53 protein-coding genes (2 of these 53 only partly in view) are annotated in these 56,170 nt (G+C 70.4%); 25 read left to right on the top strand and 28 right to left on the bottom strand.

Annotation, left to right across the window (positions count from 1 at the left end; all coding sequences use genetic code 11):
• The 3 genes from OG729_RS18980 to OG729_RS18970 all read right to left on the bottom strand — a co-directional run.
• On the bottom strand, positions 1-775 hold the start of the coding sequence (locus tag OG729_RS18980; RefSeq protein WP_405807238.1) for an FUSC family protein. The gene continues 1,193 nt to the left of window position 1, outside the view; 775 of the gene's 1,968 nt are visible here — the first part of the coding sequence; its start codon is at positions 773-775; its stop codon lies beyond the left edge, outside the window.
• A gap of 52 nt (positions 776-827) precedes the next feature.
• Positions 828-1,841 carry an endonuclease/exonuclease/phosphatase family protein gene (locus tag OG729_RS18975; RefSeq protein WP_360877456.1) on the bottom strand — a complete coding sequence of 338 codons (1,014 nt, stop codon included), beginning with the start codon at positions 1,839-1,841 and terminating at the stop codon, positions 828-830.
• Positions 1,842-2,004: 163 nt separating this feature from the next.
• Positions 2,005-2,715 (bottom strand): TetR/AcrR family transcriptional regulator C-terminal domain-containing protein, encoded by a 711-nt coding sequence (locus OG729_RS18970; RefSeq protein WP_405807236.1) that lies wholly within the window; start codon positions 2,713-2,715, stop codon positions 2,005-2,007.
• A gap of 218 nt (positions 2,716-2,933) precedes the next feature.
• Here OG729_RS18970 and OG729_RS18965 point away from each other — a divergent pair, with 218 nt between their 5' ends.
• Complete coding sequence (locus tag OG729_RS18965) at positions 2,934-3,743, top strand: MBL fold metallo-hydrolase (RefSeq protein ID WP_360877450.1); 810 nt, start codon at positions 2,934-2,936, stop codon at positions 3,741-3,743.
• 54 nt (positions 3,744-3,797) lie between these two features.
• Here OG729_RS18965 and OG729_RS18960 read toward each other — a convergent pair whose 3' ends face one another.
• On the bottom strand, positions 3,798-4,664 hold the full coding sequence (locus OG729_RS18960; RefSeq protein ID WP_405807234.1) for a hypothetical protein: 867 nt from the start codon (positions 4,662-4,664) through the stop codon (positions 3,798-3,800).
• Between the two features lie 230 nt (positions 4,665-4,894).
• Here OG729_RS18960 and OG729_RS18955 point away from each other — a divergent pair, with 230 nt between their 5' ends.
• Positions 4,895-5,272 carry a hypothetical protein gene (locus OG729_RS18955; protein WP_360877444.1) on the top strand — a complete coding sequence of 126 codons (378 nt, stop codon included), beginning with the start codon at positions 4,895-4,897 and terminating at the stop codon, positions 5,270-5,272.
• A 137-nt stretch (positions 5,273-5,409) separates the two neighbouring features.
• Positions 5,410-6,486 carry a MerR family transcriptional regulator gene (locus OG729_RS18950; protein WP_405807233.1) on the top strand — a complete coding sequence of 359 codons (1,077 nt, stop codon included), beginning with the start codon at positions 5,410-5,412 and terminating at the stop codon, positions 6,484-6,486.
• 78 nt (positions 6,487-6,564) lie between these two features.
• On the opposite strand, the gene OG729_RS18945 is transcribed toward OG729_RS18950, so the two are convergent.
• A complete protein-coding gene (locus OG729_RS18945; protein WP_405807232.1) occupies positions 6,565-7,161 on the bottom strand; it encodes an FMN reductase in 597 nt (198 codons plus the stop codon).
• Positions 7,162-7,166: 5 nt separating this feature from the next.
• A complete protein-coding gene (locus OG729_RS18940; protein WP_405807230.1) occupies positions 7,167-8,246 on the bottom strand; it encodes an LLM class flavin-dependent oxidoreductase in 1,080 nt (359 codons plus the stop codon).
• Positions 8,247-8,386: 140 nt separating this feature from the next.
• Here OG729_RS18940 and OG729_RS18935 point away from each other — a divergent pair, with 140 nt between their 5' ends.
• Positions 8,387-8,521, top strand: a complete 135-nt coding sequence (locus OG729_RS18935; protein WP_405807229.1) for a DUF6126 family protein — start codon at positions 8,387-8,389, stop codon at positions 8,519-8,521.
• 70 nt (positions 8,522-8,591) lie between these two features.
• Here the strand turns inward: OG729_RS18935 and OG729_RS18930 are convergent, their stop codons facing one another.
• Entirely contained in the window at positions 8,592-9,377 is a 786-nt protein-coding gene (locus tag OG729_RS18930) for a hypothetical protein (RefSeq protein ID WP_360877432.1), read from the bottom strand.
• Between the two features lie 29 nt (positions 9,378-9,406).
• Entirely contained in the window at positions 9,407-9,739 is a 333-nt protein-coding gene (locus OG729_RS18925; RefSeq protein WP_405807227.1) for a hypothetical protein, read from the bottom strand.
• 379 nt (positions 9,740-10,118) lie between these two features.
• On the opposite strand from OG729_RS18925, the gene OG729_RS18920 reads away from it, so the two are divergent.
• The 5 genes from OG729_RS18920 (at position 10,119) to OG729_RS18900 (ending at position 14,792) form a co-directional block, all read left to right on the top strand.
• Positions 10,119-12,149, top strand: a complete 2,031-nt coding sequence (locus OG729_RS18920) for an FAD-dependent oxidoreductase (protein ID WP_405807226.1) — start codon at positions 10,119-10,121, stop codon at positions 12,147-12,149.
• 32 nt (positions 12,150-12,181) lie between these two features.
• On the top strand, positions 12,182-12,715 hold the full coding sequence (locus OG729_RS18915) for a PadR family transcriptional regulator (protein WP_360877424.1): 534 nt from the start codon (positions 12,182-12,184) through the stop codon (positions 12,713-12,715).
• Between the two features lie 337 nt (positions 12,716-13,052).
• The gene (locus tag OG729_RS18910) at positions 13,053-13,235 is read left to right on the top strand and encodes a hypothetical protein (RefSeq protein ID WP_360877421.1); all 183 of its coding nucleotides are present in this window, start codon (positions 13,053-13,055) and stop codon (positions 13,233-13,235) included.
• Positions 13,236-13,282: 47 nt separating this feature from the next.
• On the top strand, positions 13,283-13,939 hold the full coding sequence (locus OG729_RS18905; RefSeq protein WP_405807224.1) for a class I SAM-dependent methyltransferase: 657 nt from the start codon (positions 13,283-13,285) through the stop codon (positions 13,937-13,939).
• 34 nt (positions 13,940-13,973) lie between these two features.
• On the top strand, positions 13,974-14,792 hold the full coding sequence (locus tag OG729_RS18900) for an MOSC domain-containing protein (protein WP_405807223.1): 819 nt from the start codon (positions 13,974-13,976) through the stop codon (positions 14,790-14,792).
• A gap of 56 nt (positions 14,793-14,848) precedes the next feature.
• On the opposite strand, the gene OG729_RS18895 is transcribed toward OG729_RS18900, so the two are convergent.
• Positions 14,849-16,159, bottom strand: coding sequence for a phosphoribosyltransferase family protein (locus OG729_RS18895; protein ID WP_360877483.1), 1,311 nt, complete (start codon positions 16,157-16,159; stop codon positions 14,849-14,851).
• Between the two features lies 1 nt (position 16,160).
• Here OG729_RS18895 and OG729_RS18890 point away from each other — a divergent pair, with 1 nt between their 5' ends.
• On the top strand, positions 16,161-17,027 hold the full coding sequence (locus OG729_RS18890; RefSeq protein WP_360877480.1) for an HAD-IIA family hydrolase: 867 nt from the start codon (positions 16,161-16,163) through the stop codon (positions 17,025-17,027).
• A 199-nt stretch (positions 17,028-17,226) separates the two neighbouring features.
• Here the strand turns inward: OG729_RS18890 and OG729_RS18885 are convergent, their stop codons facing one another.
• Positions 17,227-18,309 carry a magnesium and cobalt transport protein CorA gene (locus tag OG729_RS18885; RefSeq protein ID WP_405807222.1) on the bottom strand — a complete coding sequence of 361 codons (1,083 nt, stop codon included), beginning with the start codon at positions 18,307-18,309 and terminating at the stop codon, positions 17,227-17,229.
• Positions 18,310-18,412: 103 nt separating this feature from the next.
• Complete coding sequence (locus OG729_RS18880; protein WP_405807220.1) at positions 18,413-20,566, bottom strand: NPCBM/NEW2 domain-containing protein; 2,154 nt, start codon at positions 20,564-20,566, stop codon at positions 18,413-18,415.
• 222 nt (positions 20,567-20,788) lie between these two features.
• Here OG729_RS18880 and OG729_RS18875 point away from each other — a divergent pair, with 222 nt between their 5' ends.
• A complete protein-coding gene (locus tag OG729_RS18875; protein ID WP_405807218.1) occupies positions 20,789-21,247 on the top strand; it encodes a hypothetical protein in 459 nt (152 codons plus the stop codon).
• Positions 21,248-21,290: 43 nt separating this feature from the next.
• On the opposite strand, the gene OG729_RS18870 is transcribed toward OG729_RS18875, so the two are convergent.
• Together OG729_RS18870 and OG729_RS18865 are read right to left on the bottom strand one after the other, a co-directional pair.
• The gene (locus tag OG729_RS18870; protein WP_360877403.1) at positions 21,291-22,019 is read right to left on the bottom strand and encodes a flavodoxin family protein; all 729 of its coding nucleotides are present in this window, start codon (positions 22,017-22,019) and stop codon (positions 21,291-21,293) included.
• Positions 22,020-22,152: 133 nt separating this feature from the next.
• Positions 22,153-22,893 carry a protein phosphatase 2C domain-containing protein gene (locus OG729_RS18865; RefSeq protein ID WP_360877400.1) on the bottom strand — a complete coding sequence of 247 codons (741 nt, stop codon included), beginning with the start codon at positions 22,891-22,893 and terminating at the stop codon, positions 22,153-22,155.
• Between the two features lie 221 nt (positions 22,894-23,114).
• Between OG729_RS18865 and OG729_RS18860 the strand changes: the two genes are divergently transcribed.
• Positions 23,115-25,070, top strand: a complete 1,956-nt coding sequence (locus tag OG729_RS18860) for a nitrate- and nitrite sensing domain-containing protein (protein ID WP_405807216.1) — start codon at positions 23,115-23,117, stop codon at positions 25,068-25,070.
• Positions 25,071-25,224: 154 nt separating this feature from the next.
• Here the strand turns inward: OG729_RS18860 and OG729_RS18855 are convergent, their stop codons facing one another.
• The 4 genes from OG729_RS18855 to OG729_RS18840 all read right to left on the bottom strand — a co-directional run bounded on the left by OG729_RS18855 (position 25,225) and on the right by OG729_RS18840 (position 28,405).
• Positions 25,225-25,665 carry an SRPBCC family protein gene (locus OG729_RS18855; RefSeq protein WP_360877394.1) on the bottom strand — a complete coding sequence of 147 codons (441 nt, stop codon included), beginning with the start codon at positions 25,663-25,665 and terminating at the stop codon, positions 25,225-25,227.
• Positions 25,666-25,791: 126 nt separating this feature from the next.
• Positions 25,792-26,115 (bottom strand): GYD domain-containing protein, encoded by a 324-nt coding sequence (locus OG729_RS18850; RefSeq protein WP_405807215.1) that lies wholly within the window; start codon positions 26,113-26,115, stop codon positions 25,792-25,794.
• 116 nt (positions 26,116-26,231) lie between these two features.
• Positions 26,232-26,942, bottom strand: a complete 711-nt coding sequence (locus OG729_RS18845; protein ID WP_405807214.1) for a YoaK family protein — start codon at positions 26,940-26,942, stop codon at positions 26,232-26,234.
• A gap of 107 nt (positions 26,943-27,049) precedes the next feature.
• The gene (locus OG729_RS18840; protein WP_405807213.1) at positions 27,050-28,405 is read right to left on the bottom strand and encodes a glutamine synthetase family protein; all 1,356 of its coding nucleotides are present in this window, start codon (positions 28,403-28,405) and stop codon (positions 27,050-27,052) included.
• Between the two features lie 262 nt (positions 28,406-28,667).
• Between OG729_RS18840 and OG729_RS18835 the strand changes: the two genes are divergently transcribed.
• Positions 28,668-29,240: a MarR family transcriptional regulator gene (locus OG729_RS18835; RefSeq protein ID WP_360877382.1), complete on the top strand. Its 573-nt coding sequence runs from the start codon at positions 28,668-28,670 to the stop codon at positions 29,238-29,240.
• Positions 29,241-29,465: 225 nt separating this feature from the next.
• On the top strand, positions 29,466-30,281 hold the full coding sequence (locus OG729_RS18830; RefSeq protein WP_405807211.1) for an acetoacetate decarboxylase family protein: 816 nt from the start codon (positions 29,466-29,468) through the stop codon (positions 30,279-30,281).
• 63 nt (positions 30,282-30,344) lie between these two features.
• Here the strand turns inward: OG729_RS18830 and OG729_RS18825 are convergent, their stop codons facing one another.
• The 3 genes from OG729_RS18825 to OG729_RS18815 all read right to left on the bottom strand — a co-directional run bounded on the left by OG729_RS18825 (position 30,345) and on the right by OG729_RS18815 (position 35,117).
• Positions 30,345-32,801, bottom strand: a complete 2,457-nt coding sequence (locus tag OG729_RS18825; protein WP_405807209.1) for a SpoIIE family protein phosphatase — start codon at positions 32,799-32,801, stop codon at positions 30,345-30,347.
• A gap of 106 nt (positions 32,802-32,907) precedes the next feature.
• The gene (locus OG729_RS18820; protein WP_405807208.1) at positions 32,908-33,633 is read right to left on the bottom strand and encodes a gamma-glutamyl-gamma-aminobutyrate hydrolase family protein; all 726 of its coding nucleotides are present in this window, start codon (positions 33,631-33,633) and stop codon (positions 32,908-32,910) included.
• Positions 33,630-35,117, bottom strand: coding sequence for an aldehyde dehydrogenase (locus OG729_RS18815; protein ID WP_405807206.1), 1,488 nt, complete (start codon positions 35,115-35,117; stop codon positions 33,630-33,632). The genes OG729_RS18820 and OG729_RS18815 overlap by 4 nt, the downstream gene beginning before the upstream one ends.
• 124 nt (positions 35,118-35,241) lie before the next feature.
• Between OG729_RS18815 and OG729_RS18810 the strand changes: the two genes are divergently transcribed.
• The 4 genes from OG729_RS18810 to OG729_RS18795 are packed head-to-tail and all read left to right on the top strand — an operon-like array spanning position 35,242 to position 39,912.
• Positions 35,242-36,729: an aldehyde dehydrogenase gene (locus OG729_RS18810; protein WP_405807204.1), complete on the top strand. Its 1,488-nt coding sequence runs from the start codon at positions 35,242-35,244 to the stop codon at positions 36,727-36,729.
• Positions 36,722-37,681: a catechol 1,2-dioxygenase gene (locus OG729_RS18805; protein ID WP_405807202.1), complete on the top strand. Its 960-nt coding sequence runs from the start codon at positions 36,722-36,724 to the stop codon at positions 37,679-37,681. Before OG729_RS18810 ends, OG729_RS18805 begins: the two co-directional genes overlap by 8 nt.
• The gene (locus OG729_RS18800; protein ID WP_405807201.1) at positions 37,674-38,522 is read left to right on the top strand and encodes a fumarylacetoacetate hydrolase family protein; all 849 of its coding nucleotides are present in this window, start codon (positions 37,674-37,676) and stop codon (positions 38,520-38,522) included. The genes OG729_RS18805 and OG729_RS18800 overlap by 8 nt, the downstream gene beginning before the upstream one ends.
• A 25-nt stretch (positions 38,523-38,547) precedes the next feature.
• On the top strand, positions 38,548-39,912 hold the full coding sequence (locus tag OG729_RS18795; RefSeq protein WP_405807198.1) for a pyridoxal phosphate-dependent decarboxylase family protein: 1,365 nt from the start codon (positions 38,548-38,550) through the stop codon (positions 39,910-39,912).
• 24 nt (positions 39,913-39,936) lie between these two features.
• Here OG729_RS18795 and OG729_RS18790 read toward each other — a convergent pair whose 3' ends face one another.
• Positions 39,937-40,722 carry a DUF72 domain-containing protein gene (locus tag OG729_RS18790; protein ID WP_405807197.1) on the bottom strand — a complete coding sequence of 262 codons (786 nt, stop codon included), beginning with the start codon at positions 40,720-40,722 and terminating at the stop codon, positions 39,937-39,939.
• Between the two features lie 587 nt (positions 40,723-41,309).
• Here OG729_RS18790 and OG729_RS18785 point away from each other — a divergent pair.
• Together OG729_RS18785 and OG729_RS18780 are read left to right on the top strand one after the other, a co-directional pair.
• Complete coding sequence (locus OG729_RS18785) at positions 41,310-42,101, top strand: DUF2637 domain-containing protein (protein WP_405807196.1); 792 nt, start codon at positions 41,310-41,312, stop codon at positions 42,099-42,101.
• A 407-nt stretch (positions 42,102-42,508) separates the two neighbouring features.
• Positions 42,509-43,603, top strand: a complete 1,095-nt coding sequence (locus OG729_RS18780) for a sugar ABC transporter substrate-binding protein (RefSeq protein ID WP_405807194.1) — start codon at positions 42,509-42,511, stop codon at positions 43,601-43,603.
• Positions 43,604-43,750: 147 nt separating this feature from the next.
• On the opposite strand, the gene OG729_RS18775 is transcribed toward OG729_RS18780, so the two are convergent.
• From OG729_RS18775 to OG729_RS18765, 3 genes are read right to left on the bottom strand one after another with little or no spacing between them, the layout of a single operon-like run.
• On the bottom strand, positions 43,751-44,785 hold the full coding sequence (locus tag OG729_RS18775) for an ABC transporter ATP-binding protein (protein WP_360877343.1): 1,035 nt from the start codon (positions 44,783-44,785) through the stop codon (positions 43,751-43,753).
• Complete coding sequence (locus tag OG729_RS18770) at positions 44,782-46,371, bottom strand: ABC transporter permease (RefSeq protein WP_405807192.1); 1,590 nt, start codon at positions 46,369-46,371, stop codon at positions 44,782-44,784. The genes OG729_RS18775 and OG729_RS18770 overlap by 4 nt, the downstream gene beginning before the upstream one ends.
• A 5-nt stretch (positions 46,372-46,376) precedes the next feature.
• Complete coding sequence (locus OG729_RS18765) at positions 46,377-47,399, bottom strand: iron ABC transporter substrate-binding protein (RefSeq protein WP_405807190.1); 1,023 nt, start codon at positions 47,397-47,399, stop codon at positions 46,377-46,379.
• Between the two features lie 220 nt (positions 47,400-47,619).
• Between OG729_RS18765 and OG729_RS18760 the strand changes: the two genes are divergently transcribed.
• Complete coding sequence (locus tag OG729_RS18760) at positions 47,620-50,271, top strand: AMP-binding protein (RefSeq protein ID WP_405807189.1); 2,652 nt, start codon at positions 47,620-47,622, stop codon at positions 50,269-50,271.
• On the opposite strand, the gene OG729_RS18755 is transcribed toward OG729_RS18760, so the two are convergent.
• Positions 50,208-50,675 (bottom strand): SRPBCC domain-containing protein, encoded by a 468-nt coding sequence (locus OG729_RS18755; protein ID WP_405807187.1) that lies wholly within the window; start codon positions 50,673-50,675, stop codon positions 50,208-50,210. The genes OG729_RS18760 and OG729_RS18755 overlap by 64 nt on opposite strands.
• On the bottom strand, positions 50,672-51,004 hold the full coding sequence (locus OG729_RS18750) for a metalloregulator ArsR/SmtB family transcription factor (RefSeq protein WP_360877326.1): 333 nt from the start codon (positions 51,002-51,004) through the stop codon (positions 50,672-50,674). Before OG729_RS18750 ends, OG729_RS18755 begins: the two co-directional genes overlap by 4 nt.
• An 89-nt stretch (positions 51,005-51,093) precedes the next feature.
• Here OG729_RS18750 and OG729_RS18745 point away from each other — a divergent pair, with 89 nt between their 5' ends.
• Positions 51,094-51,516, top strand: a complete 423-nt coding sequence (locus OG729_RS18745; protein WP_405807185.1) for an SRPBCC domain-containing protein — start codon at positions 51,094-51,096, stop codon at positions 51,514-51,516.
• Between the two features lie 51 nt (positions 51,517-51,567).
• Positions 51,568-52,140 carry a TIGR03086 family metal-binding protein gene (locus tag OG729_RS18740; RefSeq protein WP_405807184.1) on the top strand — a complete coding sequence of 191 codons (573 nt, stop codon included), beginning with the start codon at positions 51,568-51,570 and terminating at the stop codon, positions 52,138-52,140.
• A gap of 74 nt (positions 52,141-52,214) precedes the next feature.
• Here OG729_RS18740 and OG729_RS18735 read toward each other — a convergent pair whose 3' ends face one another.
• Positions 52,215-52,508, bottom strand: a complete 294-nt coding sequence (locus OG729_RS18735; protein ID WP_360877317.1) for a hypothetical protein — start codon at positions 52,506-52,508, stop codon at positions 52,215-52,217.
• 221 nt (positions 52,509-52,729) lie between these two features.
• On the opposite strand from OG729_RS18735, the gene OG729_RS18730 reads away from it, so the two are divergent.
• Positions 52,730-53,860 carry a site-2 protease family protein gene (locus tag OG729_RS18730; protein WP_405811186.1) on the top strand — a complete coding sequence of 377 codons (1,131 nt, stop codon included), beginning with the start codon at positions 52,730-52,732 and terminating at the stop codon, positions 53,858-53,860.
• A gap of 148 nt (positions 53,861-54,008) precedes the next feature.
• Here OG729_RS18730 and OG729_RS18725 read toward each other — a convergent pair whose 3' ends face one another.
• Complete coding sequence (locus OG729_RS18725) at positions 54,009-54,365, bottom strand: YciI family protein (RefSeq protein WP_360877314.1); 357 nt, start codon at positions 54,363-54,365, stop codon at positions 54,009-54,011.
• 253 nt (positions 54,366-54,618) lie between these two features.
• Between OG729_RS18725 and OG729_RS18720 the strand changes: the two genes are divergently transcribed.
• A protein-coding gene (locus tag OG729_RS18720; RefSeq protein WP_405807182.1) for a SpoIIE family protein phosphatase crosses the window boundary here: on the top strand, positions 54,619-56,170 show its 5' portion. The gene runs 1,001 nt beyond the window's last position; the window shows 1,552 of its 2,553 coding nt (coding positions 1-1,552); its start codon is at positions 54,619-54,621; the stop codon falls past the right edge of the window.

Below are 56,170 nucleotides of genomic sequence, written 5' to 3'. Positions count from 1 at the left end.
GCGCCGCCGCGGCCGCCTCGACCAGCGGGATGAGCACGTTCAACTGCGCGAGCAGTCGCACGAGCGGGCTGCGCCGCCCGTGTTCGCCGGCCCGCCGGGCGAGGATCAGGTCGTAGGAGGTGTTCAGGGAGTCGGTGACGGCCTGGCGCCTGTCGTCGTACGCCGAAGTGCCCGCGGCCGCCAGCAGATCGGCGACGCTGCGGTACGCACCGGCGACCGCGGCCCGCTCCGGCTCCCGGCCGCGCAGCGGCCAGGCCAGCAAGGTCAGTACGAGCACGAACATGCCGCCGAGCGTGAGCAGCAGCGGGGCCTTCCACCACGGCGCGGGCATCGGCAGCCCGGCGCCCACTACCGCGTTGAGCAGGAGCAGCAGCCCGGACACGGACGCCACCGCGCCGATGGAGGAGATCATCCCGGAGACGAGCGCGACCAGGGTCAGCGCGGCGACCGCGAGCCAGCCGTCCCCGTACACGAGCGTGCCGAGCGTGACGCCGACGGCGCCGAAGAGCTGCGGGACCGCGATAGTGAAGATCCGCATCCGGTACGAGTCGGCGGTGTCGCTGATGACGCCCGAGAGCGCACCCATCGACACCAGCGCGCCGTACTGCGGCTGTCCGATCGCGAGCCCGACGGCGAGCGGCGCGGCCAGCGCGACGGCGGCACGTGCGACGGCGGCCCAGGGGATGGGCGCCGACTGCGGCAGCAGGCCCTTGAGCAGCCAGTCGGGTGGGGACAGCCGTCCCGCTCGCGTCTCCATGGTCAAGAGATGCCTCATGGAGGCGTACGGGAGCAAGTCCTGCGGGGTCGAAACCTTCAATCAGGACACGTCAGCGCGCGTCGTGCAGTTCGATCTCGACGAGCAGCGAGCGGTGGTCGGTGCTCGGCAGGTCCAGGAAGCGGGCCTTGCGCACCGAGAAGTCCTTGCTGACCAGCACATGGTCGATCTGCGTGCCGAGTGGGCGGCGGACGGTGGCCGGCCAGGACGGGGTGTGGGCCGCGCCCACGAGGGTGGCGCTGTCGCGCAGGCCGCCCGCGTCCAGGATCCGGCGGAACGCGGCATGGTCCTGAGTGGCGTTGAAGTCACCGGCGAGAAGGGTCGGCCGGCCCTTGACCTCGCGGGCGTAGGTACGCACCAGGCCGAGTTCCTTGCGCCAGTCGGCCACGCCGCCGGGGAAGGGCGGCAGCGGATGCACGAGCTGAAGGTTCACGGGGTGGCCGGCGACGACGGCCACCGCGCCGGGCATCGCCAGCGTGCTCTCGATCCCCGGGGCCGTGCGCAGCGGGTACTTGCTGAGGATCGCCGAGCCGGAGGCCGCGTTGCCCTCGACGACATTGCGGTACGGGTAGTCGGCGCGGGATGCCTTCGCCGCGAGCGCGTCCGAGCAGGCGCGGGCGCACTCCTGGACGAAGACGATGTCCGGTTGTTCGCGGCGGACGGCCGCGAGCAGCCCCTCGGTGGCGTAGCCGAACTCGAGGTTCGATGTGAGCACTTCGAGGCGGGCGACGACCCGGCCGGGCGGTTCGTCGGTGAGCCCGGTGTCGTACGGCCTGACGTACCAGCCGGTGACCGCGAGCACGGCGACCGCCCAGAACATGCCGGTGCGCCAGCGCGCGAGCAGGGCGAGCAGCAGCGCGGCCCCGGCCGGCACCAGCAGCCAGGGCAGGAAGGCCAGCAGCTGGGTCACGGGGGTGATGCCGTCGGTGTTCGCGGCGCGGCAGGCGGCGACCGCGCTGAGGCCGAGCAGGAGCAGCCCCGCCAGCCAGGCGGCGACGCGTCGGCCGCCCGCGGGGCGCACGTCCGGCTCGGCGGCCTGGGCCGACGTCGAGGTGGCGCTGTCCAAACCGGCCTCCGAGCCGAAGGTGTACGTAGTCCAGGGTGCGCGTGGCTGCGGCCGACGGGGGTGCGTGGCCGTGTGCGTGCCGCGTGGCCGAGGGTGTGCGTGTATGTCCGTCGACGTCAGTTTCGGCGACTTGGTTGCGGCTGTCGCGGCAATTCGCCGCAACTCACTCGGGGGCGTACCGGCGCAGCGCGCTGATCAGCAGTTCCACCCCGAAGGTGAACTCCGCCTCGTGGTCGATCTCCGCCAGCATCGGGGCCAGTCTGGCCACGGCGGGGAACCCCGACTTCTCCAGATGCTCTCTGCGCTCCTCCACCGCCGACTCCGCCTCCCCCTTGAACGCGGGCGAATGGAACTCCCGCAGCATCGAGCCGACCTGGAATGCGATGAGCAGCCGGAGGGCATGCACGGCGGCGGCCTCGTCGAAGCCGTGGTCGAGCAGGACGGACAGGGAGCAGTTGATGGTCGGGAGCGCTCCGGGGGAGGCGAGCTGGCGGGTGAGGACCAGCTCGCAGGCGCGCGGGTGACGCAGCGATGCGCGCCGGAAGCCGTGCGCGACCGAGCGGATGCCGTCCTCCCAGCCGGCGCCGGGCCGCCGGGACAGCTGCATCTCGGTGGTGATGTACTCCGTGACCCCGTCGAGGACGTCCGCCTTGCCGTCCACATGGTTGTAGAGCGACATCGCCTGCACACCGACGGCGGCAGCGAGTCGCCGCATGGAAAGGGCGTCCACGCCCTCGTCGTCGATGACTTCCAGAGCGGCCCGGATGATCCGCTCGCGGGACAGCGGTTCACGTGACAACGGACTCGCGGCCGCCGACCGGCGGGCCGATGTGCCGCGGTCCGTGGGGCGTTGACGGGTTGTTCCGTCAGACATCGCGGTGCTCCTGAGTGGGTTTCGCGGAGTCCGGTCCTACTCCTTGACGACTTACAGCGTAAGTGCTTCCCTCGGTTGCGGTACTTACGGCGTAAGTACGGAACGAATTGGCCTGGGGGGCCCGGAAGATGACGCAGGAAGCGCGCGAGGCTCTCGGCGCATCGATCGGCTCGGCCTCGCGCCGTTCCTCCCCCTCCCCGCGTAGCCGGAGTCACCGCATGTCCTGGCCCACCGTCCACCACCTCGACTGTGCCCCGATGCATCCCGTCGGCAACGCCCCGCTGGTCGCCCACTGCCTGCTGGTCGTCACGGGCAGCGGCCTTGTCCTCGTCGACACGGGCCTGGGCACCGCGGACGTGTCCGACCCGCGGCGGCTCGGGATGTTCTTCCGCAGGACCATGCGTCCGACGCTGGACCCGTCGCGTACGGCCTTTCACCAGATCCGGGCGCTTGGATACGACCCGTACGAGGTACGGGACATCGTCCTGACCCATCTCGACCTCGACCACGCGGGCGGTCTCGGCGACTTCCCCGACGCGCGGGTCCATGTGATGGCGGACGAGTACCGGGCGGCGATGCGGCGCGACACCCGCCTGGACGCCGGGCGCTATGTCACCGCGCAGTGGGGCCACGGCCCGCAGTGGGTCGTCCACGACACGGCGGACTCCACCTGGCACGGTTTCGCGGCGGCACGGGTGCTGCGCTCCCCCGACATCCTGCTGGTGCCGCTGCCGGGGCACACCCGGGGTCACTGCGCGGTGGCGGTCCAGCAGCCGGACCGGTGGCTGCTGCACGCGGGCGACGCGTACTTCTTCCACGGCGAACTGGACCTGCGCCGCCCCCGCTGCCCACGGCCGGTCGCCCTTCACCAGCGGCTGGTCGCGGAGAACCACGGCCAGCGGCTGATGCAGCTCGAGCGCCTGCGCGACCTGCGCCGGGCGGACCCGAGACTGATCCGTATCTTCTCGTCCCACGACGCGTACGAGTTCGCCCAACTCAGCGCGGAAAGTGTGAGTCCCTTGCGCTGACGGGCCGCGGATCCTTCCCACCTGCGCGGGACTCGGGGCGGTGCGAAGCTGCCGCTACAGGGGTGCGGGGGCGTCGGCCCGGGAACACACGACGGCCATCCGCCGCCCCCAGACCCACGCCAATGCCCCCACCGCCAGCCCCACCCACAACACCCACCACCCCGTTCTCAGCAACGTCGACGTCAGCTCGTCGTACACCGCCCCCGCCGCCGCCCGGTCCACGTCCGGCGGCAGGTCGTCGAGTGCCAGGCCCCGACCCACCGCGAGCGCGATCCGCAGGAGCACCGCGCCCGCGGAGAGCGCGAGGCCGAGCGTGGTCACGGTGCGGGCCCGGCGGGACGCGAGGAGCAGCGCGGACGACGCGAGCAGCAGGGTCGTGACCGGGAGCCAGACCCCGGCGAGCCGCAGGCCGTCGAAGACCTCCCGCGCCACCCCCAGCTCGTCGGACTCCAGGATCGTGATCCGCGTATGCCCGACCGGGATCTGTTCCGCGAACGGCACCCCGTCCTCGTCGAGCTGCCGCTTCACCTGCTCGATGACCGGCGCCAGATCCATGGAGACCGCGTCTTCGCGGTCACTGCTGAGCCCCTCCTCGACCGCCCTGTGGGCAGCCCGGTTCACCGTGTTCCATACGGCCCGGAAGGACTCCGTGCCGGAGAAGGAGACCACCGCCTCGTGCAGCAGATTCCGTACGCCCTCCCGATACGGACCCCCGTCGAACTTCTTCATCGCCTCGTCGGTGATCCGCGTGGCAACCGCGTTCTGCACCGCGGGGTCCGAGGCGAGCGGCTCCATCGCCGCGACGTACCCGTCGGTGTCGCCGATCTCCCGGTCCGCCCAGACGGCGAGCGCGCTCAGCGGAGTCAGCAGCGCCACGAGGACGATCAGCACCGCCGACACCGATGACAGGAAGCTCCGCACACCTCCAGGGAACGTGGGCGCCGAGGCGGGCGCGAGCGTTGCTCCGCCGACCGGGCGCCGACTGGCCGGGGCGGATCTGGCGGGGACCGGGCGCGGACCTGTCGCGGCCAGTCGGGGCCGATCGCGGCCCGGGAAGCAGCACGGGCTCGTACACCCGCTGACTTGCCACCCGGCCCGCCCGGGTGTGCTCTGAAAGAGGGACGCGGGGGACGCGAGGGAAGGAGCCCGCCATGGCCGCACAGCAAGCACTGCCCGCACTGCACCACGGTTCTCTCGGCTGGGCGATGCCCGTCACCCTGGGCGCGTTCTTCGGCTTCATGGCGGGGTTCCTCCGCCGCGAGGGAGCGCCCCTCGAGTGGGGCGACGTCCTCTACGGCGTGGTCGCGGGACTGGTCTTCGCGGCGGTGGCGTTCGGGTTCGGCCGCATCCAGCACGCACTGACGCCCGAGCTGCACGCCGGTGCGTACGGGGCGCTGACCGGCATCGCCCTCGGGTTCCTGCACAGCCTGACCGGGGTCAGCGTCCTGACGGCCGTGCTGACGGGGCTCCTCTTCGGCGGGATGATGCTCGTCGGGAGCTTCTACGTCTTCCACAACAGAGCGGACTGACCTGCGGGTTTCTGGTCCTCGCGCGGCCGCCGGATCCGATCCGGCGACCGCGCGCCACTGTATGTGTTGACCTTCTCCCCTGGGGAAGCTCCAGCATCGGCGGGGCCGGGCGAAGCGTCCGGTACGAGGAGGAGAGCATGGGTCTGCTGACCATCGGTGCGTTCGCCCGCGCATCCCGGCTGTCCGCCAAGGCACTGCGTCGCTATGACGAGCTGGGGCTGCTGCCGCCGGCCCGCGTCGACTCGTTCACCGGCTACCGGTACTACGACGAGACGCAGCTGGAACGGGCCCGGCTGGTGGCGTGGCTGCGGCGGATCGGGATGCCACTGGCCCGTATCCGGGACGTCTGCGACCTGTGCGCGACTGATGCGGCCGCGGCAGCCCGGGACATCCGGGCGTACTGGGCGCAGGTGGAGGCCGAGACCTCCGCGCGCCGCGATCTGGCCTCCTTCCTCGTCGACCAGCTGTCAGGGAAGGACACCGACACGATGTCTCAGCTCAGTGCACCTCTGGGAATCCGTTACGCCGCACGGTCGGACCGCGGACTCGTACGGGAGACCAACCAGGACGCCGCCTACGCCACCTCCCGACTGCTCGCCGTCGCCGACGGGTTCGGGGGCGAGGGCGGGCCCGCCAGCACGGCGGCGATAGATGCGCTCAAACCTCTGGAGGCCGAGGCGGCCGGGTCCGCCCGGATCGGCGATCTGCTCAACGCCCTTGAGGACGCGGTCCACCGGGCCAACGCCACGGTGAACGGCCTCGCCGACTCCGGTACGACGCTCACCGCGATGGTGTGGACCGGCTCCCAGCTGGCGCTCGTGCACATCGGGGACACACGCGCCTATCTGCTGCGCGGCGGGGAGTTCTTCCGGATCACCCATGACCACACCGTCGTGCAGTCGATGGTCGACGAGGGCAGTCTCAGCACCGAGGAGGCGGCGTCCCACCCCCAGCGGGCGATGCTGCTGCGGGCGCTCGACGGGAGCGAGGGGCTGGCCCGCCCCGATCTGCGGCTGCACGAGGCGCGGGACGGCGACCGGTATCTCCTGTGCTCCGACGGCCTGTTCACGGCGGTACCGGAGGCGGACGTACGGCGGTCCGTCGCCGCGGTCGCCGATCCGGACGAGGCCGTACGAGAACTGATCGCGCACGCCCATCGCGCGGGCGGCCCCGACAACATCGCGTGTGTCGTCGCCGATGTGGTGGCCGTCTGAGCGCGACCGCCTCCGCGGCTCTGAGCTGGCCGGCTCAGAGCCGTCGGGCGATCCTCGTCGACCCGTCCGCGGAGCCGATCAGCCGATCGCGGCCGCGTGCACCAGTTCGGGCGTGCGGGCAGCTCCGGCCGCCATCAGGCCCGCGAGCTCGCCGCCCGCACGCTCGATCCGCACCGGCAGGGTGTCGGTGAGCGTGTCGCCGCTCCCGCCCCAGTCCTCCGACGCCGCGTACACCGTCGTCGGCAGGACCAGCGCCCGCAGATAGGCGAAGAGCGGCCGCAGCGCGTGCTCGAGCACCAGCGAGTGACGTGCGGTGCCGCCCGTCGCCGCGATCAGCACCGGCTTCCCGGTGAGCGCGTCCGGCTCGATCAGGTCGAAGAAGGACTTGAACAGCCCGCTGTACGAGGCCTTGAAGACGGGCGTCACGGCGATCAGGCCGTCCGCCTCAGTCACCGCCTCGATGGCCTCGCCGAGCGCCGGCGCGGGGAATCCGGTCACCAGGTGGTTGGCGATGGGCACGGCCAGCTCACGCAGCTCGACGACGCGTACCTGAACCTCCACGTCCCGCTCGGCGAGAGTGCCGCGTACGGCTTCCGTCAGCCGGTCCGCCAGCAAGCGGGTCGACGACGGCACGCTCAGCCCGGCCGATACCGCCACCAGCTTCAGCGTCCTCACGGTGATCAAGCCTCCTTGTTCGGCTGCAGGGCCGGGTGGAGCGGGGCGGTCTCCGGCACACCGGCCGGCCGCAGGTTCGCGAACTCCTTGCGCAGCACCGGTACGACCTCCTCGCCGAGGAGGTCGAGCTGCTCCAGGACCGTCTTCAGCCCAAGTCCCGCGTGGTCCATCAGGAAGAGCTGGCGCTGGTAGTCGCCGACGGACTCACGGAAGCCGAGGGTCCGCTCGATGACCTCCTGCGGGGAGCCGACGGTCAGCGGGGTCTGCTCGGTGAAGTCCTCCAGCGAGGGGCCGTGCCCGTACACCGGTGCGTTGTCGAAGTAGGGCCGGAACTCGGCGATCGCGTCCTGGGAGTTCTTCCGCATGAAGACCTGTCCGCCCAGGCCGACGATGGCCTGCTCGGCCGTGCCGTGCCCGTAGTGCGCGTACCGCTGCCGGTAGAGGTCGACCATCTTCCTGGTGTGCTCCATCGGCCAGAAGATGTTGTTGTGGAAGAAGCCGTCGCCGTAGTAGGCGGCCTGCTCGGCGATCTCGGGGGAGCGGATGGAGCCGTGCCAGACGAACGGCGGGACCCCGTCCAGCGGCCGCGGCGTCGAGGTGAAGGACTGCAGCGGCGTACGGAACTTGCCCTCCCAGTCCACGACGTCCTCCCTCCACAGCCTGTGGAGGAGTGCGTAGTTCTCGATGGCGAGCGGGAGGCCGTGGCGGATGTCCTGGCCGAACCACGGGTAGACCGGTCCGGTGTTGCCGCGCCCCATCATCAGGTCGACCCGGCCGTCGGCCAGGTGCTGCAGCATCGCGTAGTCCTCGGCGATCTTCACCGGGTCGTTGGTGGTGATCAGCGTGGTCGAGGTGGAGAGGATCAGCCGCTCCGTCCGGGCGGCTATGTGCCCGAGGATCGTCGTCGGGGACGACGGGACGAATGGCGGGTTGTGGTGCTCACCGGTCGCGAATACGTCGAGTCCGACCTCCTCGGCCTTGTGCGCGATGGCGATCATCGCCTTGATCCGCTCGTGCTCGCTCGGCGTACGGCCGGTGGTCGGGTCGGTCGTGACGTCGCCGACCGTGAAGATGCCGAACTGCATATGAGCTCACCTCTCGGGGTCTGAAATGCCTTCGGGTCCAGTTGGTTGAATATTGAACCAAACCCTACAACGGCAACCCCCCTCGCCCTATTCCGGGTGCTCGTACCCTGGTGCGAGGGCACATACGGAACGGAGCTGTGGTGAGCGAGAGCGAGAGCGAGAGCTGGAAGGAGCGCGGCGTCGCGCTGCGCGTCTTCGTCTATATCTTCGCGACGCACCTCTTCGCAGGATTTGTGTATCTGCTCTTCTACGTCGGGGAGCACGCGCACAAGTGAGCCGCCGGGCCGGGCGGCCGCGCGGCGCCGGGCAGGCGGCCGTGGACCGAACCGCCCGGACGGCCGTCGGTCAGCCCTTCCCCGCGGCACTCGCGAACAGCTGGCGGAAGGCGTCCGCCGACTCCGAGCCCGACCGCCCGAAGGGCGCGTCGAAGTCCCAGACCAGGAAGAGCAGAAAGGCGATCAGGGCGCTGAAGAGGCCCGCAAGCAGCAGCTCCCGGGACGTGCCGCCGATCTGCAGAGTGAAGATCAGGCCGACTGTCACCAGCGCCCCGGTGATCAGGCCGAACCACACGACGCCCGGCAGTGTCGCCCCGGCGTTCTGTGCCCGGGCGTTGCGCGCGTCGTCGGCGACGGCGACCTGGTCGAGCAGTGGCTGATAGGCCTGCGCCTCCAGCTCGTCGGCCGGGGCCCGCTCCGCGATGTCGGCCCGTACCGCGCCGAGCAACTGCGCACCCCGGTCGGGCAGTTCCCTGTTGTCGACCATCCTCGGCCACTCCTGGTGGACCACATGGGAGACGTACCGGTCGATGTCCGCACGGATGCGCTGCTGGACGCGAGTGGGGTAGACCTGGGCACGCTGGGTGACCTCGTGCAGCGCCTGTGCCTCGCGGCGTACGTCGTCCTGCGCGGCGCTGCGCGCCTCCCAGACGCCCGCGATGGCCAGACCGAGCACGATCGCGTACACGACGCCGACCATCATCGTCATGTACTCGAGGACGTCAGGGGTCTCGGCGCCGTCCTCCTCGTCGGGTGTCCCGGCCCGGTGCAGCCTGTGCTGCCTGAGCAGCGTGATGACAAGGACGACGGCGCAGGCGGCGGCCATCGCGGCAGCCAGGACCAGCCATTCAGACATGAGGGATCTCCGAAGGGTGTGGTGTGTGTTCAGGCGCGGCCGCGCCGGGGCCGCAGCATCGCCGCGGCGAGTACGGCGGGGGTGGTGGTCACCAGCATCAGGACGACGAGGGAGGTCCCGGCGGGTTCCGGCTTCCCGGACGCCGGCCGGTAGTTGCGTACGGCGCTGACGCGCGGTGGCGCGGGGGCCGCCGCCTTGGGGCTCGTCGCAGGGGCCGCGGGCTGCGAAGCAGCCGGCTCGGGAGGGGGCTGGGGGGTCTTGACGGGCCGTTCGGCCGGGGGCGTCGGCGTCGGTGCCGGAGTGCTGGGCGGCACCGGAGCCGGAGCCGGGGGCACGGGCTGTGCCGGCGTCGGCGTGGGCACCGGAGTCGGGCTCGGCGGGGGCGGGGGCGAGGGTGGGGGCGACGGCGGGCACTCGCAGTAGAGCGACACCGACAGTGATACGGATGCCGGTGCCACTAGCGACACCGATAAATCGGCCCCACCGCACGCAGAAATGCCGATGCCGATCCCGGCCCCCTGCGAGCCGAGAATCGCCGCGATCCCCAGTGCGCTCAACTGCTGCCATCCCGCCACAACCGGCACGTTATGGGCGCGCAACGGGCTCGGGGGAGGGTCGGGCTGGCTCATCACCCGTACGGATGATCAGCACACTTGTCGGACTGTGATTTTGCACCTTGTTGCAAAATGGGATCGCGGGCGCTAGAACTGGTGCGACGACCCCGCCCGAGGAGGCGCCCCGATGAGCACGACGAGCCCCTACCCGCACCTGCTGAGCCCGCTCGATCTCGGGTTCACCACCCTCCCCAACCGCGTGCTCATGGGCTCCATGCACGTCGGTCTCGAAGAGGCGGAGAACGGCTTCGAGCGGATGGCCGCCTTCTACGCAGAGCGCGCGCGTGGCGGCGTCGGCCTCATCGTGACCGGCGGCATCGCCCCCAACGACCGGGGCCGTCCGTACGAAGGCGGCGCCAGGCTCACCACCGAGGCCGAGGCGGCGAAGCACCGGACCGTCACCGACGCCGTGCACGCCGAGGGCGGCCGGATCGCGATGCAGATCCTGCACTTCGGCCGGTACGCGTACCACGCCGATCTTGTCGCGCCGAGTGCCATCCAGGCCCCCATCAGCCCCTTCGTCCCGCACGCCCTGACCGACGCAGAGGTCGAGGAGACGATCGAGGACTACGTACGGGCGGCAGGGCTCGCGCAGTCCGCGGGCTACGACGGTGTCGAGATCATGGGCTCCGAGGGCTACTTCATCAACGAGTTCATCGCGAGCGCCACCAACCACCGCACCGACCGCTGGGGCGGCTCGTACGAGAACCGGATCAGGCTCCCGCTGGAGATCGTCCGCCGTACGCGCGAGCGCGTCGGCCCCGACTTCATCCTCATCTACCGCCTCTCCATGCTGGACCTGGTGCCCGGCGGCTCCTCGCTCGAAGAGGTGATCACGCTCGCCAAGGAGATCGAGGCGGCCGGAGCGACGATCATCAATACCGGGATCGGCTGGCACGAGGCCCGTATCCCCACCATCGCGACCTCGGTGCCGCGTGGCGCGTACACCTGGGTGACCAAGAAGCTGATGGGGTCGGTCTCGGTCCCGCTGGTGACCAGCAACCGCATCAACACCCCCGAGATCGCGGAGCAGTTGCTCGCCGACGGCCGCGCGGACATGGTGTCGCTGGCCCGGCCGTTCCTCGCCGACCCCGACTTCGTCGCCAAGGCGAAGGCGGACCGCGCGGACACCATCAACACCTGCATCGGCTGCAACCAGGCCTGCCTGGACCACACCTTCAGCGGGAAACTCACCTCCTGCCTGGTCAACCCGCGCGCCTGCCACGAGACCGAGCTGGTCCTGTCCCCGACCCGGCGGCGCAAGCGCGTCGCCGTGATCGGCGCGGGTCCTGCCGGGCTCGCCTGCGCGGTCGCGGCGGCCGAGCGCGGGCACGAGGTCACGCTCTTCGACGCCGCGGACGAGATCGGCGGCCAGCTGAACGTCGCCAAGCGGATCCCTGGCAAGGAAGAGTTCGACGAGACGCTGCGCTACTACCGTACGCAGCTCGAACTGCGGGGCGTGGAGGTCCGGTTGGGGACGCGGGTCGCCACCGAGGACCTCACGGCCGACGCGTACGACGAGATCGTGGTGGCCACCGGCGTCACGCCCCGGACCCCCGAGATCGACGGCGTCGACCACCCGAGCGTCGTCAGCTATCTCGACGTCCTGCGCGACGGGGCGCCGGTCGGCGAGCGCGTCGCGGTCATCGGCGCGGGCGGCATCGGCTTCGACGTCGCGGAGTTCCTGACCGACGGAGGTCAGGGCGCGAGCCTGGACGCCGGGACGTACTTCCGGCAGTGGGGTGTCGACACGGACTACAGCGCGCCGGGCGGGCTGATCGCGCCCGAGCGCCCGAAGCCGCCGCGCTCCGTCCATCTGTTGCAGCGCAAGACCAGCAAGGTCGGCGCGGGTCTCGGCAAGACGACGGGCTGGATCCACCGTACGGAGCTGAAGCACCGCGGGGTCACGATGACGGCCGGAGCGACGTACGAGCGGATCGACGACGAGGGCCTGCATGTCACGGTCGACGGCACGACGAGCGTGCTCCCCGTCGACACGGTGGTGCTGTGCACCGGCCAGGAGCCGCAGCGCGGTCTGTACGAGGAGCTGAGCGCCGCGGGCCGTTCGGTGCATCTGATCGGCGGCGCGGATGTGGCGGCCGAGCTGGACGCGAAGCGCGCGATCGACCAGGGCACGCGGCTCGCGGCGACACTGTGAGGCGCCGTCCTCGCCGTCCTTAGGATGCGCCCATGTCCCTCCAGCACGCGATCCTCACGGCTCTGCTCGAAAAGCCCTCTTCGGGCCTTGAGCTGACCCGGCGCTTCGACAAGTCGATCGGCTACTTCTGGTCGGCCACGCATCAGCAGATCTACCGCGAGCTGGGAAAACTGGAGCAGGCGGGCCACATCCGCGCGCTGCCGTCGGCGCAGCCGAGCCGCGGGCAGAAGAAGGAGTACGAGGTCCTGCCCGCGGGCCGCGAGGAGCTGACCGCGTGGGTCGCACGGCCGGAGGACCCCAAGCCGGCGCGCGACCCGCTGCTGCTGCGGCTGCGCGCGGCGGGCGTGGTGGGCAGCGCGGGTCTTGAGGCTGAGCTGGAGCGTCATCTGGCGCTGCACCGGCGGCAGTTGGAGCAGTATCTGGCGATTGAGGCGCACGATTTCCCGCCGGAGCGGCTGGTCACGGAGCAGGACAGGCTGCGGCATGTGGTGCTGAGGGGCGGGATCGAGCTGGAGACGTTCTGGACGAAGTGGCTGACGGAGGCACTGGCGGGGTTGCGGCCCTGACACGGCCGGGGCGGTCACTGAGGCCCGCGTGGGCCGCCGGTGGCGGCCGCGGATCTGCGGGGCCTGCGGGCGAGCCGCAGCTCGCCCGCTCGCACCCGCCGATGCGGGTCGGGCAGGGCCCGGGGAATGTGCGTCGGCAGGGTCCGGCGGTGCCGACTCCAGGGTTCTGCCCGTTTCCGTACGGAGCCGCCACGGTTGACGGCTCGCGCGCGCCGATGCGGTCGGGCGGCTGCGCGTGCGCGGACCGCGGGAGCCGACGTGGCGGCCCCGCGTCCGCCCGTCTCCGTACGGAGTACGCCGACGAGCGGCATCTGACGGACCGTGAGATTCTCGCCGGATGACAGATTCCTTGATCGCCGTCTTCTGTGCGGCCGCGCTCGCCCTCGTCCTGACCTCTGCTCTCCGCCTCTCCCGCGTCGGCAGCACCGACCCGTCCGACGAGGCGCGCTCCGTGACGCTCGCGCTGTACGGAGGCGTCGTCGCCGTCGTGACCCTGGGGTTGTTCATCGCCCTGGCGTGAGTCGGACCGTCGCCGGATTGTCAGTGGTGGCTGAGACGCTGGGTGTCATGACCGACCCCACTGCCTCGATCACCGACTACTGGGACGCCGCCGCGCCGGCCTTCGACGACGAAGCGGACCACGGCCTGCGCGCGGAGCCCACCCGCGCCGCGTGGTCCCGGCTCCTGCACTCGTGGCTGCCGTCCGCGCCGGCGAAGGTCCTCGACGTCGGCTGCGGCACCGGCTCCCTCTCCCTGCTCCTCGCCGCGGCCGGGCACGACGTCACCGGCGTCGATCTGTCCCCTCGCATGGTCGAAGCGGCGCGCACAAAGCTCCGGGCGGCCGGACTTGAGGCCGACTTCCTGGTCGGGGACGCGTCGATACCCCCGACCGGCGACCGGCGCTTCGACGTCCTGCTCTGCCGCCACCTGGTGTGGACGCTGCCCTCCCCCGAGGCCGCGCTGCGCGAGTGGGTCGGCCGTCTGCGCCCGGGCGGCCGGCTGCTGCTGGTCGAGGGCCGTTGGCGGGAGTCGGGCGAGAAGGGCGTGCCGTACGTGGCCGGGGCCGAAGCGCTGCCATGGCACGGCGGCATCGGGGCGGAGGCACTGGCCGCGGCGGTGCGTCCGCTGGTCACCGACCTGCGCATCGAACCACTGAGCGGCGACCCGGACTTGTGGGGCGGCCCGGTGACCGACGAGCGTTATGCCCTCATAGCCCGGGTCTGAGGGGCCGCGTCGCACGTCGAGTTACGCTGATGCGGTGTCCCGAGTGGTAGAGCTGACGACCTATCCCATCAAGGGATGCGCAGGCGTTCCGCTGACAGAGGCGTCGCTGACGGAGGCGGGTCTCGCCCACGACCGCAGCTTCATGGTGGTCGACGAGCGGGGAGTCTTCCGCAGCCAGCGCCGGGATCCACGTCTTGCGGTCGTACGGCCACACGTCACGGCCGGCGGAGAGCAACTCACGCTGGGCGCGCCGGATGCCGAGGACCTTCGGATCGACGTCGACCACACCTCCGCGAGAGTCGACGTGGAGCTGTTCGGCACGCCGTATCAGGGGATCGATCAAGGGGATACGGCGTCCGAGTGGCTGTCCGAGGTGCTCGGCAAACCGAGCAGGCTGGTGCGTGTGCCGCCCGAACACGGCCGTGTGACGGACGGGTTGACGCCGGGCACGTCCGGCTATGCCGACAGCAGCGCGGTCCACATCCTTTCGGTCTCCTCGTTGGAGAAGCTGAACCAGCGCATCGCGGCGTCGGGCGGCAGCCCGCTCGTCATGACCCGTTTTCGGCCCAACGTCGTTGTGGACGGCTGGGACGCCCCGCATCTCGAGGACCGGGCCCGCCGGATCAGTGTCGGGAACGCCGAGCTGGGATACGCGAAGCTCGCCATCCGTTGCGCGGTCACGCTGGTCGACCAGGCAAGCGGTGCCAAGGCGGGACCCGAGCCGCTGCGGACGCTTGCCGGCTATCGGCGGGCGGCGGAGGGCGGGGTCGCGTTCGGGTCGAATTTCTCCGTGCTGCGTACGGGCGAGCTCGCCGTGGGCGACGACGTGATCGTCACGGAGTGGGCCGACTGAGACGGGCCGACGACGGAATGCACTGCCATGCCCCCGTCACGGTGTCCGGCGGGCGCTCAGCCGTGCGGCTGTCCGACCGGTGCCACCAGGTGCATGGTGAACCAGTCGCGGGCGAGCTCGGCAACCCGGTCCAGGGTCCCCGGCTCCTCGAAGAGATGGGTGGCACGCGGTACGACCTCCAGGTGGCACTCGCAGCGCAGCTCCTGCATGGCCTGCCGATTGAGGTCGAGGACCCTGGTGTCGCGGCCGCCGACGATGAGGAGTGTGGGCGCGCGTACGTCGGCGAGGCGCGGCCCGGCGAGGTCGGGCCGGCCGCCGCGGGAGACGACGGCCCCGATGTCCGCCTCGCCCGTCCCGTTGCCGTCCGCCGCCGCGAAGGTGCCCGCGGCCAGCAGTGCCGCCGCGGCCCCGGTGCTCGCGCCGAAGTAGCCGATGCGAACGGGCTCGCGTTCCTGCAGCCAGCGGGTCGCGGCCGCGAGGCGCCTGGCCAGGGTCCCGATGTCGAAGACGTTCGCCCGGTCGGCCTCCTCCTCCACCGTGAGCAGGTCGAAGAGCAGGGTGCCCAGGCCCGCACGGTTCAGGGCCGCCGCCACGAGACGGTTGCGCGGGCTGTGGCGGCTGCTGCCGGAGCCGTGGGCGAACATCACGACCGCCCCGGCGCCCTCCGGCAGGTTCAGATCCCCGAGGAGCCGCACCCCGCCCGCGTCCACCTCGACCTCGGTCTCGACGGTTTCCCCGGCTGCCTCGGCGAGCAGGGCCGCCACCTCCTCGTCGGAGGTCTGGGAGAAGTCCTCGTACCACTCGCCGACCGCGCGGAACGCGCGCGGCGTGGCCAGGCACTCCACCTCGTCCGCCTCGGCGCGCAGCGAGTCGAGCGAGTCCGGCGGCGCCACCGGTACGGCAAGGACCACACGGGCCGCGCCCTGGGCCCGTACCACCTGGCACGCAGCCGCCGCCGTGGCGCCGGTCGCGATTCCGTCGTCCACGACGATCACGGTCCGGCCGCGCAGCGGCAGCCGCGGCCGATGGGCGCGGAACCGTCTCGCCTGCCGCGCCAGCTCCGCCTCTTCGGCCCGCTCGACCGTGGCGAGCTCCTCCCGCCTGGCCCTGCTGCGGCGGACGATGTCGTCGCTGATGACCCGCACCCCGCCCTCGCCGATGGCCCCGAAGCCGAGCTCCCGGTGGTAGGGCACGCCGAGCTTGCGGACCACGATCACATCGAGTGGTGCGCCGAGCGCCCGCGCGACCTGGAAGGCCACGGGCACTCCGCCCCGTGGCAAGCCCAGTACGACGGGTTTCTCGCCCTGCAGGTGCCGAAGCGCCTCGGCAAGTCGTCGTCCTGCATCCGTGCGGTCGGTGAAGAACACCATGGGTCACTCCCGCTTTCGTAATAACCCCATTTGTGGCTGTTTAGCAAGCGGGCGTCACGCCGACGGTACGGTCGTGCGCATGGAGCGAATCGGAGCGGTCCTGATCGACATCGACGGCGTGCTGACCGTGTCCTGGAAGCCGCTGCCCGGCGCCGTGGAGGCCATGGAACGGCTGCGCGCCGCAGGCCTCCCACTGGCGCTCGTCACCAACAACACGTCCCGGACGCGCGCCGTGATCGCCGAGCGGCTGGCCGGGGCGGGCTTTCCGGTCGAGGCCGACGACATCCTCACGGCACCGGCCGTGACCGCCGCGTATCTGCGCGAGCACTACCCGGGCGCCCGCTGCCTGCTGCTCAACAGCGGCGATGTGAGCGACGATCTCGACGGCGTGACCCTCCTCGACGAGGGGGACGGCGTGGCTCCGGACGTGGTCGTCCTCGGCGGCGCGGGGGACGAATTCACCTATGCGGCGCTCAACCGCGCCTTCCGTGAGCTGCAGCGCGGCGCCCGGCTGGTCGCCATGCACCGGAACCTGTACTGGCGTACGTCCCAGGGCCTCGACCTCGACACCGGAGCCTTCCTCCTGGGCCTGGAACGAGCGGCCCGCGTCGAGGCGGAGATCACGGGCAAACCCGCGTACGCGTTCTTCGCCACGGCCCTGGCGCGCCTGGGCGCCACGGCGTCCGAAGCCCTGATGGTGGGCGACGACATCGAGTCGGACGTCCTGGCGGCGCAGCGCAGCGGCATCACCGGTGTGCTGGTGAAGACGGGCAAGTATCTGCCTCAGACGCACGAAGCGGCCGACGGGACGCCGGACCATGTGCTCGATTCCTTCGCCGGCCTGCCGGGGCTGCTCGGGGTCTAACGGCTAGGCCCTGTCCGGCCGATCTTGCCGGGCTCGCGTGCCCTGGCGCGCGCATCTGCTGCGTTGTCGTCAGTCGCCTACGCTCCGCGTGGGCTCCTTCCTCCGCCTTGCATCTGCACGCACCAGACCCTCCCCCTACGCCCTGGGGGCGTGGGGGGGACCCCCACTCACTGATCCGGCCTGATCGACCGGACAGGACCTAGAGCCAGCCGTTGCGCCGGAAGCTGCGGTGGAGGACGAGGCAGGCGGTGGCCATGACGGCGAGGACCAGGGGGTAGCCGTAGGTCCAGCGCAGCTCCGGCATGTGCTCGAAGTTCATGCCGTACACGCCGCAGACCATCGTCGGTACGGCGATGATCGCCGCCCATGCGGTGATCTTGCGCATGTCCTCGTTCTGCGCGACGGTCACCTGCGCGAGGTGGGCCTGGAGGACCGAATCGAGCAGGGCGTCGAACGACGTGATCTGCTCGGTCACGCGCGCCAGGTGGTCGGCGACGTCACGGAAGTACGGCTGTATCTCCGGGCCGACCGCCGGCAGCGGCTGGTTGGCCAGGGCGTGCAGCGGCCGGTCCAGCGGCGCCACCGCGCGCTTGAGTTCCAGCAGCTCGCGCTTGAGCTGGTAGATCCGGCCCGCGTCGCCGCGACCCGCGTGCTCGCTGAAGACGGCCGTCTCGACGGCGTCGATGTCGTTCTGCACGGCGTCGGCGACGCTGAGGTACTCGTCGACGACATGGTCGGCTATGGCGTGCAGCACGGCGGCGGGACCCTTCGCCAGCTGCTCAGGAGTGTCCTCCAGGGCCTCCCGGAGCGGGCCGAGCGAACCGTGCCCGCCGTGCCGGACCGTGATCACGAAGTCCGGACCTGTGAAGATCATCAGCTCCCCGGTGTCCACCACCTCGCTGGTGGCGGTGAGCTCCTCGTGATCGACGTAGCGGCAGGTCTTGAAGACGGCGAAGAGCGTTTCTCCGTACCGCTCCACCTTGGGCCGCTGATGTGCGTGCACCGCGTCCTCGACGGCCAGCGGATGCAGCCCGAACAGCTCGGCGACCCCGGCGAACTCCGCCTCCGACGGCTCGTGCAGTCCGATCCAGACGAAGCCCCGGCCGGTCTTGCGGACCTGCCGCACGGCTTCGTCCGCGGGACCGGCCTCGGGCTGCCGTACGCCGTCCTCGTAGACCACGCAGTTCACGACCGTGCTGCCGAGTGGTGAGCGGGCCGGATGGCTCAGGTCCACCGTTTTGCGGTAGGCACGGCGCACAGCACGGCGGAGGTTGCGGATCATCGGCACGGCGGAGCTCCTTCGGACAACTGGCCGACCAGTGTGCCACCGCCGGTTGTCCGGGCCTGCCCCGCCGTGCCCGTCGTCGCCCTGCCTCGCCCTTGCCTCAGGCGCAGGTGAGCCTGGGGACTGCCCAGTCGGCGTGGTCGTAGTCGACCCCGTCGCCGCTGTCGGTCACGACCAGCCTGAGCTCGAGGCCGCCGCTGAGATCCGCGGTCAGCGCCTTGGGAGCGTCGGCTCCGGTGACCCTGCCGCTGTCGGCCACCTTGGTCCCGTCCCGGTAGACCTGGAACACCACCGACCCGTTCGTGCCACCCGACTCGTCGTCGACGCCGACGCTCGCGGTGAGGGTGGAGCAGCCGGCGCCGAGGTAGTACGTGATGTCGCTGGCCGCGTGGGTGCCGAGGCCCTTGGCGTATGTCGTGCCGCCGATGGTCAGGGTCCTGCCGTCGCCGGCGCCCTGCTCGCCGTTGCTGCGGTCGCGTTCGACGGGTCCCCAGCCGCCCGCCGCCGATGTCCACGTCAGGTCGCTGACCGCGTGCGTACCGGCCGAGGGCCCCTTGCCGCAGGCCAGCCGGGCGTTGGCCCAGTCGGCGTGGTCGTAGGTGATGCCGTCGCCGCCGTCCGTGACGAGAAGTCTCAGCTTCGTACCACCGGTGAGGTCGGCGCTCAGACGCGTGGGCGGATCGCTCGCTGTGCGCACTCCGCTGTCGGCGACCAACGCCCCGTCCCGGTAGATCTGGAAGGCGACCGAACCGCCCGCCGTCGACTCGTCGTCCACACCGACGTCGACGCTGAAGGACCGGCAGGCGCCGCCCAGGTGGTACGTGATGTCGCTGGCCGCGTGGGTGCCGAGGCCCTTGGCGTATGTCGTGCCGCCGATGGTCAGGGTCCTGCCGTCGCCGGCGCCCTGCTCGCCGTTGCTGCGGTCGCGTTCGACGGGTCCCCAGCCGCCCACCGCCGACGTCCACGGCAGATCGCTGAGCTGGCTGACTCCGGTCGGCGGCGGCACCGGAGTGCCCGGCGTCACGCGGTACATCACCGTGCCGTGCGCGGGCACCGAGGCGCTGATGGCACCCGTGGTGGTGCTGTTCTGCTTCGACCAGAGGTCCTTGAGGGCGTACGAGGAAGCGCCCCCGATCCCGATCGCGTCGACGCTCGTCGAGATCGTCCTCGTCGTGGTGGTCTCGTTCGTCAGCGTCACGGAACGGCCGCCGTCGGCAAGGGGTTTCGACATCACGACCAGACCGCCGGAGCCGGCCACCACCGTCCCCTGCTTGCCCAGGCTGTCCTGGTCGACCGCGATGACGTCCGTGTTCTTGAGGATCGCGAGCGTCGATGCCGATGCGCTGCGCAGATCACTGCCGATCAGCAGCGGCGCGGCCATCTGCGCCCAGAGGCTGAAGTGGGTGCGGTACTCGGTGTCGGTCATCCCGCCGTTGCCGACCTCCAGCATGTCGGGGTCGTTCCAGGCGCCGGGCCCCGCGTACGGCGCGAGCGACTGGTTCTGGTGCGCGATGCCGATCATGCTGGACCAGGAGTCGCTTATGTCCCCGGTGGTGCGCCAGGAATTGCCGTACTCCGCAGCCCAGTTCCAGGGCTGGTTCTCCCCCCACTCGCAGATGCTGTAGAGAATCGGTCGCCCGGTGGCCCGGAGCGCGTCCGCCATTGCCTTGTAGCGCTGCTTGGCGTCGGCGCCGGTGTTGTTGCAGTTGTCGTACTTGAGGTAGTCCACGCCCCAGGACGCCCACAGGTTGGCATCCTGCTGCTCATGCCCGAGCCCACCCGGAAAGCCCTGTACGTCACAGGTCTTGGTGCCGGCGCTCGAGTAGAGGCCGAACTTGAGCCCCTTGGAGTGCACATAGTCCGCGACGGCCTTGATCCCATGCGGAAAGCGCACCGGATCGGGCACGAGATTGCCGGAGGCGTCGCGGTTCGGCAGGGCCCAGCAGTCGTCGATGTTGACGTAGGTGTAGCCGGCGTCCTTGAGGCCTTGGGAGACGAAGGTGTCGGCGACGCCTTTGACCATGGCCTCGTTGAACTCGGCCCGGCAGTGGGTGGAGTTCCAGTTGTTGAACCCCATCTGCGGTGTACGGGCAAGTCCGTTGTCGGCAGCGGGGGTTGGGGCCGGTGTTGGGGCCGGGGCGGTGGGCGCGGCCGCTGAGGCGGGCGCAGCGGCCAGGAGCGAGCCCCCGGCCAGAAGGGCGAAGGCAGCGGCAGCGGCCAGGCGCTGTCTGAAGGTGGGTCGTTCGGCAGGCATGTGCGGCTCCGTGTGGGGTGAATGGCGCACAATCAAACGAGGACGAACGAAATCCACCACATCTCAGCGCCGAGTCAGGGCCATGTCAATAGATCGGGCGGGATCCGGAGCTAGTTGGTGAGCGCGTCCGGCACGCGCGAAAGCCGTTACAGCTTGAGTGACGTGCCCATGTAGGTTTTGTTGGCTGATGCCCCAACCGGGGCACTCAACGGGAGGGCAATCATGAATATCCGCCGCGTACTTCAGGGATTCGCCGCCGCGACGTCCGTCGCCGCTGTCTCGCTCCTTGCGGCTTCCCCCGCCTCCGCCTACCCGACATGGCAAACAGTCGGCAGCACCAACAGCAACTGGCACTGCGGCACGACCAAGTCGCATCCGGCGTCGGATAACGTCAACATGCGGATGTGCATCGTCATGAACGCGAGCAACGAAGCCCAGGCGGTTGTCGTCGTGGTCAACCACGCAAGCGTCGCCGTCAACATCGAGGCGCCGGGCATCAACACCACATGGGGCGCCGGCGGCTACTGCAACAAGTATCCCCTTGCGCCCGGGGCCCAGCGTGCATGCTTCACCAACACGTGGCCGCTGAACTGTTCGCAGGACAACACGTACGCGGTGGAGTACCTCAAGATGAACGGCTACAGCGGCTCGGTGAGCCATCGGGAGACCACCCCCTGCTGACACCGGAGCCCGGCCTGCTGGGATGTTGCCCAGCAGGCAGGGCTCAGCGGTGCTCGGGGTTGGGGAAGTCGAAACGGCAGCCCGCGTCCCATTCCGAGCGCTGGTTCCCGTGGGCCGGGATGCCGCCGGACTGCTTGAGCAGGGCGGCCAGGTGCATCAGGTTCCAGCTCATGAACGTCGTGTTGCGGTTCGTGAAGTCGTTCTCGGGCCCGCCCGACCCCGGGTCGAGATACGACGGTCCCGGTCCGGCCTCGCCGATCCAGCCCGAGTCCGCCTGCGGGGGGATGGTGTAGCCGAGGTGCTGGAGGCTGTAGAGGATGTTCATCGCGCAGTGCTTGACGCCGTCCTCGTTACCGGTGATCAGACAGCCGCCGACCCGCCCGTAATACGCGTACTGCCCGCGCTCGTTGAGGAGCGACGAGCAGGCGTAGAGCCGCTCGACGATCTGCTTCATGACCGAGCTGTTGTCACCCAGCCAGATGGGCCCGGCCAGCACCAGGATGTCGGCGGCCATCACCTTTTCGTACAGCGCGGGCCACTCGTCCGTACTCCACCCGTGCTCGGTCATGTCCGGCCAGACGCCGCTCGCGATGTCGTGATCGACGGCCCGGACGACCTCGGTGGCGACGCCGTTGGCCTCCATCACCGCCCGGCTCTTCTCGATCAGGCCCTCGGTGTTGCTGACCTCCGGCGAGCGCTTGAGCGTGCAGTTGATGAACATCGCGCGCAGGTCGTCGTAGCGCGGCGGAGTCGGGGAAGTCGGCGAAGTCATTCAAGCCCTCCTGGGGTGCGGCTCTCGCGGGGGAGCGTAGTGCCGGAGGGCGGGGATTCCCGGTCCTTGCAGCAGCAGAACCCTCGGTCGGCTCAACGAGTCGACCGAGGGCTGCGGCTGAGCGTCATGGTTCCTATTCGCCGATACGCAGCAACGCGAGCGTGATGTTGTCAGGCCCCCCGGCCTCGATCGCGGCCTTCCACAGCTCGAAGGCGGCCCTGCCGTCGTCGTGCACCCGCAGCAGCATGTCGAGCTCATCGTCAGGCACCGGGTCGGTCAGCCCGTCGGTGCACACCAAGTAGCGGTCGCCCGCGGACAGTGGAAAGGCATTCACATGCGCCGTGACGGCGCTGAACACGGAGTTGCCGCCGAGCGTCTGGGTGACGGCCGAGGTGGTGCGGCGCCCCAGCGCCGGCGGCGGGCTGTCGTCCACGCTCACCTGGCGCAGTCCGACCCGACCCGCGTCGAACACTTTGCTGTCGCCGACATTGAACGCCAGCAGCGAGTCCGCCAGCACGACGGCGCCCGCGATCGTGGTCCCCATGGTGACCAGGTCCGGATGCCCGTCGGCGGCCGCATACACCGAGTGATTGCATACGTCCAGGGCGTCACGGATGGCTCTCTCGCTGTCGATGGCAGGACCGAGCGAGGCGAGTTGTCGGACGACCAGCGCACTGGCCACCTCACCGGCCGGCTGCCCGCCGAGCCCGTCGGCGACCGCGACGACGAGCGGTGAGCCCAGAGGGAACACCAGCGTCTGGGGGTTCTCCGTCACGGTGCCGCACAGGGTCCACGGACCGACGACAACGCTGTCCTCGTTGTGCTCGCGAATCAGCCCGACATGACTCAACGCGGTCACAGCTATGTACGGCACCGCAATCTCCGCCTCTCCGCAGCGGCAGGCGTGTCCCTCCCCACCATTGTGACGCCGGGGAGGGTGCCGGGTCTCGCGGAAGGGGCGCCGGACCCGGTGCTGCGTTACGAGAAAGTGGCGCCCGGTGCCCGTCGCGGCCCGGCCTCCTGTGAACCGTGCGCAACCATTCCCTTACCGTCGGGAAACCGCGCCGGGCATATTCGTTTGTAGCCTCGTGGAACGTGAAGCGCACCCAATTACGCCTTCTGCCGCAACCGCCCGCCCTGCCCGGCTGGGGCACGATCCGCGGTCGTGTGGCCATCGTGCTCGCCGTCCCCACCTGTCTGCTGCTGGTCTTGACCGGCCTCGGCGTCGCCGACCGGGCGGCCGACTGGTCCGCGGCGCGTGAGACCGCCGGCCGGGTCGAACTCCTCATCGAGGCCCAGGGCCTCGTGCGCCAGCTGCAACGCGAACGGGGACTCACCAATGGTCTGCTGGGCGGCGCCGCGGAGTACCGCGACGACGTCGACGCCCAGCGCGCCCGCACCGACACCGCCCGCAGGGGATTCGACGCCCTCCTCGCAGAGGGCAGCGCGGGAGCGGACACCGCCGATGCCTTGCAGGAGGCGCTCGGCCCGGTCACGGCGCTGGCCGCCCTACGTGACCAGGTGGACGCCGGGACTGCCCGGCGCGCCCCGACCCTGGCCGCTTACACCAAGGCGATCGACGGGCTGATCGGCGCCGCGGCGGCCGAACCGGATCGTGGTGACCGTGCCCTCGCCGAGGCGATGGGCGCCCTGCAGGCCCTCGTCCGGGCGACCGAAGCGGTCGCCCTTGAGCGCGGCTCCCTCAACGGGGTCTTCGCGGCCGGGCGGTTCAAGGGCAGCGAGTTCCTTGACTTCACCGAGGTACGGGCGGACCGGCTGGCCTTCCTGCGTCAGTACGCCGAACTCGCCACCCCCGCCCAGCAGTCCGCGCTCGACGCCGCCTTCGCCACACCGGAGGCCAAGCGCGCCACCGGCTACGAGAAGCGGGCCGAGGGCGGAGCCGATGGCAGCCGGCTCGCCGTGAATCCCGGCAGCTGGTGGTCGTCGATGACCGCGCTCGTCGACCAACTGCACGGTGTTCAGGGGAAGATCGGCGCCGAGGTACGGCTTCGCGCGGACCGGCTCGGCGACGATGCCACCGGCCAGCTGGGCGGTTTCATCGGCCTCGGTGTGCTCATCCTCGCGGTCGCCGCCGCGCTCGCGGTGCTTTCGGCCCGCTCGATCACCCAGCCGCTCGCCGCCCTTGCCGATGAGGCCGACTCGGTCGCCCGGGCCGGGCTGCCCGCCGCTGTCGCCCGTATCCAGAAGGCCGAGGCGGACGACGAACTCGTCTCCGGACCGTCCCGCCGGGTGCCTGACAGCGCCCGCGAGATCACCCGGCTCGCCACCGCCCTGCACAATGTCGAGCACACGGCGATCGGTCTGGCGACCGAGCAGGCTGTGCTGCGCCGCAACAGCTCGGAGTCGCTGGCCTCCCTCGGCCGCCGCAACCAGTCGCTGCTCTCCCGCCAGCTCAGCCTGATCACCACCCTGGAGAGGCAGGAGATCGACCCGGACGCACTCGGTGAGCTCTTCGAACTCGACCACCTCGCCACCCGCATGCGCCGCAACGCCGAGTCGCTGCTCGTGCTCGCCGGGGAGGAGCTGCCACCGCGCACCTGGTCGGGCCTGGTGACGGCGGCCGAAGTGGTGCAGTCGGCGATTGCCGAGGTGGAGCAGTACCAGCGGGTCGCCGTGGTCGACGTACAGGACGGCCGGATCCGCGGCCGGGCCGTCGCCGAGCTCTCCCATCTGCTGGCCGAACTCATCGAGAACGCCCTGCTCTTCTCGCTGCCTTCGCATCCGGTAGAGGTCTACGGATGGCGCGACGGCGGCGAGTACTGCCTCGCGGTCGTCGATCGCGGCACGGGCATGACCGCCGAGGAACTGGCCCGCTCCAACGCCCGCCTCGCGGGCCGGGAGTCCTTCCTGGTCGCCCCCACGCGCTACCTCGGCCACTTCGTCGTCGGGACTCTCGCCGCCCGGCTCGGTGCCCAGGTCGAACTGCGCCCCACCCAGGGGCAGGACGGTGCCTGCGGAGTCACGGCGTACATTGCCCTGCCGACCACCCTCGTCGATGTGCAACAGACGCAGGCGGCGACGGCCGGCTGACCTCGGCTCCCAGCAACGGCGGGCGGCGGCGCCCGCCATATGGAAACTGACGGTCGGCGCGAAGCGGGACCGGAGCCTGCCGCGTCGGATGCGGCGATGAGCCGCTACGGGATGCGCAGGGTTCCGCCGGCCGCTCCACGCCGAGCGCGAGGCGTCACAGGGCTCGCCGTTCCCCTTCCACCAGCTCCTTGAACAGCTCGAGGTCGCTGCGTACGAGCCGTTCGATCGCGGCCGCCTGGGCGAACCCCTTGGGCCCGCCGAACGCCTCCTTGACGGCGCCCGGGTCGTACTCGATCCGGGCCTGGACTTGGGTGTGATCCCGGTCGATGGGCAGCAGTGAGAAGGTTCCGGCCAGGTCCGGACCCATCGTGGTCTGCCACTCCATCGTGTTTGCCTTACCGCGGTCGGTGATCTGCGCTTCGAACTCCTGAGCCCGGCCGCCCGCGGTGACGCCGAGGTGCGCCCGGTGCCCGTCCTCCCGGCGAGCCTCGCTCACTCCTTCGAGGAATCGCGGATAGGTCTCCACGTGGTGGAGGCAGTCCCAGGCCACATTCATCGGCACACCGACGTCGATCTGTTCTTCGAGAGTGCTCATCGGCCACCTCAAAACTCGGTTCACGGTCTACGGGGCCATGTCTCCAGTGTGCTCCCGTAGACGCGAAGGCGGCTGATGCCGACGCAGGGCTTGCGGTTCTCGTCGTATGCACGAAGGGATGGCGCGTCACGCGCCGCCGGGTGCGTGGTACTGCACCTTCTGGTGGACGGCCTTGTCGATCTCCTCGGGCGACAACAGCACGACCGTGCTCGTACGAACGCCACCGGCCGCGGTCACGACGAGACCCATGGCCGCGGCGGAAGTGTTGCTCGGCAGCTCCACGATGACGTACAGGTCCTCGTCGCCGAAGGCCCAGTAGAAGGATTCGAGGCGGCCATCGAGGCTCTCGACCATGCGTTGGACGACCTCACGGCGCGCGGTGGCGCCTTCCTTGAACACGCCGTTCAGTCCATCCACGGTCATCTTGACCTTGAGGAGGTATTTCGGCATCGGAGTCCGCCTTTCACGTGCGGCTGAGTGATGTACCCCCTTTCCACATGTTCGTTCCGCCTGCGGCCTCCGTCGCGAGGGCGGCCGCCAGATGGCTGACACCCTCGAGGATCCGCTCAGCCGGGTTGCGGGGCGCGACGGCGCGGTACGAAGCCGAAGCCGAGTGCGATGGCCATGACACATGCGGCCGTCACCAGCAGTACCACCGGCGGACGCACGGCCTCGTGCAGCATCCAGGCACCGAGCAGCCCGCCGGCGAACATCGCACCGACCGAAGCGGCCCGACGGAGCTCGACGCCCGCGCCGGAGGGGATCTTTGTGTCGAGTCCCAGGGGCGAGGCGCCGAAGAGGGCCGTCATTGCCCGGGTGACCCGCGTGGTCGGCAGGTCCGCCACACTGGCCCGAAGCGTCGTCACACTCCGCATGCCCATCGCCAGGGCCACCAGGGCGGCCACCGCGTAGTGCCGACTGGAGAGAGGTTCGTCGAGCCGCTCGATCTCCCAGGCCACCAGCCCCGCGATGCCCAGCAGCACGGATTCCCCGACGAGGGCCACCACGAACCACTGGCGCCCGCGGACATCGATGCCCGACTCCAGCCGGGCGCCCAGGAGCGCACCCGCGGCGAATCCGACGAGCGAGGCCGTCGACGCGACGGCGGAAAATCCGCCGGCGCCGGCGACCGCGAAACCGAGGAAGAGCGTGTTGCCGGTCTGGACGGCGGTGAAGACCGGGCCGAGCGTGAGGAAGCTGACCGCCTCGACCATCCCCGTCGTGACGGTGAGGGCCACCATGGCTGTCGTCAGAGCGGCTTCGTGCTTCGCCGTCACGGGCGCACTCCTCACCGTCCTGACTGCATCGGCCCCCCGAGTCTCGGCGGGGCCGACCACCGAACCGCCCATTGCGCCGTCTGTGGGCCGTGCAGAGGAGCCCGCGGTCAGAGCAGCTGGGCGTACTCGCGGAACTCCCAGTCCGTGACGTGCCGTCGGAAGCGGGCCAGCTCGTCGCGCTTGAAGGTGAGGAAGGCGTCGACGAAGGGTTTGCCCAGTACCTCGGTGAGTTCGTGGTCGGCTTCCAGGGCGTCGAGCGCGTCGCCGAGGTGGGTCGGCAGCTTGGGGGCGCTGGTGGGGTCGTATCCGTAGCCGCTCATCGGGGCGGCCGGATCGGCTGCGGCCCGGATGCCCAGATGGACGGCGGCGACCAGGCCGGCGATGGCGAGGTAGGGGTTGGCGGTGGCGTCGCCGAGGCGCATTTCCAGGCGGGATCCGCTGCCGCGCTCGGGCGGGATCCGCACCATGGCACCGCGGTTGTCCAGACCCCAGTCGATGAGCCAGGGCGCGGCGGTGTCGGGGCCGAAGCGCTTGTAGGAGTTGATCGTCGGGTTGAACAGGGCGGCGAGTGCGGGCGCGTGGGCGAGTAGACCGGCGATGGCGTGGTGGGCGGTGTCGGACAGTCCATGGGCCTGGCCGGGTGCGTCGAAGACATTGCGGCCGTCCGTGTCGATGACGGAGATGTGCAGGTGGAAGCCGGAACCGCCGCCGTCGTTGAGGGGTTTGGCCATAAACGTCGCCAATCGGCCCTCGGCGCGGGCGAGTTCCTTGACCGCGGCCTTGAAACGGAAGGCGCGGTCGGCGGCGTCCAGGGCCTCGGAGTGGTCGAGATTGATCTCGAACTGGCCGCCGTCGAACTCTCGGTTGCCGCCGCTGGCGCCGATGCCGATGTCGTGCAGATGGCGCAGCGTGCGCAGCAGGTGTCCGTCCGGATCGCCCTTGCGCCCGACGGTGTAGACATTGCCCGGTGTGGCGGCGTAGCGGCGCCAGCCGAGGGGCGAGGCGGGGTCGGGGTCGAGCAGGACGTACTCCAGCTCGGGGCCGACGAGGGCCGTCAGCCCCCTCTCGGCCAGTTGTCCGGTGACCCGGCGCAGCAGGTCGCGGGGTGATTCGGGCGCGGGCAGCCCTGTCTCGAGGTCGCGGGCGTCGCCTATGCACCAGGCCACCCCGGGTTCCCAGGGGAGCGGGACCAGGGTGCTCAGGTCGGGCCGTACGGCGATGTCGGGCATGCCGGCATCGAGACCGCCGGGTATGTCGGAATGGTCGCCCAGTGCGCCGGTGTGGTAGATCGCGCGGCAGAAGGCCAGGCCGTGGCCGGTGGCGCTCGGCAGGTGGTGGAGCAGGATGTCCCGGCCGCGGTCGGAGCCGATGAGGTCGGGGTAGGTGATGCGTACGACATCGATGCCCTGGGCGGCGAGTGCCTCGATCTGCTGCTGGATCTGTCCGGACTGGTCGGTGCTCACCGTCTGTCTCCTCAGGTACGGGCAGGATGCGGCGGTACGTGGAAATCTCGCCCGCATCCCCATGGTGCACAGGAGATCTGTGCCCTGGGCGGCTGCGGTGACGCCACAGCTATTCGTTTGAAGCCAAACGATATGCTCGGGAAAGCTCCCCCGCAAGAGGCGGTCCGCAATGTGGATCCGGCAGCGGGGCGGCGGGTTAGATTTGGGCGCAAACGAGCCAAGTGGGGCGGCGGGAGTGCCGCTCGCGACCGAGGGGGAGCCAGTGTCCGGCCACCGATCCATCGTCGAGACCGAGAAGGCTGTCCAGGAGAAGCTCGGCGACTTCCAGCTGCAGAGAGAGCAGATGGCGGCCGTCGCCAACATCCATCGCGCGGCGGCCGCCGTCCGGCAGCATCTGGAGAATTCGGTGCTGCGTCCCTCCGAGCTGACCTGGACCGGGTTCGTGGTGCTCTGGGTGCTGTGGATCTGGGGCGAGACGGAGACGCGTCACGTGGCCGAGGAGGCGGGAATCACCAAGGGCACGCTCACCGGTGTCGCGCGGACCCTGGAGTCGCGGGGGCTGGTGTCGCGCTCCGTCCACCCCGAGGACGGTCGACGGGTGTTGCTCGCGCTGACCCCGCAGGGGGAGCAGACCATGGAGAAGCTCTTCCCGGCTTTCAACACCGAGGAGGCGTTCGTGGCCTCGCGGCTCAGCTCCGAGGAGTGTCTGCGGCTTGCGGACGGCCTGCGTGCCATCGTCGCCCAGCTCGAAGAGCACGGCGAGGAGCGGCGGCTGGAGCTGCTGGGCGGGGCGGAGCCCAAGCCGCGCCGCTCGGGCCGGCGGCCCCGGGCCTGAGCTGCCCTGGCTCCTGGTCTGCCCTGGCCTGATCTGCCCCGGGCCTGAGCTGCCCGCGCCTGCGCTGCCCGGTACTCCCGCTCGTCGCATGAACGGTGCCGAGGTGGCCGCGGTCGCGGCGGTGACTGCCCGGGCTGTCCGTCCGGGGGCTTGCCGGAGTGCCACCCTCCGGAGGTATCGTATGGATCCAAACGATGTTTCGCTCCACCCGGCAAAGGAGGCGCCATGGCCGGCGTCCGCGGATTCTTCCACCCCAAGACCGCTACCGGCGGCTCGTCCCTCGTCCCCGCGCCCCCGTGGTACTACTCCGGGGACCTGATCACCATCGAGTACCGGACCGAGCCGGCGCGCATTGCGGAACTGCTCCCGGAGCCACTGGAGTTGGCCGACGAGGACCCGGGCGCGGTCGCCCTGATCTGGGCCGACTGGCAGTCCTGCAGCAGCTCGAAGGAGGAGCTGCTCGACCCGGTGCGCGCGCAGTACAAGGAGTGCTTCGCGGTGGTGCGCTGCACCTACCGGGGCAAGACGTACTCCCGCTGTGTGTACATCTGGGTGGACAAGGACTTCGCCATCGCGCGCGGCTTCCACCAGGGCTACCCGAAGAAGCTCGGCTCGATCCATATGACGCGTCCCCATCCCTTCGGGCCCGCGCCGCGGATCGAGGCCGGGGCGGCCTTCGGGGCGACTCTCGCCGCGGCCGACCGACGGCTGGCCGAGGCGGTGGTGACGCTGCGGGAGCCGGCTGCCGTCAACGGCTTTGTGAACAGCCATCCGATGGCCCACCACCGCTGGCTGCCGTCGATCGAGAAGGGCAAGGGGCTGGCGCTCGACGAGTTGATCGAGACCGGCGCGGCATCCTTCGAGGCCGGTCAGCCCTGGGCGGCCGACGCGGACCTTGCGCTCTTCGAGGCCCCGACCGAGGAACTGGCCCGGTTGGAGGTGAAGGAGCTCATCGGCGCCTACTACCGGCAGGTGGGCGTGTGCTGGGACGGCGGCAGCCTGCTGGAGTCGGGCACTTCGGGAGCTTGGGGCGCCGAGTAGCGGCCGGGGCCCGCGGTGTCGTAACAACGCGTGGGACCGGCGGGCACTGCCCGGACCTGGGCCCTAGGTATCGGTGCCGGCGCCCTCGTGGAGCGGCTGCTCGGCCCAGATGGTCTTGCCGCGTGCGTCGTAGCGGGTGCCCCAGAACTCGGCCAACTGCGCGACCATGAACAGCCCCCGGCCTCCCTCGTCGGTCTCCAGCGCGTGCCGCACGTGGGGTGTCGTACTGCTGCCGTCGGAGACCTCGCAGATGAGGTCGCGGTCGCGGATCATGCGCAGCCGGATCGGTGGAGTGCCGTAGTGGATGGCGTTGGTGACCAGTTCGCTGACTATCAGTTCTGTGGTGAACTCCAGCTCTTCCAGGCCCCATTCGGCCAGCTTCCGGAGCGCGAGCGCGCGTGCCTCGGCCACCACCTCGGGCTCGGACGCCAGCTCCCATGTGGCCTGCAGATCCGGATCCAGCCCCCGCATCCTCGCGACCAGCAGTGCCACGTCGCCCTGTGGGCGGATCGGCACCAGCCGGCGGATCACCGCGTCGCAGATGGTGTCGAGTGCGGGGGACGCGGTGAGACGGGGCTCGGACAGAGCCGCGCGGAGGCGTTCGGCACCTGCGTCGGCGCCTTGCTCCCGCGACTCCACCAGACCGGCGGAGTACAGCACGAGCAGTTCCCCGTCGGCCAGTGTCACCTCGGTGTTCTCGAACGGAGACCCGCCCCGGCCGAGCGGAGGCCCGCCGGGCAGATCGAGGATCTGGACCTTCCCGTCCGCCGAGGCGAGCGCAGGTGGCGGATGACCCGCGCCGGCCAGCACGCAGCGCCGTGTGATCGGATCGAAGACCGCGTACAAGCACGTTGTTCCGGCCGCCCCGGCGGTGAGCCCTTCGGCGTGCTCGTCGTGGAACCGGTTGACCTGGTCGTCCAGATGGGTCAGCAGCTCCTCGGGTGACAGATCGAGGTCGGCGAGCGTCCGCACGGCGGTACGCAGCCGTCCCATGGTCACTGCCGCGTGCAGGCCGTGCCCCGCCACATCTCCCACCACCAGCGCCACTCGGGCGCTCGACAGCGGGATCACGTCGAACCAGGAACCCCCCAGCCCGGCATGCGCGCTCGCCGGCAGGTATCGCGACGCGGCGTCCAGTGCCCCCAGCGCCGGCAACCGCTGCGGAAGCAGACTGCGTTGCAGGGCCAGTGCCGTCGCCCGCTCCCGGCTGTACCGGCTCGCGTTGTCGATGCACACGGCAGCACGTGCCACGAACTCTTCGGCCAGCAGTACGTCATCGGCCTCGAACGGATGCGCCCGCTTGGAGCGTACGAAGACTGCTGTACCCAGCGCGGCGCCCCGCGCGAACATCGGGACCAGCAGCCAGGAATGGACGCCGTACTCGCTCACCGTCGTGGCCCGGCCGGGGTCCGCCTCCGCGAACTCGGCGATCAGGTCCTCGCCCGACATCAACGTGGGCTCGCCGCTCGCCAGCGCAAGCGTGAACAGCGATCCCGGCCCCGATGCGAAAGGGTCGATGTCCCCCATCGGAACCATGGCCTCGCTGCGTGCACCAGGTGCGACCGAGCTCGCCGCCCGGCGCATGGGCATGGCCCCGGGCACGGGCCCGGCCACCGGCTCCGCGCCGCCGAAGACCGGGTCCAGCAGGTTGACATAGGCGTGGTCGGCGAACCGCGGGACGGCCACCTCGACGAGTTCCTGCGCGGTCTTCAGTACGTCCAGCGTGCTGCCGATCCGTGTGCTCGCATCGTTCACCAGCGCCAACCGCTCCCGCGCTCTGGCCCGTTCGGTCACGTCGAGAACGGCATGCGCCAGCGCGATCACCTCCCCCGTACGGCTGCGGAGCGGAAGGATGGACTCGGACCAGACGTGTTCACGGTCAGGGTCGCCGGGGGTGCGGCCACGCACCTCCGTCTCGAGCTGGGCCTCACCGGTCTGAAGGACTCGCCGCTGCCGCGCCTCGAAGGCCGCCATGTCCAGCAGCCCGGGAGGCGCCACGTCGGCCATGGTGCGGCCCCTGAACTCCCTTCCCGCGAACGTCCCGGCGCGGGCCTGCGCGTCGTTCTGGGCCACGAAGCGCAACTGCGTGTCGAAGACATCGATGACCACGGGTGATTCGGTGAACAGTCCTCTCAGGAGCGCATCGCCGAGTTCGTGCCGTCGTGCCGCAGCGGCATCCGTCACCTGGATCAGCCACTGCGGGTCACCGGCGGTGGACACCAAGGCACGTGCCTGCAAGACGACCTCAATGCCGCGTCCGCTCCGGTGCCGCAGGACCGTCTGTCCCAGCTGGACCACCGGAGCCACGCCGCACCGCCCCACGAGGCGGGCGGCGTCCGAGCTGTTGTGCAGCAGTTCGGTCCCGCGCCGGCCCCGGACCTCCTCCGCCGTGTAGCCGAGCAGGTGTTCCGCCTCCGGGCTCAGCCCCAGCAGCACACCGTGCACATCCAGGACGGCGTAGGCCTCATCGCCCGGCTCCGAAAGGACGCCGGAAGCGTCGTGGAATACGGGGTCGTGCATCGCTCCGCCCACTTCTTGATCCGAGGGGCTCGGTTCTCCGGGGCCTGGGCCAATTGTCTCTTTGATCCATTTCTTGTGCAGCCCTGCGTGGCGGGCGACCGGAGAGCTACGAGCGTGCTGCTTCCACCAGTGCCTCGAACAGGGCCCGGCTCCTCGCGTCGGTGGCGGCGGTGTCCTCGGGATGCCACTGCACGGCGACGAGCCAGCCGGGTGAGCCGGGCCGTTCCAGCGCCTCGACGGTGCCGTCGGCCGCGCGGGCGGTGACGGTGAGACCCCGGCCCGGCCGGTCCACGCACTGGTGGTGGTAGCAGGAGACGTCGGCCTTGTCGTCCGTGAGGGCGTCGGCGAGCAGCGAACCGGGCGCCACGGCGACGGGGTGCGTGAGGTGGCGGTGTTCGCCGTCCGGGCCGCCCATGTCCTGGCGCAGAGTGCCGTTCAACGCGGTGTTGACGATCTGCAGGCCGCGGCAGACGGCCAGGGTGGGAAGTGAGGTGTCCAGTGCGTGGTGGGCGAGGGCGAGGTCGAAGGCGTCCTGCTCGTCGTCGATGTCGTAGAGGTCGGGATGGGCGTGCTCGTCTCCGTACCGGTGCGGGGAGATGTCGCCGCCGCCGGGAAGCAGAAGCGCGTCGCAGCGCTCCAGGCGTTCGGCGACTTCGGCGGGGTCGGCCCGGCCGCCGGGGGCATGGGGGTGCAGTGTGAACGGCTCGCCGCCGGCCCGGTAGACGGCCTCGACCAGGGCGCGGGCGTTGACCTCGGCGCGGTAGCGCAGTGCGGAGGCGGAGGCGGAGGCGGAGAAGCGGGCCGGGACGGCGATCAGCGGGCGGTACGTCACAGCTGGATCCAGGTGGTCTTGAGTTCGGTGAACTTCTCCAGGGCGTGTGCGGACTTGTCCCGGCCGTTGCCCGACTGTTTGTAGCCGCCGAAGGGGACGCCCGGGCCGCCCTCCTCGTAGCAGTTGATCCAGACGGTTCCGGCGCGAAGCCGCCGGGCCACCCGGTGGGCCGTGGACAGGTCGGCGGTCCACAGCCCGGCGGCCAGCCCGTACTCGCTGTCGTTGGCGAGGGCGACGGCCTGCTCGACGGTGTCGAAGGTCAAGACGGACAGCACGGGGCCGAACACTTCCTGGCGGGCGAGCCGCATATGGGGGGTGACCTGGTCGAACACGGTGGGCTGGACATGGAGGCCGCCATGGTCGGGGAGGGCGGTGCCGCCGGTGCGCAGCCGGGCGCCGTCCTGGTGGGCCCCGGCGATATGGCCGAGGACGCTGTCGAGCTGGCGGGCGGTGGCGATCGGGCCCATGTCGGTGGCCGGGTCGAGAGGGTCGCCGACGCGCAGGGTGCGGGCGCGATCGACGACGGCGTCCACGACCTGCTCGGCGACGGAGGAATGCACCAGCAGCCGGGAGGGCGCGGTGCACATCTCACCCGTGTTGAAGAAGATGCCCCAGGCGGCCTTCGCGGCGGCGGTGTCCAGGTCGGGTGCGTCGGGCAGCACGATGTTGGGTGATTTGCCGCCGAGCTCCAGCCAGACCCGCTTGAGGTTGGAGTCCGCGGCGTAGCGCAGATAGTGGCGGCCGACGGCGGTGGAGCCGGTGAAGGCGAGTACGTCGACACCGGGGTGGAGACCGAGCGCCCGGCCTGTGGCGGGGCCCTGGCCGGTGACCACGTTGAGCACGCCGTCCGGGAGCCCGGCCTCGGCACCGAGGCGGCCGAGCCGCAGAGCGGACAGCGGGGTCTGCTCGGACGGCTTGAGGACAACGGTGCATCCGGTGGTGAGCGCCGGTGCGATCTTCCATGCGGCGAGGGTGAGGGGGAAGTTCCACGGGACGACGGCGGCGACCACACCGATCGGTTCGCGGGTGACCAGGGCCAGCGCGTCCTCGCCGGCCTGCGGTGCCTCGCCGATGTGCTTGTCCGCCAGTTCGGCGTAGTAGCGCAGGGTGTTGATGACGGCGCGCAGCTCGATGTCGTACGCCTCGGTGACGGGCTTGCCCATCTCCAGACTGATGAGCAGGGCGAGCTCGGTGCGGTGCTCCTCGACCAGGTCCGCGAAGCGCTGCAGCACCGAGCCCCGCTCGGTGGCCGGCAGACGGGGCCAGGGGCCGTGGCCGAAGGCGCGGCGGGCGGCGGCGACGGCGCGGTCGACCTCGTCAGGACCGCCGTCGGCGACCTCTGCCAGGACGCGGCCGTCACGTGGGGAGACCAGCGGGAACACGCCGCCCTTGCCGGGTTCGTCGCTGCCGTCGATGAGGTGCTGTACGGGTGGCGTGAGCCCTGCGGCCAGGGACAGCCACTCGGCGTGGGTGGTTGGTGGCATGGAACCTCCCGAGATTACGTTTGGGATCAAACGATAGCCTTGGTGTCCGGAGTGCGGAAGGTCTTGACCGGCCACCGGGTGCTGGCTAGTTTATTTGGAGCCAAACGATTCGGAGGCTTCCCAGATGTCTGAACGGCACGACACGGCGGTGGTGGCGACGGTCGCCGGGGTGGCGGTCGACACCCGTCACTGGATCGACGGGCGACGGGTCACCTCGTCGGCCACGTTCCCCGACGCCTCGCCCATAGACGGCGCCCCGCTCGCCGAGATCGCCCGAGGCGGCGCGGCCGAGGCGGCGGCCGCCGTGACCGCGGCCCGGGCCGCGTTTCCCGGCTGGGCGGCGACCGGCCGCGAGGAGCGGGCCCGCATCCTGCACGCCATCGCCGACGGCGTCGAAAAGCGCATCGAGGAGCTGGCGGCCGTCGAGACCGCCGACAACGGCGCCCTGCTCCGCTCGCACCGCCGGGGCGTCATGCCGCGCGTCGCGCACAACTTCCGTTTCTTCGCCGACTGGCTGCTGACGCTCGGCCACGAGGACTTCGAGACGCGCGGTCACACCAACCACGTCTCCTGGGACCCGGCAGGCGTCTGTGCGCTGATCACGCCCTGGAACGCCCCGCTGATGCTGGCCACATGGAAGGTCGCCCCGGCACTGGCCGCCGGGAACACGGTCGTCCTCAAGCCCGCCGAATGGTCCCCGCTCACCGCCTCCCTGCTCGCCGACATCGCCGCCGAGGCCGGGCTCCCCGCCGGGGTGCTCAACGTCCTCCAGGGCTATGGCGAGGAGGCCGGCGACGCCCTCGTCCGTGACCCGCGCGTGGCCCGCATCAGCTTCACCGGCTCCGTACCCACCGCCCGGCACATCGCGGGCGCCGCGGCGGCCAACCTGATCCCCGTCAGTCTGGAACTCGGCGGCAAGTCCCCGCTGCTGGTCTTCGCCGACGCCGACCTGGACCTCGCTGTCGAGCTGGCCGTCGAGCAGTACGACAACGCAGGCCAGGTCTGCCTCGCCGGCACCCGGCTGCTCGTCGAATCCTCCATCGCCGAGGAGTTCACCCGGCGCCTCGTCGAGAAGGCCGCCGCGCTGCGGCAGGGCGACCCGCGCGACGAGGCCACCGGCATCGGCCCCAACATCCACCCCGACCACGTCGCACGCATCGACGGTTTCGTACAGCGCGCACTGGCCTGTGGCGCCCGCGCCGTCATCGGCGGCGGCCCCAACACCGAGCTGGGCGGGCTCTACTACCGCCCGACCCTCCTCACGGACGTCGCCCCCGACGCCGAAATCGTCACGGAGGAAGTCTTCGGCCCGGTGCTGACCCTGCAGACCTTCGACACCGAGGAGGAGGCCGTCGCGCTGGCCAACGGCACCCGTTTCGGACTCGCCGCCACGCTCCTGACCGGGGACCAGGAGCGCGCGGACAGAGTCACCAGGCAGTTGGTCGCCGGCACCGTCTGGGTCAACTGCTTCTTCGTACGGGACCTGCAGGCCCCGTTCGGCGGCTCACGCCAGTCCGGCATCGGCCGCGAGGGCGGTACCTGGAGCTTCGACTTCTACTGCGACATCAAGAACACCGTCACCGCGCCGAAGGGCCTGCAGAACCATGGGTGAGATCGTCGGGGCCGGGATCGTCGCCCATGTGCCCACCATCATGCTGCCCGAGGCCACCCGCCGGGAGCTCAACCACGGCGAGGACACCACCCTGGTCGCCGGTCTCGAGCGGCTGCGCCGCGAGGTCTTCGAGACGGCCGACTACGACACCGTGGTGCTGCTGGACTCGCACTGGGCCACCACCGTGGAGTTCGTCGTCACCGCGCACGACCGCCGCGCCGGGCTGTTCACGTCCGAAGAACTGCCGCGCGGAATGTGCCGGATCCCGTACGACTTCCCCGGTGACCCCGAACTCGCCCACGCCATAGCCGCGCACGACGAGAAGCACGGCACCTGGATCACCCCGATCGACGACCAGCACCTGCCGATCTTCTACGCGACGGTCAACCTGTGGAAGTACCTCGGCGTCGAGAGCAAGAGATGGATCTCCATCGGCGTGTGCCAGACCGCGGACACCGAGGACTACCTCCGGCTCGGCCGGGCGATCGCGGACGGCATCGCCGCCACCGACCGCAAGGTGCTGTTCATCGCCTCCGGCGCCCTGTCGCACACCTTCTGGCCGCTGCGCCAGATCCGTGACCACGAGGCGAGCGGCCTCGAGCACATCTTCACCCCCGAAGCGCGCGCGGCCGACGAGGAGCGCATCGCCTGGTTCCAGCAGGGGCGCCACGACCGGGTCCTGCAGACCATGCCCGAGTTCCTCAACCACAAGCCCGAAGCCCGCTTCGGTCACTACCTGACGATGGCCGGCGCACTCGGCGAGGAGCGCCTGAGCGCTCCCGGCCGGCTGTTCAGCGCGTACGAGAACGCCGTCGGCACCGGCCAGGTGCACATCTGGTTCGACCGGCCGGTGGCCGGCTGGACCGCCCCCCGCGCCGTCCGGGGCGGCCTGCGCCACGACCCCCATCACCATGTCGACCCCCATCACCGCGAGGAGCCCCTCCATGCCTGAGTACCGTCGCATCCTGCTCGACGGCGCCGTGGCCGAGGTCGTCCGTGAGGGTGACGAGCTCGTCGCCGCCGACGGCCGCCGGGTGAAGACCGGCGAGGCGCACCATCTGCCGCCCGTCGTTCCGTCCAAGGTCGTCGCGGTGCACCTCAACCATCGCAGCCGGGTGGCGGAGTTCCGGACCTCGCTGCCGCCCGCGCCCACCTACTTCCACAAGCCCACCTCGTCGCTCAACGCGCACGGCGGCGCGATCGTCCGTCCCGAGGGCTGTCAGTACCTCAACTACGAGGGCGAGGTGGCCATCGTCATCGGCAGGACATGCCGCAACATCTCCCCGGCCGAGGCGGGTCACTACATCGCCGGTTACACCGTCGCCAATGACTACGGCCTGCACGACTTCCGCGACACCGACGCCGGTTCCATGCTCCGCGTCAAGGGTTCTGACACCCTGTGCCCGCTCGGCCCCGGCCTGGTCACCGACTGGGACTTCCACGGCAAGCGGCTGCGCACCTACGTCAACGACGAGTTGGTCCAGGACGGCTCCACGGACGAGATGGAGTGGGACATGCACTATCTCGTCGCGGACATCGCCCGCACCATCACCCTCTTCCCGGGCGATGTGCTGCTCTCCGGCACCCCGGCCAACTCCCGCCCGGTCCAGCCCGGCGATGTGGTCGAAGTCGAGGTCGAAGGTCTCGGGAAGCTCACCAACCACATCGTCACCGGCCCGGCCCCGGTGCGTGACGACTGCGGAGCCCAGCCCACCGCGTCCGAAGAGGTGCTGTCCACGGCCTTCGGCGGCGACTGGGAGTTCCGCGGCATCCGCCGGCCCCAGCGGCCCTGACCCGGTACGAACAGGAGAGAACCCCATGGATCTGCGCTACTGGCTCGAAGCGGCCGTGACATCCAACGAGGAGTGGTCGAGCGGCTTCGGCGACTTCGCCAGGCATCCGTCACTTCAGGTCGACGACGCGCGGTTCGCCGCCGCGTTCGGCACCTTCACCGAGCGGCTGAAGGACAACTACCCGTTCTTCCATCCCCGTTACGCCGGGCAGATGCTCAAGCCGCCGCACCCGGCCGCCGTCGTCGGCTATCTCGCCGCGATGCAGATCAACCCCAACAACCACGCGCTGGACGGCGGTCCGGCCACCGCGCAGATGGAGCGCGAGGCCGTCCAGCAGCTCGCCACGATGTTCGGCTACGACACCCACCTCGGGCACCTCACGACCAGCGGAACCATCGCCAACCTCGAAGCCCTCTTCGTGGCCCGGGAGCTCCATCCCGGCAAGGGCATCGCCTACAGCACCGAGGCCCACTACACACACGGCCGGATGTGCAAGGTCCTCGGTGTGGAGGGACATCCCGTCGCGGTCGACGACAGCGGCCGGATGGACCTCGACGCGCTGGAGGAGGTGCTGCGGACGGGTCGTGTCGGCACGGTGGTGCTCACCACCGGCACCACCGGGCTCGGCGCCGTCGAACCGGTCCACGAGGCGCTGGCGCTGCGCGAGCGATACGGCGTGCGCATTCATGTCGACGCCGCCTACGGAGGGTTCTTCACCCTGCTGGCCGGCGCCGACGGTCCCGAGGGGCTGCCCGAGGCGCCGTGGCGTGCCATCGCGGAGTGCGAGTCGATCGTGGTCGATCCGCACAAGCACGGCCTCCAGCCGTACGGGTGCGGCGCCGTGCTGTTCCGCGACCCGTCCGTCGGCCGCTTCTATCTGCACGACTCGCCGTACACCTACTTCACCTCCGAGGAGCTGCACCTCGGCGAGATCAGCCTGGAGTGCTCCCGCGCGGGCGCGGCCGCGGCCGCCCTGTGGCTCACGTTCCAGCTGCTGCCGCCCACCCGTGACGGGCTCGGCCAGGCGCTGGCCGCCGGTCGCCGCGCCGCGCTGCGCTGGTCCGAACTGATCGAGGAATCGGAGCATCTGGAGCTCTACCAGGCTCCGGAACTCGACATCGTCAGCTACTTCCCGGTGACGGAGCCCCTCACCCTGTCGCGTATCGACGAGGCGTCGGGGCGGATCCTGCAGGCCGGCATGGCCGATGCCGACGACCCGGTGTTCCTGAGCACCCTGCGTATCGGGGCCGACCGGCTCACCGCCCGGCACCCGAAACTCACCCCCGACGCGGACGGCGCACGCATTCTGCGCAGCGTCCTGATGAAACCCGAATCCGAGGACTATGTGGACCATCTCCACCAGCGCCTGGAACAGCTGGCCCGCGCCTGACGGCAGGCTGCGGCGGTCCACCGCTCAGGACGTGGACCATTCCGCCCGGGCCGGCGGCGTACGACTCACCGTCCGGCCCGACGCGGCCGCTGTCCGGGCGAACCTCACGGCGTCCACCACGGCAGCACCACCCGTGTCGTTGTTGAAGTACACATACACGTCGTCCTTGTCCGGCCAGGCGTCGGCGATGCGTCCGGCCCAGGACTTCAGCGCCTGGCGGCCGTAGCGCGGCGCCGGCTCGGCGAGGCCGCCGTGAAACCGCACGTACCCCCATGACGCGGTACGCCACAGTGGCGTCACGGGGCGGGACCCCCGATCCGCCCAGCACAGTGCGCTGCCGTGCCGTTTCAGCACGGCCCGCAGCTCCCGCTCCGACTCCCACCACGAGGTGTGGCGGAGTTCGACAGCCACCCGAACCGTTCGGGGAAAACAGCTCAGGCAGGCGTCAAGAGCCCCGATGTCCTTGCGGAAGTTGGGCGGCAGCTGCAGCAGAACGGGCCCCAGCCGCTCGCCCAGGCCCTCGGTCCGGTCCATCAGCCGGCCCACCGGCTCCTCGGGGTCGTGCAGCCGCTTGACATGGGTGAGATAGCGGCTGGCCTTGACCGCCATGACGAAGCCCTCCGGCGTCCGCTCCCGCCAGGACGCGAAGATCTCGGTAGTGGGAAGCCGGTAGAAAGCGTTGTTGTTCTCCACGGTGGCGAAGTGGCGGGCGTACTCCTCCAGCCACAGCCGCTGCGGCTGCCCGGGCGGATAGAGAACACCGCGCCAGTCCTTGTACTGCCACCCTGAGGTTCCGACGAGCATAGGCATGGTCGGATCCCTGCCCGCTCCTCCTCTTTTGTCGCACCCTCGAGGGCGAGCCCGTGCCGGGCCGTAGGCCCCAATCACCCGACCGGAGTCTCGACGGCCGGACATGAGTCGGGGGGAGCCGGAATGTAAGTATGGCTACGGGTCAACCTGGTAGGGGATGAGCCATCCTCCTGTGGCGACAGGTCACCCGGACGCCGGTCATCCGAGTGCGTGCCCCGTTCGTTTGATGTGCGTGACATCACCGAAGCTGTATCGCTCATTGCGCGGAAGACGACCCAGCGACACCAGCCGCGGAGGGTGCCCGCCCGACCCGGCGGCGGGGCACTCGGGACATATCACCGGCCAGTCCGCAGAGAGTGCCGACCTGGTCCCGCACTACTTTGTCGATGTGCTGGACGAGTTGCTGCAGGAACTGGAGTGCATCCAGAGCGACTTCCACCGCCGCCTTCATGCCGTACTGCCCGCCCCGCCCCAGTACCCCCCGACGCAGCGAGGTGCTGACGCCGGCACCATCACGAGGCCCCGGCCTCCCGCACACTCGCCCGGCGCCTCGTACAAGGCCGGTGAGAGGCTGGGGCAGACGCGGCATGTATGACGGTCCCGAGTTGTTCGATGCTTACCAGATGCCCCCGAACGCCTACCAGATGCCGCCCAACGGGACGCTGGAGTCCGATGCGCAGTGGTCTGCCGACCATGCGTTGCGCGCGCAAAATGGTTTCCTCCCGCCCGATATGGATCAGACACTTCCGGGCGAAGGGCTGTCCTGGGAAGGCGAAGCGCTGTCCTGGAAGGGCGAAGCGCTGGACTGGGAAGCGGAGCTGGCTCAGCTGCTGGCTACCTCCGCACCGCAGAGCGTGCCAGCGCCCGCAGCCTTTCCCCGGCCCCGCTCCCACACTCGCCGTAAACCCAAGGCCGCCCAGCGCTTTCAGGGCTGGACGTGGCTGCGTGTGGTCAGCTTCAGCCTTGCGACGCTCACCGCGTTCGTCATGACCATCGTCAGCGTCTACAGCGTGATGGTCTCCTACGATCCCCTGCTGTACGTGGCCGCCCCCGGGGTGCCGGCAGATCTGGCACAGGGCTGGCCGCTCCTGGTCTTCGGGCCCTGGCTGGTTGCTTCGCTGTCGATCCTGCGCATCACACTGCACCGGCGCCGGGCACCGCACGCCTGGGCCGTCGTGGTGTTCTTCGCCGCCATCGCAGTGGCTCTGTGTGTCAGCAACGCGCCGAGAACACTGCCCGGCATCGCGGTGGCCGCCCTGCCCCCGGTGGCCGCGCTGTCCTGTTTCCACCAATTCATTCGCCAACTCATCCTGACCCACCCCACCCACCCCCGCCACACCCTGTCCCGCCACCGGGCCGCCCATCGCGCCACCCCCTGACGCCCGCACCGCAGGCAGCTCGGCGATGGCCAAGAGGCCCGGTCGTCCGCGATGTGGTGCGGACGGCCGGGGCTGTTCGTTGCCGTGGTCAGCCCGGTGGGGCAGAGAAGGTGGAGAGGGCTCGACGAAAACCCGCCAGTGCCGCGCGGCAGCCGTCGGTGGTTTCCGTATGCCCTTGGTGGACGGGCCAAGGTGCCTGGCACGCATGCCCTTTGGTGCGGAAATGGGCGATTCAAAGCGTTTTCGTTACGCCTCTTCGAGCTGCGCTTGTGTTCATTTAGCTAACGATCAGTACCCGTTGCAATCTTGTTAGTAATATACTTCTTGACGCTTTTGTCAGGGCGGGGTTGACTTCCAGCCACCTCGGCCGCGAGGACGCGGCCGGCCAGGGAGGTTGACTTCTGTCCATGAACGCACATCTGCGTCACACTGCCGTTGTTGTCGCTGCTTCTGCGATGGCCGTCTCGCTCACTTCCTGTATCAGCGCCCAGGGCTCCGGAGTGAAGACGGGCGATGACATATCTGTCGGTCTGCTGCTTCCGGAGAACGAGGCTGCTCGTTACGAGAAGTTCGACAAGCCGGTCATCGAGAAGAAGATCAGCGAACTGACCAACGGCAAGGGCAAAGTCATCTACGCCAACGCCAAGCAGGACGCCACCCTGCAGACGCAGCAGATCGACACGATGATCGAAAACAAGGTGGACGCGATCATCGTCGACGCGGTCGACTCCAAGGCCATCGCCGGCGGCATCAAGAAGGCCAAGGAGGCCGGCATCCCGGTCGTCGCCTTCGACCGTCTCGCCGAGGGCCCGATCGACGCGTACACCTCCTTCGACAACGAAGAGGTCGGCCATGTGCAGGGCATAGCGCTGCTCCAGGCGATGGGCTCCGACACCACGTCGGGCCAGATCGTGATGATGAACGGCGCGCTCACCGACCCGAACGCCGCGCAGTTCAAGAAGGGCGCGCACACCAAGCTCGACGGCAAGGTGGTCGTGGGCAAGGAGTACGACACCAAGGAGTGGAAGCCGGAGAACGCCACCGCCAACATGGAGGAGGCGATCTCGGCGATCGGCAAGAACAAGATCATCGGTGTCTACTCCGCCAACGACGGCATGGCGGGCGGCATCATCAAAGCGCTGAAGGCCGCCGGCGTCTCCCCGCTCCCGCCGGTCACCGGCCAGGACGCCGAGCTTGCCGCAGTACAGCGCATCGTCGCGGGTGAGCAGTACATGAGCGTCTACAAGCCGTACGCCCCGGAGGCCAGTGCCGCGGCGGAGATGGCCATCCTGCTGGCCAGGGGGATGTCGCTGGACTCCATGGCGCAGGCGGACGTCAACAGTCCGACCAAGAAGAAGATCCCCTCGGTGCTGGTCCCGGTCATCTCGCTGACCAAGGACAACATCAAGGAAACCGTGATCGAGGACGGCGTCTACACCGTCGCCGACATCTGCACCCCCGACTACAAGGCAGCCTGCGCCACGCTCGGCCTGAAGAAGTAGGGACCGCAAGGCCCCTCTTGCCGGCCGCGGGGGAGCGGGCGCAGGCCCGGGGGGTCAGCACGCCAGGGCGGCGTCGGCGTCGGCGTACCAGACGGTGACCTGGGGATCGCCGACGCGGGCACAGCCGCCCCAGTAGCCTCCGCCGGGCTATGGGTGCATGGTCGCTTCGCCGGTGACGCGGATGCCGACCTGCTCCCCGGGGCGTACGGCGACCGGTCCGGCGGTGCGGACGTCCACCGGGGCGTCCAGGCCCTCGACATCGACCGTGATCATGGCGTCGTGGCCGTAGAAGCACACGTCGACGACCGTGCCGACCGCTGTCGGCAGGGCGGTCTCGGTCAGGCGCAGTTGTTCGGGCCGCAGCAGCACGGTGCCGTCTTGGGTTCCGGCGGGTCCGGCGAGTGCGACCCTGCCGAGCGCGGTGACGGCCGTGGCGTCCTGCGCCGTGCCCGGGAGGAGGACGGCGTCACCGACGAAACCCGCCACCCAGGGATCGGCCGGGTGGCGGTAGAGCTCCTGAGGGGTGTCGCACTGGGCTACGCGCCCGTCCCGTACGACCGCGACGAGGTCGGCCGTGGAGAGGGCCTCCTGCTGATCATGGGTGACGAGGACAGCGGTGGCGCCGGTCGCCCGCAGAGCGGCCCGGACATCGGCGCGGACGCCGGCGCGCAGGGCACTGTCCAGGGCGTTGAACGGCTCGTCGAGCAGCACCAGTTGCGGCTCCGGGGCCAAGGCGCGGGCCAGGGCGATGCGCTGCTGCTGGCCGCCGGAGAGCTCGTGAGGCATCCGGTCGCCGTATCCGGCGAGTCCGACCAGCCCCAGCATCTCCTCCGTACGGCGGCTTCGCGCCCCGCGGTCGAGGCCGGTGAGGCCGAAGGAGATATTGCGGGCAACGCTCAAGTGGGGGAAGAGCGCGCCTTCCTGGGGGACGATACCGATGCGGCGGCGCTCCGGCGGGAGGTGTACGCCGGGGCCGCTGAGGGTGCGCCCGCCGACTGTCACCGTGCCCGCGTCGGCGCGCAGGAAGCCCGCGATGATCCGCAGCAGGGTCGTTTTTCCGCAGCCGGAGGGGCCGAGTACGGCGGCGAGCGAGCCACTGGGCACGGTGAGATCGAGCCCGTCGAGGACGGTCGCGTCCGGCCCGTACGACTTGGCCAGCCCCTCGATTCGAAGGTCGTTCATGGGCGGTGCCTCCCGAGGAGGTAGGAGGGGATTGCGGCGAGCAGGATCAGAGCGGCCGCATAGGGAGCCGCGGCGGCGAACGACCCGGCGCCTGTTTCGGTCCACAGGCGGGTGGCGAGGGTGTCCATGCCGGTGGGGCGGAGCAGCAGGGTGGCGGGCAGTTCCTTCATACAGACCACGAACGTCAGAGCTGCTCCCGCGGCGACGCCGGGAGCGGCCAGCGGCACGGTCACCTCGCGCAGCACCCGCAGTGGCGAGCGGCCGAGGGAGCGCGCGACGTCCTCCAGAAGGGGCGGGGCCTGGAGGACCGCGGCGCGCGTGGCGGCCACCGCGACCGGCAGGAAGAGCACGGCGTACGCGCAGATCAGCAGCGGCACTTCCTGGTAGAGGGGGTGGGCGTAGCGCACGGCGAAGAAGACGAGCGAGAGCGCGACGGTGATGCCGGGCACGGCGTGCCCTGCGTAGGCGGCCTGTTCCAGCAGATGCGCGGCGCGTCCCCGGTGGCGTGCGGCGATCACGCCGACGCTCAGGGCGAGCAGGGTGGTCAGGGCGGCACCCGCCGCGGCGATGCCGAGGGTGGTGAGCGCCGTGTCGGCCAGCGAACCGGGGTCCCAGGTCGCGGAGTTGCCGACGGCCAGCCAGTAGCCCAGCGTGGCGAGGGGAAAGGCCACCGCGGCTGCGGTGACCCCACCGCACCAGGCCAGCGCGGGAGTGCGGAGTGGTCCCAGGGGCACGGGGACGGCCGGGCGGGCGGTGCCGGTGCCGGTCCTCGAGTGCCCGGCGCGACCGCGGGTACGCGCCTCGCCGGCGACCAGAGCGATGGTCATGACCACGAGTACGGCACTGAGCGCCGCGGCCGGAGTACGGTCGAAACTCGCCCGGTACGAGGTGTAGATGCCGCGGGTGAACGTGTCGTACCGCATCAGCGACACCGCGCCGAAGTCCGACAGCACGTACAGCGCGACCAGCAGTCCGCCGCCGGCCGCGGCGGGACGCAGCTGCGGAAGCGTGACCCGGAGGAACGTGCGCATCGGGCCGTGTCCGAGTGAGCGGGACACCTCTTCCTGAGCCGGGTCGGTGCCGCGCAGTGCGGCCGCCACCGGCAGATATACGTACGGGAAGCTCACCAGGGTCAGCGCCAGAGCGGACCCGGTGAAGCCGGCCAACTCCGGTGCGGCGGACAGCCAGGCGAACGCGGCCACGTAGCTGGGCACGGCGAGCGGCAGGGTCACCAGTACCGACCAGGCCCGTGCGCCGGGCAGCGCGGTCCGCACGATCAGCCAGGCCAGGGACACGCCGAGCACCAGGCAGGCCGTCACGACGACGGCGGCGAGGCCGAGGCTGCGGCCGAGCAGGACGGTGGTGCGCTCGTCGGCGACGATGTCCCACGCGTAGTCCGGGCCCCGCTCCAGTGCGCGGACTGCCAGGTAGCCGAGCGGCAGCACTGCGAGGGCCGCGGCCAGGCAGGCGGGGACGATCAGGACCCAGGAGGGACGGCTTCCGGCGCGCCGACGCCCGGCGGGCTTGGGGGCGCCTGCCGGGCGGGGGTCGTGACGCGTCCGGACGGAAGAATCCGGTGTGGTCACTACGCTCAGACCATTCCGACGTCCTGGAGCATGGCCAGGGTTTCCTTCAGCGAGTCGAGCTTGCCGAGGTCGATCTTGGGTGCCTGGAGGGAGTCGAGCGGCGGCAGGCCCTTGACGGAGCTCTTGACCCCCGCGGCCAGCGGGTACTCCTTGGTCTCGTCGGCGAAGTACGTCTGCGCCTCGGCGGAGAGCAGGAAGTCGACCGCCTGCTGGGCGTACGCGCTCTGCTTCTTGTCGGCGCCCTTGAGCAGCCCCACTCCGGCCACGTTGACCAGGCCGCCCGGGTCGCCCGCGGGCAGGAAGTGAATCTTGACGTCGACCTTGTCCTCGCCCTTCTCGGCGACCCTCTCGTACCAGTAGTAGTGGTTGACCAGGCCGAGCGAGACCTCGCCGGAGTCCACGGCGTCCATGACGTCGGTGTTCTTCTCGTACGCCTGCACGCCGTTGGCCTTCAGCCCCTTGAGCCAGCTGCGGGTCGCGTCGTCGCCCTCCAGGACACGCATGCCGGTGACGAACGCCTGGAAGGAGGCGTTGGTCGGGGCGTACCCGATCTTGCCCTTCCACTCGGGCTTCACCACGTCGTGCACGCTGTCCGGCGGCGTCGGGACCTTCTGGGGGTTGTATGCGAGGACGCGGACACGGCCGCTGACGCCGGCCCAGTCACCGGCGGCGCCGCGGTACGCCGGGGCGACCTTGTCCAGCGTCGCCTTGGGCAGCGGCGTCAGGCGCCCTTCTTTGGACAGCGCGCCGAGGGCGCCGGCGTCCTGTGAGAGGAACAGCGCGGCCTCGGCCTTGCCGCCCTCTTCCAGGATCTGGGCGGAGAGTTCGGCGCTGTCGCCGTAGCGGACCTCGACCCTCGTCTTGAGGGACTTCTCCAGCTTTTCGATGAGCGGCTTGACGAGCTTCTCATTGCGGCCGGAGTAGATGACGAGTCCGGCCGGCTCGTCGCTGCCGCAGGAGGCGAGGGCGGGCAGAAGTATGCCTGCCGCGACAAGCGCGGTGAGACGGCGGGCCAAGGGGCGTCGCATGGTGAGGCCTTCCTGACAAGGCTCGCCTCCTCGCCCGGCACGGCGTGGACAGCGAGGGCGAGCGGCGAACCTGTGAACCACCCATAAATAAGGTAAAGCTAACCTCACCGTCAACCACGGCGTGATAACAGTCGCCGCCCGGTTCGCTCCTCCTGTGGCACCTCGTTTCGTGACATTTCTGTGCCTTTCCAATGAGGTAAGCCTTGCCTAAGATGCGCCCGTGCTCATTACCCCTGCCCTGCGTCCGGACGCCAAGACTGTCCCCTTCGCCCGCCGCCTCGCGGCATTCGGCGACCGGACGGCCCTGCTCACCCGCGACGGCGAGCTGTCGTACCGACAACTCGCCGCCCGGGTAGGGGAGTCCGCCGACCGCCTCGGCCGGGAACGGCGTCTGGTGCTGCTGGCCGGTGCCAACACCGTCGACGCGCTCGTCACCTATCTGGCTGCGCTCGCTGCCGGCCACCCCCTCCTGCTGGTCCCGGGCGACAACGCCGAAGCCGTGCGGTCACTGACCGCCGCGTACGACCCCGACGTCGTAGCCGGGCCGGACCGCGACGGCGACTGGGTGCTCGATGAGAGGCGAGCGGTATCCGCCCACACCCTGCACCCGGACCTCGCACTGCTCCTGAGCACCTCCGGCTCCACGGGCTCCCCGAAGCTGGTGCGCCTCTCGCACGAGAACCTGCAGGCCAACGCCGAGTCCATCGCCGCGTACCTGGGTATCCACGGCGGCGACCGGGGTGCCACCACGCTGCCCATGCACTACTGCTACGGCCTGTCCGTCATCAACAGCCACCTGCTGAGCGGTGCCGGACTGATCCTCACCGGCCTCTCGGTGGCCGACACCTGCTTCTGGGACCTGTTCCGCCAGAGCCGCGGCACAACGTTCGCCGGTGTTCCGTACACCTTCGACCTGCTCGACCGAGTCGGCTTCGCGACCATGGATCTCCCTCATCTGCGGTATGTCACCCAGGCCGGAGGCCGGCTGGCACCGGAGCGGGTCGCCCAGTACGCGGCCCTCGGCGACCGCGACGGCTGGGAGCTCTTCGTCATGTACGGGCAGACGGAGGCGACGGCCCGGATGGCCTACCTGCCGCCGGACCGGGCAGCGGCCCGGCCCCGGGCAATCGGCGTCCCGATACCCGGCGGCTCCTTCCGCCTCCGGCCGCATCCCGACTGGCCCGAGCCGCACACCGGCGAACTCGTCTACGCAGGGCCGAACATCATGCTCGGCTACGCCGCCGGCCCTTCGGACCTCGGTCTCGGCCGCGCCATCGACGAACTGCACACCGGGGACATCGCACGGCGCACGCAGGACGGCCTGTACGAAGTGGTCGGCCGCGTCAGCCGGTTCGCGAAGATCCTCGGCCTCAGGATCGACCCTCAGCAGATCGAGTCGATGCTGGCGGCGCACGGCGTCACCGCTTACTGCGTCGGCGCCGACGACCAACTCGTCGTGGCTGTCCCCCGATCCACTCGGACCAGCGCGGACGCGAAGCGCGTGCGGCGGCTGGTGACGGGTGACTGTGGTCTGCCGCCACGGGCCGTACATGTCCACGTCCTGCCCGAACTCCCGCGGCTGGCCAGCGGAAAACCCGACTACCAGGCCGTACGGGCGCTGATCAGTACGCCCGTCGAGGGCCGCGCCGAGGCGGCTGCCCCATCGCCGGCTGCCGCGCGGCCGGGGCCCGTCGGTCCGGTGGAACTGTGCCGGCTGTACGCCGAGATCCTCGACCGGCCGGACGTCACCGAGGGCAGCAGCTTCGTCAGCCTGGGCGGCGACTCACTGTCGTACGTCGAAATGTCGCTCAACCTCGAACAGTCCCTCGGCCACTTGCCGCCCAACTGGCACACGTTGCCGATCCGCGATCTGCTCCAGCCACCGCCGGCGAAGGCCCGACAGCGTGCCGCCGCCCGTCGGCGCACCCTGGAAACCAGCATCGCCCTGCGTGCCCTCTCGATCGTCTTCATCGTCGGCTCGCACATCCATGTCTTCCACATCAAGGGAGGCGCCCACCTGCTGCTGGCCGTCTCGGGCTTCAACCTGGCGCGCTTTCATCTCACGTCTGCCGAACGCCGAGAGCGCATCCGCCACGGCTGGAACAGCGTCGCGCGCATCGTCGTACCGAGCATGGCCTGGATCGCCCTGCTGCTCCTCGTCACCGAGAACGAGAACTACGGGCTCCCCACCCTCTTCCTGTTCGAGAGTTTCCTCACCCCGCGCGACGATCGCGTACCGCCCTACTGGTTCATCGAGGCCCTGGTCTGCATCCTGATCGCGGTCGTCACTCTTCTGAGCCTGAGGGGCGTCGACCGCCTGGAACGACGCTTCCCGTTCGGCCTGCCCATGACCCTCATGGCACTTGGGCTCCTCACCCGTTACGACGTGCTCGGCCTGAGCCAACGGATTCATCTGCCGTCGGCGGTCGTCGTGCCGTGGCTGTTCGCCCTGGGCTGGGCCGCGGCGAAGGCGAGCACCGTGCGTCAACGGCTGCTTGCCACCGCGGCCGCCCTGGTCACCGTCCCCGGCTTCTTCCCCGGCGAGCCGGGGCGCGAGGCGTTGATCATGGCCGGCTTCGTGTTGCTCGTGTGGGTTCCGAGTCTGCCGAGCCTCGGCCCGGTCAACCGCCTGGCAGGCCTCCTGGCGAGCGGCTCGCTGTACATCTACCTGACCCACTGGCAGGTCTTCCCGCACATCGAGGCCTTCTCCGGCTGGCTGGCCCTGGCCGTCTCTCTCGCCTTCGGCGTCGCGTACGCCGCGGTGGCGGCACGCGTCACCCGCGCACTGCGACTCCGTGGCCGGGCAGGTCACATCCAGTCGTCGGGCCCCGGGTCGCCGCCCGCCGCGAGCGTGGCGAGCCGGTCCACGTAGTGCAGCCAGCCCTCTCTGTGCGCGGCGCAGGACTCGGGGGAGGGCAGATCGCGGTGGACCAGGCGCAGCAGGGTGCCGTCGGCGACCGGTTCCAGGGTGATCTCCACCGTCGTCGAGCCGGGTGGCACGGACATCCCGCCCCCGGCCCAACCCCAGGTGAACACCAGGCGCTTGGGCGGGTCGATCTCGACGAAGCGGCCCTCGGCGACGTGCTCACCGGAGACGTTCGTGCGGTAGGCGCCGCCGGGCTCGAAGCTGAACTCGCCGTCCCTGCCCATCCAGGACAGCCACTTCTCCCGGTCGGTGAAGAAGGAGAACACCGTCTCGGGCCGGGCGGCGATGCGCCGCTCCAGCGTGACCGCGTCCGTACGCAAAGGCTCGTCGCTCAAGGGCTTGTCACTCACGGGTTCGTCCCTTCGGACCTCTTGGCGCCTTCCGCCGCCTCGGCCGCTTCTGCCAGCTCGGCAAGTGTGTCCAGCTTGGTGGCCCACATGGACTGCAGATAGTCGGCCAGCGGGCCCATGCCCTCGCGGTCGGCCCGGTAGAAGCGCTTCTTGCCCTCCTGGCGCAGCGTAACCAGGCCGGAGTCCCTGAGCACCCTGAGGTGCTGGGAGACCGCGCCGAAGGTGACGTCGAACCGTTCGGCGATCTCCCCTGCGGACAGCTCTGCGTCCCAGACCAGGCGAAGAATCTCGCGCCGTCTGGGCTCGGCGACCGCCCGTACCGCATCCATGGACTTCATTTTAGCGGTCACTTCAACTTGCTTCGAGTGGCAAGTCATTTTAGTCTTGACTAAAGCGATTGGGGAAAGGAGCAGACGCCATGGCGGACATCGCGATGCAGCTGCACATCGAGGCCGACGCGGACACCGTGTACGCGGCGATCTCCACGACCGAGGGCATCAAGGGCAGGTTCACCACCACCGCCACCGCGGACAACGGCGTGGACGGTGTGCATGAGCTGCAGTTCCCGGGCGTGCCCGAGCCGTGGCGGCTGCGCATCACCGAGGCGGAACCCGGCAAGCGGCTCGTTCTGGCGGGAGAGAACGGCCCCTGGACCGGCACGCTGCAGACCTACGAGGTCCTGACCCGGCCCGAGGGCGACGTCACCCTGCGCTTCACCCACAGCGGCTTCCCGGCCGTCGACGACGCCTACCGGGACTTCACCTACGGCTGGGCGACGAAGTTCGTACAGCTCAAGGCCTACGCCGAGACGGGTAAGCCCGCGCCCTTCTTCACCGGCTGACCCCGTTCCGAACCCGCCGGGCGTACCGGCGAATTTCGAGGGAGAGACGTTATGAACACCCAGCACAGCACGCTGCACCCCGCCATCCGCGAATGCGCCGACGCGGTCGCGGCCACTGCCTCCGGCATCCGCAGCGAACAGCTCGGCGACCGCACCCCGTGCGAGAAGTTCACTGTCGCCGAACTCCTCGACCACCTGGGCGAGACCCTGTCCTCCTCCGCGCGCGCCGCCCGCAAGGAGGCGCAGCCCGACGAGCCCGCTGCCTCGGGCACGTCGCCGGCGTCCCTCGCGGAGTCCGCGCACCGGGTCGCGGAAGCATGGGGTGACCCGGGCGCGTACGAGGGCACCACCGAGTTCGGCCCGGGCGAGATGCCGGCGGGCTTCGCGGCCACGGTCACCCTGGGGGAACTCGCCCTGCACGGCTGGGACCTGGCCCGCGCCACCGGGCGGCCATTCGCCATCAGCGAGGACGCCGCGCAGGTCGCGCTCGGCGCGGTCGGGCAGTTCGCGGAGGGCGCCCGCGCCAATGGCTCCTTCGGCCCGCCCGTCCCCGTATCAGCCGACGCGCCCGCCCTCCACCGTGTGCTCGGTACCAGCGGGCGGAATCCTGAGTGGCGCGGCTGACGGCCCCGCGCAAGGCGACCGGCAGGAACGTCGAACGTCAGAGCACGGAGCCTCGGGTACGGCCGGCCCGGAACTCACAGCATGAGCGCCGTCTCCGGCATGGGCTGCTCCACGCCGTCCAGCTCCAGCGTGCATCTGGGCGGCCTGGAGGGGACGAGGTGCGGCTCGCGTATGCGGACCCGGATCGGGCGTACGGGCTCTTCGGGCAGTTCGGCGGTCAGCAGGCTCGTCCCACGGCCGTGCTCTTTCTGGGCCGCGACCACTTTGCCGTCGACCAGGACCTCGATCTCTCCGTGCCTTCCGGGCCCGACGTTCACGGTGATCGAGTGGTCACCCTGATCCAGATGGAAGTGGTGGCTGTGCCCCATGACGCACCTCCACAGTGCTGTCGGTAGGTCCAGAGTAGATCCGGTGCCCTCTTTGTACGTAGTTGAGCGACCTCGGGGCTTCTACGTACCTGGGCCTCGGGCCGACGGCGGGAGGCTTTGCGAGGGACAATTGTCAGTGGGTGCCGTGCTGGTCGGTTTACGGAGTGCAGGGCGCGAGGTCCTGCCCGGTGGACCGGTTCTCCAGCCGGCCGGAGACGACGATGAACGGCTCGGTCCGTGTCGGACAAGTAGTCGGGGTCCCGCTGCGCATGCACTGGAGCGTGCCGCTGCTGGTGGTCCTGTTCGCGTACGGTCTCGGCCGCCAGACCCTCCCCGCATGGACTCCGGGACGCTCGGACGCGGTGTACACCTTCGCCAGTGCCGTGGGCGCCGTGCTGCTCGTGGGCAGCCTCCTGCTCCACGAGACGGCTCACGCGGCGACAGCCCGCAGGAAGAAGATCGCGGTAGAGGATGTGACGCTGTGGGCGCTGGGCGGGATGACCCGGATGGGTCGACCGCAGTCCGCCGCGGTGGCTTTCGCGGTGGCGGTCAGCGGGCCGCTGACCAGCCTGGCTGTCGGAGGCGCCGCGCTCGGAGCGGGAATCGGGCTGCACCTGATGACCGGCTGGGCGGTGCCAGCCGCCGTACTGATGTGGCTCGGCTGGGCGAACCTGTTCCTCGGGGCATTCAACCTGCTGCCCGCTTCGCCGCTCGACGGCGGAAGGGTGGTGCAGGCGCTGATGTGGTGGCGCACCGGAGACCGCGACCGCGCGGACCGGGCGGCTTCCCGAAGCGGTCAGGTCATGGGCGTGCTGCTGATGGTCGTCGGCTGGATCGCCCTCCTGCGCGGGGTGCCGGGCGGGCTGTGGCTCGTCTTCGTCGGCCTCTTCATCACCCTCGTCGCCGGCGCGGAACGGCAGCGCGCCGTGATCCACACGGCACTGCGGGGCGTGCGGGTGGCCGAAGCGATGTCCAGTCCGGTGACCACCGGTGCCGATTGGCTGACCGTCCAGCGGTTCATCGACGAGGTGGCCGTGAAGACCCGCCATTCCGCCGTGCCCCTGCTCGACTTCGAAGGCCGCCCCAGCGGGATCGTCCAGGCACGCAGGCTGGCAGGGGTACCGGGAGCGCGCCGGGAGGCTCTTCGTGTGCGCGATGTGGCGATCCCGCTGTCGCAGTGCGCGGTCGCCGCTCCGAGTGATCTTCTGAGTGATGCTCTCGACGGGCTCCGCCCGGGTACCGGCATGCGCATTCTCGTCGTGGACGGGGGACAGCTGGTGGGGATCGTCAACGCGAAGGACATCTCACGGCAGATACAGCGGCAGACGCTGCGGGCCCAAGGGCCCAACTGAGCCGGTCCCGAAGCGTCATGAAGTGACGCGCACCGTCGTCGAGTGACGCCCACCGAAGCGCAGCAATGCCCGCGCCCTGCCCGCGTCCCGCCTTCGGCCCGCCGCGCGCACAAGGGCGCGGCGGGCAGGCGTCAGGGGCGCGGTCGGATCAGCCCTCGGCGATCTCGCGGACCTCGGAGGTGACGGTCCAGTGCTCCGGGTGGATCTCCAGGAACCGCTTGGTCCACTCCAGGGCCTCGGCCTTGTCCTTCGCCTGCAGGATGGCGTAGCCGCCGATGACTTCCTTGCTCTCGGTGAAGGGCCCGTCGGTGAACCGGAACTTGCCGCCGGACCAGGTGACCCGGGTGCCCTCGGAGGTGGGAGTGAGCCCGGCCGTGTCCAGCATGACCCCGGCCTTGGTGATCTCCTCGAACAGCGCGCCCATGCGCTGATCGAACTCGGGGCCGGGGTCATCGGTGGGGGCGTTCTGCTCGTCGATGCGGATCAGTGAGAGATAGCGCGGCATGGTGACTCCTCGGTCGGGAGGGCGGGGGCTTTCCCTGCCTCTCATCCCTGCGTCGAACGGGGGATGGCCGGATCGACGGCTCCCCGGGATTCTTCGGAGAACTTTCCGGGGCGGCCACCGGAGGGGCGGACACCGCAGTGGTCCGGTCCTGACCGGCTCCTGCCCGGTCGCGTTCGGTCCCGCACGGTCCGGCCCGGTCTCGCCGGGCTGCCATATCGGGCCAGGTGAGCCCGACCCTGCGCACACTGGGAATATGGGCGGGATGATCGCCGGTGAGACGGCGGAACGCGAGGATCTGCTTGCTGCGGCCGTCGTCAAAGCCGTCAGAGGAACCAGCGCGTACGCCGGGAGCGTGTTTCTCCGCTCCCGCGACCGCCGTTCGATCGTGCTCGCCGCGACGTGCGGGGTGCCACCCTCCCTGCTGGGCGGCTGGCGCCTCATTCCGGTGAGCAGCCCCATCCCGGTCGCCGCGGCCTACGGATCGGGCCGCACGGTCCACCTGGCCGACGCCGACGAGACGATGCGCCGGTTTCCCCAGCTCGCGGTGGCTCTGCCGTATGCCTTCGGCTCCTGCTCCGTGCCGGTGGGCGGCGGTGGGGAGACCTTCGGGGCGCTGGCGATCGTCTGGGCGGCGGCACCCGGCAGCGAAGGGCTGTCCAAAGCCCAGCGCCGTCAGGTGCGCACCATCGCCAACCGGCTCGGTACCTCCCTCGCCGCCCTCCGCGACCGTACCGGCGATCCCGTCGAGTGCGACCCGCAGACGGTTCCCGTCGAGATACCCGCTCCTTCGGCACCGGCCGTACGCGTCGGCTTGTTCGACTGGGAACTCGTCACCGGCACCTTCACCGTGGACGACGAGCTCTGCGCGATCTTCGGTCTGGACCCCCGTGCTTTCGACGGTCGAGCCGAAACGCTCGCTTCCTGTCTGCACCCCGGCGACCTCGCTGCCTTCCGGGCCACGGCCCGTGAGGCGGCCGCCGAGGGCCGGATCGTCGCGCGACGCCTGCGCGTACGAGATCTCAGGGGCGACGGCGAGGGGTACCGCACCGTCGAGTTGTGGGGCCGCGTACCGGAGGTCGACGACGCGCGGGTGCGCACCCACCTGGTCGGTGCGGTCGTCGACGCGCAGGCCGGCAGTGCGGCCGTCGCCGCGGCCGAGCGGCTGCGGGACGGGCTGTTCTCCCTCGCCCCGGACGGGCGGGTCACCTACGCCAACCCCAGCCTTGAACAGCTGCTGGACGTAGGCGGCGGCGAGCTGCTGGGACAGTGCCTCTGGGACGTCCTGCCGTGGCTGTCCGACCCCGATTTCGAGTACCGGCACCGGTCCGCGATGATCTCGCAGGAGCCGCTCTCCTTCCTTGCCCGCCGCCCGCCCGACCAGTGGCTCTCCTTCTCCCTCTACCCGGAGGCGGACGGGGTGACCGGCCGGGTCGTCCCCGCTGGTCGTCCGCCCTTGGCCGCGACGGCACCCGCCGCGACAGCACCATCAGCCGCGACGGCATTCGCCGGATCGAGCGCGACGGCACCAGTCGGATCGGCCGCGACGGCATCCGCCGCCTGGGCTCCGACGGCGCCCGCCGCCACACCGGCGCGCCTGGGCGTGATGTACCACGTCCTGCAGCTGGGCAGCGCACTGACCGAGGCGGTCACCGCCCGCGAAGTCTGCGACGTCGTCGCCGACCAGCTTCTCCCGGCCTTCGGCGGCCAGCAGCTGGCGATCTACGTGGTCCGCGAGGGAACGATGCACCTGCTCTTCCACACCGGCCACCGTGAGGACTTCCTCGACTGGCTGGAGGGGGAGCCGC

The organism is Streptomyces sp. NBC_00210 (genome assembly GCF_045160975.1).
Taxonomy (GTDB): Bacteria; Actinomycetota; Actinomycetes; order Streptomycetales; family Streptomycetaceae; genus Streptomyces.
This window is presented reverse-complemented; position numbering and strand designations above follow the sequence as displayed.

Excerpts from the sequence above, each read along its gene's own strand:
- OG729_RS18970 (WP_405807236.1), bottom strand. The coding sequence starts at position 2,715 with ATGTCTGACGGAACAACCCGTCAACGCCCCACGGACCGCGGCACATCG.
- OG729_RS18965 (WP_360877450.1), top strand. The coding sequence starts at position 2,934 with ATGTCCTGGCCCACCGTCCACCACCTCGACTGTGCCCCGATGCATCCC.
- OG729_RS18955 (WP_360877444.1), top strand. The coding sequence starts at position 4,895 with ATGGCCGCACAGCAAGCACTGCCCGCACTGCACCACGGTTCTCTCGGC.
- OG729_RS18950 (WP_405807233.1), top strand. The coding sequence starts at position 5,410 with ATGGGTCTGCTGACCATCGGTGCGTTCGCCCGCGCATCCCGGCTGTCC.
- OG729_RS18940 (WP_405807230.1), bottom strand. The coding sequence starts at position 8,246 with ATGCAGTTCGGCATCTTCACGGTCGGCGACGTCACGACCGACCCGACC.
- OG729_RS18930 (WP_360877432.1), bottom strand. The coding sequence starts at position 9,377 with ATGTCTGAATGGCTGGTCCTGGCTGCCGCGATGGCCGCCGCCTGCGCC.
- OG729_RS18920 (WP_405807226.1), top strand. The coding sequence starts at position 10,119 with ATGAGCACGACGAGCCCCTACCCGCACCTGCTGAGCCCGCTCGATCTC.
- OG729_RS18915 (WP_360877424.1), top strand. The coding sequence starts at position 12,182 with ATGTCCCTCCAGCACGCGATCCTCACGGCTCTGCTCGAAAAGCCCTCT.
- OG729_RS18910 (WP_360877421.1), top strand. The coding sequence starts at position 13,053 with ATGACAGATTCCTTGATCGCCGTCTTCTGTGCGGCCGCGCTCGCCCTC.
- OG729_RS18905 (WP_405807224.1), top strand. The coding sequence starts at position 13,283 with ATGACCGACCCCACTGCCTCGATCACCGACTACTGGGACGCCGCCGCG.
- OG729_RS18890 (WP_360877480.1), top strand. The coding sequence starts at position 16,161 with ATGGGTCACTCCCGCTTTCGTAATAACCCCATTTGTGGCTGTTTAGCA.
- OG729_RS18885 (WP_405807222.1), bottom strand. The coding sequence starts at position 18,309 with ATGATCCGCAACCTCCGCCGTGCTGTGCGCCGTGCCTACCGCAAAACG.
- OG729_RS18880 (WP_405807220.1), bottom strand. The coding sequence starts at position 20,566 with ATGCCTGCCGAACGACCCACCTTCAGACAGCGCCTGGCCGCTGCCGCT.
- OG729_RS18875 (WP_405807218.1), top strand. The coding sequence starts at position 20,789 with ATGAATATCCGCCGCGTACTTCAGGGATTCGCCGCCGCGACGTCCGTC.
- OG729_RS18870 (WP_360877403.1), bottom strand. The coding sequence starts at position 22,019 with ATGACTTCGCCGACTTCCCCGACTCCGCCGCGCTACGACGACCTGCGC.
- OG729_RS18855 (WP_360877394.1), bottom strand. The coding sequence starts at position 25,665 with ATGAGCACTCTCGAAGAACAGATCGACGTCGGTGTGCCGATGAATGTG.
- OG729_RS18850 (WP_405807215.1), bottom strand. The coding sequence starts at position 26,115 with ATGCCGAAATACCTCCTCAAGGTCAAGATGACCGTGGATGGACTGAAC.
- OG729_RS18830 (WP_405807211.1), top strand. The coding sequence starts at position 29,466 with ATGGCCGGCGTCCGCGGATTCTTCCACCCCAAGACCGCTACCGGCGGC.
- OG729_RS18825 (WP_405807209.1), bottom strand. The coding sequence starts at position 32,801 with ATGCACGACCCCGTATTCCACGACGCTTCCGGCGTCCTTTCGGAGCCG.
- OG729_RS18815 (WP_405807206.1), bottom strand. The coding sequence starts at position 35,117 with ATGCCACCAACCACCCACGCCGAGTGGCTGTCCCTGGCCGCAGGGCTC.
- OG729_RS18810 (WP_405807204.1), top strand. The coding sequence starts at position 35,242 with ATGTCTGAACGGCACGACACGGCGGTGGTGGCGACGGTCGCCGGGGTG.
- OG729_RS18805 (WP_405807202.1), top strand. The coding sequence starts at position 36,722 with ATGGGTGAGATCGTCGGGGCCGGGATCGTCGCCCATGTGCCCACCATC.
- OG729_RS18800 (WP_405807201.1), top strand. The coding sequence starts at position 37,674 with ATGCCTGAGTACCGTCGCATCCTGCTCGACGGCGCCGTGGCCGAGGTC.
- OG729_RS18795 (WP_405807198.1), top strand. The coding sequence starts at position 38,548 with ATGGATCTGCGCTACTGGCTCGAAGCGGCCGTGACATCCAACGAGGAG.
- OG729_RS18790 (WP_405807197.1), bottom strand. The coding sequence starts at position 40,722 with ATGCCTATGCTCGTCGGAACCTCAGGGTGGCAGTACAAGGACTGGCGC.
- OG729_RS18785 (WP_405807196.1), top strand. The coding sequence starts at position 41,310 with ATGTATGACGGTCCCGAGTTGTTCGATGCTTACCAGATGCCCCCGAAC.
- OG729_RS18780 (WP_405807194.1), top strand. The coding sequence starts at position 42,509 with ATGAACGCACATCTGCGTCACACTGCCGTTGTTGTCGCTGCTTCTGCG.
- OG729_RS18775 (WP_360877343.1), bottom strand. The coding sequence starts at position 44,785 with ATGAACGACCTTCGAATCGAGGGGCTGGCCAAGTCGTACGGGCCGGAC.
- OG729_RS18765 (WP_405807190.1), bottom strand. The coding sequence starts at position 47,399 with ATGCGACGCCCCTTGGCCCGCCGTCTCACCGCGCTTGTCGCGGCAGGC.
- OG729_RS18750 (WP_360877326.1), bottom strand. The coding sequence starts at position 51,004 with ATGGATGCGGTACGGGCGGTCGCCGAGCCCAGACGGCGCGAGATTCTT.
- OG729_RS18745 (WP_405807185.1), top strand. The coding sequence starts at position 51,094 with ATGGCGGACATCGCGATGCAGCTGCACATCGAGGCCGACGCGGACACC.
- OG729_RS18740 (WP_405807184.1), top strand. The coding sequence starts at position 51,568 with ATGAACACCCAGCACAGCACGCTGCACCCCGCCATCCGCGAATGCGCC.
- OG729_RS18735 (WP_360877317.1), bottom strand. The coding sequence starts at position 52,508 with ATGGGGCACAGCCACCACTTCCATCTGGATCAGGGTGACCACTCGATC.
- OG729_RS18730 (WP_405811186.1), top strand. The coding sequence starts at position 52,730 with ATGAACGGCTCGGTCCGTGTCGGACAAGTAGTCGGGGTCCCGCTGCGC.
- OG729_RS18725 (WP_360877314.1), bottom strand. The coding sequence starts at position 54,365 with ATGCCGCGCTATCTCTCACTGATCCGCATCGACGAGCAGAACGCCCCC.